Annotated in this window: 61 protein-coding genes, 1 tRNA gene and 2 pseudogenes (1 of these 64 running past the window's edge); 50 read left to right on the top strand and 14 right to left on the bottom strand. The window is 37.7% G+C overall.

What is annotated here, in order from left to right; genetic code table 11:
• The 4 genes from rplJ to HMPREF2731_RS09640 all read left to right on the top strand — a co-directional run.
• A protein-coding gene (gene rplJ / locus HMPREF2731_RS09655; RefSeq protein WP_002291634.1) for a 50S ribosomal protein L10 crosses the window boundary here: on the top strand, window positions 1-457 show its 3' portion. The gene continues 47 nt to the left of window position 1, outside the view; 457 of the gene's 504 nt are visible here — the last part of the coding sequence; its start codon lies beyond the left edge, outside the window; its stop codon occupies window positions 455-457.
• 52 nt (window positions 458-509) lie between these two features.
• Entirely contained in the window at window positions 510-878 is a 369-nt protein-coding gene (rplL, locus tag HMPREF2731_RS09650; protein ID WP_002291633.1) for a 50S ribosomal protein L7/L12, read from the top strand.
• Window positions 879-984: 106 nt separating this feature from the next.
• Window positions 985-1,674, top strand: coding sequence for a TVP38/TMEM64 family protein (locus HMPREF2731_RS09645; protein ID WP_002291632.1), 690 nt, complete (start codon window positions 985-987; stop codon window positions 1,672-1,674).
• An 81-nt stretch (window positions 1,675-1,755) separates the two neighbouring features.
• On the top strand, window positions 1,756-2,946 hold the full coding sequence (locus HMPREF2731_RS09640) for an MFS transporter (RefSeq protein WP_002291631.1): 1,191 nt from the start codon (window positions 1,756-1,758) through the stop codon (window positions 2,944-2,946).
• Between the two features lie 55 nt (window positions 2,947-3,001).
• Here HMPREF2731_RS09640 and HMPREF2731_RS09635 read toward each other — a convergent pair whose 3' ends face one another.
• Window positions 3,002-4,534 (bottom strand): ABC-F family ATP-binding cassette domain-containing protein, encoded by a 1,533-nt coding sequence (locus HMPREF2731_RS09635; RefSeq protein ID WP_002290558.1) that lies wholly within the window; start codon window positions 4,532-4,534, stop codon window positions 3,002-3,004.
• 233 nt (window positions 4,535-4,767) lie between these two features.
• Between HMPREF2731_RS09635 and nagB the strand changes: the two genes are divergently transcribed.
• The 5 genes from nagB (at window position 4,768) to HMPREF2731_RS09610 (ending at window position 10,696) form a co-directional block, all read left to right on the top strand.
• Window positions 4,768-5,469, top strand: a complete 702-nt coding sequence (gene nagB, locus HMPREF2731_RS09630; protein WP_002287787.1) for a glucosamine-6-phosphate deaminase — start codon at window positions 4,768-4,770, stop codon at window positions 5,467-5,469.
• 258 nt (window positions 5,470-5,727) lie between these two features.
• Window positions 5,728-6,441, top strand: coding sequence for an MgtC/SapB family protein (locus HMPREF2731_RS09625; RefSeq protein WP_002290559.1), 714 nt, complete (start codon window positions 5,728-5,730; stop codon window positions 6,439-6,441).
• 178 nt (window positions 6,442-6,619) lie between these two features.
• On the top strand, window positions 6,620-7,759 hold the full coding sequence (locus HMPREF2731_RS09620; protein ID WP_070872878.1) for an AI-2E family transporter: 1,140 nt from the start codon (window positions 6,620-6,622) through the stop codon (window positions 7,757-7,759).
• A gap of 380 nt (window positions 7,760-8,139) precedes the next feature.
• Window positions 8,140-9,876: a DUF2264 domain-containing protein gene (locus HMPREF2731_RS09615; protein WP_070872877.1), complete on the top strand. Its 1,737-nt coding sequence runs from the start codon at window positions 8,140-8,142 to the stop codon at window positions 9,874-9,876.
• Window positions 9,863-10,696 carry a hypothetical protein gene (locus HMPREF2731_RS09610; protein ID WP_070872876.1) on the top strand — a complete coding sequence of 278 codons (834 nt, stop codon included), beginning with the start codon at window positions 9,863-9,865 and terminating at the stop codon, window positions 10,694-10,696. Before HMPREF2731_RS09615 ends, HMPREF2731_RS09610 begins: the two co-directional genes overlap by 14 nt.
• A gap of 126 nt (window positions 10,697-10,822) precedes the next feature.
• Here HMPREF2731_RS09610 and HMPREF2731_RS09605 read toward each other — a convergent pair whose 3' ends face one another.
• The 3 genes from HMPREF2731_RS09605 to HMPREF2731_RS09595 form a co-directional block, all read right to left on the bottom strand.
• A complete protein-coding gene (locus HMPREF2731_RS09605) occupies window positions 10,823-12,610 on the bottom strand; it encodes a glycoside hydrolase family 35 protein (protein ID WP_002290563.1) in 1,788 nt (595 codons plus the stop codon).
• 15 nt (window positions 12,611-12,625) lie between these two features.
• Entirely contained in the window at window positions 12,626-13,789 is a 1,164-nt protein-coding gene (locus tag HMPREF2731_RS09600) for a glycoside hydrolase family 88 protein (protein WP_002290564.1), read from the bottom strand.
• 124 nt (window positions 13,790-13,913) lie between these two features.
• Window positions 13,914-14,621 carry a GntR family transcriptional regulator gene (locus HMPREF2731_RS09595; protein ID WP_002290565.1) on the bottom strand — a complete coding sequence of 236 codons (708 nt, stop codon included), beginning with the start codon at window positions 14,619-14,621 and terminating at the stop codon, window positions 13,914-13,916.
• Window positions 14,622-14,899: 278 nt separating this feature from the next.
• Between HMPREF2731_RS09595 and HMPREF2731_RS09590 the strand changes: the two genes are divergently transcribed.
• The 12 genes and pseudogenes from HMPREF2731_RS09590 to HMPREF2731_RS15555 all read left to right on the top strand — a co-directional run bounded on the left by HMPREF2731_RS09590 (window position 14,900) and on the right by HMPREF2731_RS15555 (window position 25,065).
• A complete protein-coding gene (locus HMPREF2731_RS09590; protein ID WP_002341159.1) occupies window positions 14,900-16,384 on the top strand; it encodes a BglG family transcription antiterminator in 1,485 nt (494 codons plus the stop codon).
• The gene (locus HMPREF2731_RS09585; protein ID WP_002290569.1) at window positions 16,374-16,781 is read left to right on the top strand and encodes a PTS sugar transporter subunit IIA; all 408 of its coding nucleotides are present in this window, start codon (window positions 16,374-16,376) and stop codon (window positions 16,779-16,781) included. The genes HMPREF2731_RS09590 and HMPREF2731_RS09585 overlap by 11 nt, the downstream gene beginning before the upstream one ends.
• Complete coding sequence (locus HMPREF2731_RS09580; RefSeq protein WP_070770136.1) at window positions 16,778-17,092, top strand: PTS fructose transporter subunit IIB; 315 nt, start codon at window positions 16,778-16,780, stop codon at window positions 17,090-17,092. The genes HMPREF2731_RS09585 and HMPREF2731_RS09580 overlap by 4 nt, the downstream gene beginning before the upstream one ends.
• Window positions 17,093-17,107: 15 nt before the next feature.
• Entirely contained in the window at window positions 17,108-17,560 is a 453-nt protein-coding gene (locus HMPREF2731_RS09575; protein WP_002290571.1) for a PTS sugar transporter subunit IIA, read from the top strand.
• 16 nt (window positions 17,561-17,576) lie between these two features.
• Window positions 17,577-17,897 carry a PTS fructose transporter subunit IIB gene (locus HMPREF2731_RS09570; RefSeq protein WP_002290572.1) on the top strand — a complete coding sequence of 107 codons (321 nt, stop codon included), beginning with the start codon at window positions 17,577-17,579 and terminating at the stop codon, window positions 17,895-17,897.
• Window positions 17,898-17,916: 19 nt separating this feature from the next.
• Window positions 17,917-19,014 (top strand): PTS fructose transporter subunit IIC, encoded by a 1,098-nt coding sequence (locus HMPREF2731_RS09565; RefSeq protein WP_002315682.1) that lies wholly within the window; start codon window positions 17,917-17,919, stop codon window positions 19,012-19,014.
• Between the two features lie 56 nt (window positions 19,015-19,070).
• Window positions 19,071-19,760: a D-allulose 6-phosphate 3-epimerase gene (gene alsE, locus HMPREF2731_RS09560; RefSeq protein ID WP_002290574.1), complete on the top strand. Its 690-nt coding sequence runs from the start codon at window positions 19,071-19,073 to the stop codon at window positions 19,758-19,760.
• Between the two features lie 212 nt (window positions 19,761-19,972).
• Entirely contained in the window at window positions 19,973-20,899 is a 927-nt protein-coding gene (locus HMPREF2731_RS14520) for a PTS sugar transporter subunit IIAB (RefSeq protein WP_002290575.1), read from the top strand.
• Window positions 20,900-20,922: 23 nt separating this feature from the next.
• Window positions 20,923-21,720 carry a PTS mannose/fructose/sorbose/N-acetylgalactosamine transporter subunit IIC gene (locus HMPREF2731_RS09550; RefSeq protein ID WP_070872875.1) on the top strand — a complete coding sequence of 266 codons (798 nt, stop codon included), beginning with the start codon at window positions 20,923-20,925 and terminating at the stop codon, window positions 21,718-21,720.
• The gene (locus tag HMPREF2731_RS09545) at window positions 21,707-22,513 is read left to right on the top strand and encodes a PTS system mannose/fructose/sorbose family transporter subunit IID (protein WP_002290579.1); all 807 of its coding nucleotides are present in this window, start codon (window positions 21,707-21,709) and stop codon (window positions 22,511-22,513) included. Before HMPREF2731_RS09550 ends, HMPREF2731_RS09545 begins: the two co-directional genes overlap by 14 nt.
• Before the next feature lie 135 nt (window positions 22,514-22,648).
• A pseudogene (locus HMPREF2731_RS15375) lies at window positions 22,649-24,630 on the top strand (polysaccharide lyase 8 family protein); the annotation flags it as partial.
• Between the two features lie 42 nt (window positions 24,631-24,672).
• Window positions 24,673-25,065, top strand: coding sequence for a polysaccharide lyase beta-sandwich domain-containing protein (locus HMPREF2731_RS15555; RefSeq protein ID WP_223493890.1), 393 nt, complete (start codon window positions 24,673-24,675; stop codon window positions 25,063-25,065).
• A 46-nt stretch (window positions 25,066-25,111) separates the two neighbouring features.
• Here HMPREF2731_RS15555 and nrdF read toward each other — a convergent pair whose 3' ends face one another.
• From nrdF to nrdH, 3 genes are all read right to left on the bottom strand, one after another.
• Window positions 25,112-26,077 (bottom strand): class 1b ribonucleoside-diphosphate reductase subunit beta, encoded by a 966-nt coding sequence (gene nrdF / locus HMPREF2731_RS09530; protein ID WP_002287792.1) that lies wholly within the window; start codon window positions 26,075-26,077, stop codon window positions 25,112-25,114.
• 49 nt (window positions 26,078-26,126) lie between these two features.
• Window positions 26,127-28,286: a class 1b ribonucleoside-diphosphate reductase subunit alpha gene (gene nrdE, locus HMPREF2731_RS09525; RefSeq protein WP_002290582.1), complete on the bottom strand. Its 2,160-nt coding sequence runs from the start codon at window positions 28,284-28,286 to the stop codon at window positions 26,127-26,129.
• Between the two features lie 158 nt (window positions 28,287-28,444).
• Window positions 28,445-28,669, bottom strand: a complete 225-nt coding sequence (gene nrdH, locus HMPREF2731_RS09520; protein WP_002287795.1) for a glutaredoxin-like protein NrdH — start codon at window positions 28,667-28,669, stop codon at window positions 28,445-28,447.
• A gap of 401 nt (window positions 28,670-29,070) precedes the next feature.
• On the opposite strand from nrdH, the gene HMPREF2731_RS09515 reads away from it, so the two are divergent.
• The 6 genes from HMPREF2731_RS09515 (at window position 29,071) to HMPREF2731_RS09490 (ending at window position 35,648) form a co-directional block, all read left to right on the top strand.
• Window positions 29,071-29,544: a FeoA family protein gene (locus HMPREF2731_RS09515; RefSeq protein ID WP_002290585.1), complete on the top strand. Its 474-nt coding sequence runs from the start codon at window positions 29,071-29,073 to the stop codon at window positions 29,542-29,544.
• Complete coding sequence (gene feoB / locus HMPREF2731_RS09510) at window positions 29,541-31,673, top strand: ferrous iron transport protein B (protein WP_070872874.1); 2,133 nt, start codon at window positions 29,541-29,543, stop codon at window positions 31,671-31,673. Before HMPREF2731_RS09515 ends, feoB begins: the two co-directional genes overlap by 4 nt.
• Window position 31,674: 1 nt before the next feature.
• Complete coding sequence (locus HMPREF2731_RS14900) at window positions 31,675-31,809, top strand: hypothetical protein (protein ID WP_002290587.1); 135 nt, start codon at window positions 31,675-31,677, stop codon at window positions 31,807-31,809.
• A gap of 93 nt (window positions 31,810-31,902) precedes the next feature.
• Window positions 31,903-32,547, top strand: a complete 645-nt coding sequence (locus HMPREF2731_RS09500; RefSeq protein WP_002287801.1) for a GntR family transcriptional regulator — start codon at window positions 31,903-31,905, stop codon at window positions 32,545-32,547.
• Between the two features lie 187 nt (window positions 32,548-32,734).
• Complete coding sequence (locus tag HMPREF2731_RS09495) at window positions 32,735-33,928, top strand: quaternary amine ABC transporter ATP-binding protein (protein WP_002290588.1); 1,194 nt, start codon at window positions 32,735-32,737, stop codon at window positions 33,926-33,928.
• Window positions 33,921-35,648 carry an ABC transporter permease/substrate binding protein gene (locus HMPREF2731_RS09490; RefSeq protein ID WP_002290589.1) on the top strand — a complete coding sequence of 576 codons (1,728 nt, stop codon included), beginning with the start codon at window positions 33,921-33,923 and terminating at the stop codon, window positions 35,646-35,648. Before HMPREF2731_RS09495 ends, HMPREF2731_RS09490 begins: the two co-directional genes overlap by 8 nt.
• 173 nt (window positions 35,649-35,821) lie before the next feature.
• On the opposite strand, the gene HMPREF2731_RS09485 is transcribed toward HMPREF2731_RS09490, so the two are convergent.
• Window positions 35,822-35,894: transfer RNA gene (locus tag HMPREF2731_RS09485), tRNA-Lys, on the bottom strand.
• A gap of 381 nt (window positions 35,895-36,275) precedes the next feature.
• Between HMPREF2731_RS09485 and HMPREF2731_RS09480 the strand changes: the two genes are divergently transcribed.
• From HMPREF2731_RS09480 to HMPREF2731_RS09450, 7 genes are all read left to right on the top strand, one after another.
• Complete coding sequence (locus HMPREF2731_RS09480; protein WP_002290590.1) at window positions 36,276-36,842, top strand: DUF1836 domain-containing protein; 567 nt, start codon at window positions 36,276-36,278, stop codon at window positions 36,840-36,842.
• Window positions 36,832-37,692 (top strand): DegV family protein, encoded by an 861-nt coding sequence (locus tag HMPREF2731_RS09475; RefSeq protein ID WP_002290591.1) that lies wholly within the window; start codon window positions 36,832-36,834, stop codon window positions 37,690-37,692. Before HMPREF2731_RS09480 ends, HMPREF2731_RS09475 begins: the two co-directional genes overlap by 11 nt.
• A gap of 189 nt (window positions 37,693-37,881) precedes the next feature.
• Window positions 37,882-38,586 carry a response regulator YycF gene (yycF, locus tag HMPREF2731_RS09470; protein ID WP_070872873.1) on the top strand — a complete coding sequence of 235 codons (705 nt, stop codon included), beginning with the start codon at window positions 37,882-37,884 and terminating at the stop codon, window positions 38,584-38,586.
• Window positions 38,587-38,590: 4 nt separating this feature from the next.
• Entirely contained in the window at window positions 38,591-40,426 is a 1,836-nt protein-coding gene (walK, locus tag HMPREF2731_RS09465) for a cell wall metabolism sensor histidine kinase WalK (protein ID WP_002290593.1), read from the top strand.
• The gene (locus tag HMPREF2731_RS09460) at window positions 40,423-41,739 is read left to right on the top strand and encodes a YycH family regulatory protein (RefSeq protein WP_002328930.1); all 1,317 of its coding nucleotides are present in this window, start codon (window positions 40,423-40,425) and stop codon (window positions 41,737-41,739) included. Before walK ends, HMPREF2731_RS09460 begins: the two co-directional genes overlap by 4 nt.
• The gene (locus tag HMPREF2731_RS09455; protein WP_002290596.1) at window positions 41,740-42,609 is read left to right on the top strand and encodes a two-component system regulatory protein YycI; all 870 of its coding nucleotides are present in this window, start codon (window positions 41,740-41,742) and stop codon (window positions 42,607-42,609) included.
• 54 nt (window positions 42,610-42,663) lie between these two features.
• Window positions 42,664-43,473: an MBL fold metallo-hydrolase gene (locus HMPREF2731_RS09450; RefSeq protein ID WP_002288854.1), complete on the top strand. Its 810-nt coding sequence runs from the start codon at window positions 42,664-42,666 to the stop codon at window positions 43,471-43,473.
• Between the two features lie 100 nt (window positions 43,474-43,573).
• Here HMPREF2731_RS09450 and HMPREF2731_RS09445 read toward each other — a convergent pair whose 3' ends face one another.
• On the bottom strand, window positions 43,574-44,203 hold the full coding sequence (locus tag HMPREF2731_RS09445) for an NAD(P)-dependent oxidoreductase (protein ID WP_002290597.1): 630 nt from the start codon (window positions 44,201-44,203) through the stop codon (window positions 43,574-43,576).
• Window positions 44,204-44,371: 168 nt separating this feature from the next.
• Between HMPREF2731_RS09445 and HMPREF2731_RS09440 the strand changes: the two genes are divergently transcribed.
• Window positions 44,372-45,670: a PTS sugar transporter subunit IIC gene (locus HMPREF2731_RS09440; RefSeq protein ID WP_002328931.1), complete on the top strand. Its 1,299-nt coding sequence runs from the start codon at window positions 44,372-44,374 to the stop codon at window positions 45,668-45,670.
• A gap of 76 nt (window positions 45,671-45,746) precedes the next feature.
• Here the strand turns inward: HMPREF2731_RS09440 and HMPREF2731_RS09435 are convergent, their stop codons facing one another.
• A complete protein-coding gene (locus tag HMPREF2731_RS09435) occupies window positions 45,747-46,409 on the bottom strand; it encodes a CPBP family intramembrane glutamic endopeptidase (protein ID WP_002290604.1) in 663 nt (220 codons plus the stop codon).
• Between the two features lie 224 nt (window positions 46,410-46,633).
• Between HMPREF2731_RS09435 and groES the strand changes: the two genes are divergently transcribed.
• Both groES and groL read left to right on the top strand, forming a co-directional pair.
• Window positions 46,634-46,918, top strand: a complete 285-nt coding sequence (gene groES / locus HMPREF2731_RS09430) for a co-chaperone GroES (protein ID WP_002288862.1) — start codon at window positions 46,634-46,636, stop codon at window positions 46,916-46,918.
• Between the two features lie 51 nt (window positions 46,919-46,969).
• Window positions 46,970-48,595 (top strand): chaperonin GroEL, encoded by a 1,626-nt coding sequence (gene groL, locus HMPREF2731_RS09425; RefSeq protein WP_002290607.1) that lies wholly within the window; start codon window positions 46,970-46,972, stop codon window positions 48,593-48,595.
• 88 nt (window positions 48,596-48,683) lie between these two features.
• Here the strand turns inward: groL and HMPREF2731_RS09420 are convergent.
• The 4 genes and pseudogenes from HMPREF2731_RS09420 to HMPREF2731_RS09405 all read right to left on the bottom strand — a co-directional run bounded on the left by HMPREF2731_RS09420 (window position 48,684) and on the right by HMPREF2731_RS09405 (window position 51,526).
• Window positions 48,684-49,823, bottom strand: a pseudogene (locus HMPREF2731_RS09420) (tyrosine-type recombinase/integrase).
• A gap of 104 nt (window positions 49,824-49,927) precedes the next feature.
• Window positions 49,928-50,629 carry a hypothetical protein gene (locus tag HMPREF2731_RS09415; RefSeq protein WP_002318510.1) on the bottom strand — a complete coding sequence of 234 codons (702 nt, stop codon included), beginning with the start codon at window positions 50,627-50,629 and terminating at the stop codon, window positions 49,928-49,930.
• A 124-nt stretch (window positions 50,630-50,753) separates the two neighbouring features.
• Window positions 50,754-51,185, bottom strand: coding sequence for an ImmA/IrrE family metallo-endopeptidase (locus HMPREF2731_RS09410; RefSeq protein ID WP_002318512.1), 432 nt, complete (start codon window positions 51,183-51,185; stop codon window positions 50,754-50,756).
• 17 nt (window positions 51,186-51,202) lie between these two features.
• A complete protein-coding gene (locus tag HMPREF2731_RS09405; protein ID WP_070872871.1) occupies window positions 51,203-51,526 on the bottom strand; it encodes a helix-turn-helix domain-containing protein in 324 nt (107 codons plus the stop codon).
• Between the two features lie 291 nt (window positions 51,527-51,817).
• Between HMPREF2731_RS09405 and HMPREF2731_RS09400 the strand changes: the two genes are divergently transcribed.
• The 13 genes from HMPREF2731_RS09400 (at window position 51,818) to HMPREF2731_RS09350 (ending at window position 57,099) form a co-directional block, all read left to right on the top strand.
• The gene (locus HMPREF2731_RS09400) at window positions 51,818-52,009 is read left to right on the top strand and encodes a helix-turn-helix domain-containing protein (RefSeq protein WP_002321800.1); all 192 of its coding nucleotides are present in this window, start codon (window positions 51,818-51,820) and stop codon (window positions 52,007-52,009) included.
• A 14-nt stretch (window positions 52,010-52,023) separates the two neighbouring features.
• The gene (locus HMPREF2731_RS09395) at window positions 52,024-52,779 is read left to right on the top strand and encodes a phage antirepressor KilAC domain-containing protein (protein WP_002326799.1); all 756 of its coding nucleotides are present in this window, start codon (window positions 52,024-52,026) and stop codon (window positions 52,777-52,779) included.
• Window positions 52,739-53,038, top strand: a complete 300-nt coding sequence (locus HMPREF2731_RS09390; protein WP_002318516.1) for a hypothetical protein — start codon at window positions 52,739-52,741, stop codon at window positions 53,036-53,038. The genes HMPREF2731_RS09395 and HMPREF2731_RS09390 overlap by 41 nt, the downstream gene beginning before the upstream one ends.
• Window positions 53,039-53,085: 47 nt before the next feature.
• On the top strand, window positions 53,086-53,370 hold the full coding sequence (locus tag HMPREF2731_RS09385; RefSeq protein WP_070872869.1) for a hypothetical protein: 285 nt from the start codon (window positions 53,086-53,088) through the stop codon (window positions 53,368-53,370).
• Window positions 53,371-53,390: 20 nt separating this feature from the next.
• Window positions 53,391-53,579, top strand: coding sequence for a hypothetical protein (locus tag HMPREF2731_RS09380; protein ID WP_002301530.1), 189 nt, complete (start codon window positions 53,391-53,393; stop codon window positions 53,577-53,579).
• A gap of 138 nt (window positions 53,580-53,717) precedes the next feature.
• Entirely contained in the window at window positions 53,718-53,846 is a 129-nt protein-coding gene (locus HMPREF2731_RS15360; RefSeq protein WP_256337598.1) for a hypothetical protein, read from the top strand.
• 57 nt (window positions 53,847-53,903) lie between these two features.
• On the top strand, window positions 53,904-54,245 hold the full coding sequence (locus HMPREF2731_RS09375) for a hypothetical protein (protein WP_070872867.1): 342 nt from the start codon (window positions 53,904-53,906) through the stop codon (window positions 54,243-54,245).
• Entirely contained in the window at window positions 54,238-54,909 is a 672-nt protein-coding gene (locus HMPREF2731_RS09370) for a DUF1071 domain-containing protein (RefSeq protein WP_002286557.1), read from the top strand. The genes HMPREF2731_RS09375 and HMPREF2731_RS09370 overlap by 8 nt, the downstream gene beginning before the upstream one ends.
• Window positions 54,910-54,914: 5 nt before the next feature.
• Window positions 54,915-55,601 carry a putative HNHc nuclease gene (locus HMPREF2731_RS09365; protein ID WP_058139016.1) on the top strand — a complete coding sequence of 229 codons (687 nt, stop codon included), beginning with the start codon at window positions 54,915-54,917 and terminating at the stop codon, window positions 55,599-55,601.
• Between the two features lie 3 nt (window positions 55,602-55,604).
• Window positions 55,605-56,354 (top strand): helix-turn-helix domain-containing protein, encoded by a 750-nt coding sequence (locus tag HMPREF2731_RS09360; RefSeq protein ID WP_070872865.1) that lies wholly within the window; start codon window positions 55,605-55,607, stop codon window positions 56,352-56,354.
• Between the two features lie 11 nt (window positions 56,355-56,365).
• On the top strand, window positions 56,366-56,635 hold the full coding sequence (locus HMPREF2731_RS09355) for a hypothetical protein (RefSeq protein WP_002293146.1): 270 nt from the start codon (window positions 56,366-56,368) through the stop codon (window positions 56,633-56,635).
• A gap of 4 nt (window positions 56,636-56,639) precedes the next feature.
• Window positions 56,640-56,804, top strand: a complete 165-nt coding sequence (locus HMPREF2731_RS15115) for a hypothetical protein (RefSeq protein ID WP_002301521.1) — start codon at window positions 56,640-56,642, stop codon at window positions 56,802-56,804.
• The gene (locus tag HMPREF2731_RS09350; RefSeq protein ID WP_024635668.1) at window positions 56,797-57,099 is read left to right on the top strand and encodes a hypothetical protein; all 303 of its coding nucleotides are present in this window, start codon (window positions 56,797-56,799) and stop codon (window positions 57,097-57,099) included. Before HMPREF2731_RS15115 ends, HMPREF2731_RS09350 begins: the two co-directional genes overlap by 8 nt.
• Window positions 57,100-57,123 lie beyond the last annotated feature (24 nt).

Raw genomic sequence — 57,123 nt, 5'->3', positions numbered from 1 at the left:
AAGCGAAAAATTTACAGCAGCTGCATCAGTAGTAGTCGTTGACTACCGCGGATTAACAGTTGATGAAGTAACACGTTTACGTAAACAACTTCGTGATGCTAACGTAGAAATGAAAGTTATCAAAAACTCAATCCTTTCACGTGCAGCTAAAAAAGCTGGCCTTGAAGGCATGGACGAAGTATTCACTGGACCTACAGCCGTTGCATTCAGTAACGAAGATGTAGTTGCACCAGCGAAAATCATGGACGAATTTGCTAAAGAAGCAAAAGCATTAGAAATCAAAGGCGGTATCATCGAAGGTAAAGTATCTTCATTGGAAGAAATCACAGCATTGGCAAAATTGCCAAATCGCGAAGGACTTCTATCTATGTTGCTATCTGTACTACAAGCGCCAGTCCGCAACGTGGCTTACGCTGTCAAAGCAGTGGCAGACAAAGAAGATGGAGATGCAGCTTAATTGCCGCATAAAGTATTAAATAAAAAAGAACATTTAAACGGAGGAAATTATAATGGCATTGAACATTGAAAACATCGTTGCTGAGTTAAAAGAAGCAACTATCCTAGAACTTAACGACCTAGTTAAAGCTATTGAAGAAGAATTTGGCGTATCTGCTGCTGCTCCTGTAGCTGTAGCTGCTGCTGGTGGCGCTGCTGCTGCTGAAGAACAAACAGAATTCACTGTAGAATTAACTGCAGCTGGAGACCAAAAAGTTAAAGTTATCAAAGCAGTTCGTGAAGCAACTGGCTTAGGCTTGAAAGAAGCTAAAGCTGTAGTTGATGGCGCTCCTGCACCAGTTAAAGAAGGCGTATCTAAAGAAGAAGCTGACGAATTGAAAGCTAAACTTGAAGAAGTTGGCGCATCTGTAACTGTTAAATAATTTTTTAACTATTTAAAAGCACTGAGATCCTATCTTGGATTTCGGTGCTTTTTTGTTTTTATGTTAAACTATTATTTAATGAATATAGTTTTTTTCAGGAGGTAATATGAAAAAGAAAAAAATCCGATTGATTTTGATCACGTTGGGAATCGTTCTGATACTGATGGTGGGCTATCGGTTGTATTTGGAATACCAGACAGATATACAATTATTTTTGAACCCGAAAGCAAGTAAAGCACAGCTACTGGCTCATATCCGTTCTCACGGATTTTTCGCAGGGCTTCTTTTAGTCGTATTAACGGCAGTGATGTGTGCTGTTCCCGGTATCCCTACTTCGGTTATTGGTGTCATTGCCGGATTGAGCTTTGGTCCGTTCATTGGGGCAGGTATCAATGTTTTAGGGAATGCTCTGGGCAATATCTCCGCTGTGTTTTTGATGCACCGATTGAAGTTTTTAGACAAGAAAACTGAAAAAAATCATTGGGTGCGATCCATTCGGCAAATGAGACATCCAAAAATAGGCGTAATGTTAGGTTACATGATACCGGTGATCCCATCTTCTATGGTCAATTTTGCTGCAGATGCGATGAAACTGCCTCTTCAGCAAATCGTAATGTCGATCGTGATTGGAGTCATCCCTTCATCTGTGTTGTATGCGTGTGGTGGAGAAGCTCTGTTTCACGGATATAACAAAACTGCAGTCACGTTGGTTGCAAGTGTTACTGTGTTAGTAGGGTTAGTTGTCTTCATTTATAAAGATCGCAAGAAAAAACAAGGAAAACAAAGACAAAAATAATAAGTATGGCGAATAGTTGTATTTTTCTATTTCCAATCTTTTCCATAAGTTGTAAACTAAGATAGGAAATGGGGGAAATCAATGGAGAGTAAAGAAAAAACATCTTTAACAACATCGCTTATTTTATTATTATCAATCACTTGCGGCGTCGTTGTTGCTAATATGTATTATATCCAGCCGATTGGAACAAAAGTAGCAGCTAGTTTATCTGTTAGCACAAGTGCAGTCGGGATATTGACAATGCTGACCCAGTTAGGCTATGCACTAGGGCTACTGTTTTTAGTTCCTTTAGGAGACGTGGTGGATCGTCCAAAATTAATTATACGAATGGCAGCGTTATCTGCTATCTCGCTGTTGGCCGCTTTTTTTGCGCCTTCGTTTACGTTATTTGCATGCGCTTCTTTTTTAATAGGATTACTTTCGATCGTGCCGCAAATCATCATTCCTTACGGTGCGGTACTAGCGGGACCAAAAGCAAGAGGAAAAGTCATGGGAACATTGCTTAGCGGTTTACTCGTGGGGATTTTGCTTTCTCGGACGGTATCTGGTATTGTTGCCAGTCTTTTTTCTTGGCGGATGATCTATTTATTTGCTTTATGTGCCGTCGGGATTCTTACACTTCTGCTTTACTGGAAGATGCCGCGTTCTGTCCAGCAAAGTAGTACATTTGTTTCATACCTTGATTCACTCAAAAGTTTGCCGCATTTAGTTGCCTCTCAACGTTTATTAAGAGAAGCGGCAGTCAGCGGATTTTTTATGTTTGGCACATTTTCGATCTTTTGGTCTACGTTGATTTTTTATATCAGCAGTCCCGCTTACAATTGGGGGACTTTTGAAGCAGGGATATTAGCGATTTTTGGGTTGTCTGGAGCAGTCGCTGCACCTATCGTGGGACGACTGGCAGATTCTTATTCTGAAAGAAAAATTGTATATATGGGACTTGTTATGCAAACAATAAGTTTTATTGCTTTATTGGTTGGCGGAAGCCATTTGGCCATTTTGCTTTTAGCTATTATTTTATTAGACGTCGGGAATCAATTTGGTCAAGTCGCCAATCAAACACGAGTACAAGGACTAGGTGAAGCAGCAAGCAACCGAAATAATACTGTATTTATGTTTATGTACTTTATTGGAGGTGCGGCTGGTTCATTGCTAGGGACGACCATGTGGCAGCAGTATGGTTGGTTAGGTGTAACGGTTAGCGGACTTGTTTTTCAGGGATGTGCGTTTTTCTTTCAATTCGTTGTTTTTCGAGAGAAAAAAGAAAACTGAACAACAAAAAAACTGATGATCATGCTATCATCAGTTTTTTTGTCTTTTTGTCTCATTATTTTGGCTCGATCTCAATAACTCGTTGAACAAGATCTTGATAAAATTCTTGTTCATGAGAGACGATGATCACCGTTCCTGGAAATTTCTGAATGCCATCTTGTAAGCTTTCTTTCGTTTCTTGATCAATATGGTTCGTCGGTTCATCGAGAATCAGTAAATTACCTTGGTTCATTGTCAACTGTGCAAGTTTCACCTTGGTTTGTTCTCCACCACTTAATGTAGTGAGAGGTTCGCTTGCTAATTGATTGACTAGTCCAGCTTTAGCTAATTGGCGACGTAATTCTTTGATAGTTGCTTTTGGAAATTGACTACTTAAGTATTGTAGTGGTGTTTCTAATGGATTTTCCCAGTACAGATCTTGTGAAAAGTAATTGATTTTTGTGTTATCTGGGAAGTGGAAATCGCCACTTATTTTTTCGATCTCACCAATCAATGTTTTTAACAAAGTAGATTTCCCAATCCCGTTGAAGCCTCGAATGGCAATATTTTCACCAAACCGGATGGTCAAATTGATGGGTGCAAGTAGCGGTCGATCATAGCCGATGACTAAATCAGTTGTTTCCACTGCCAACGTCGTGACAATAGGAGAGAATGGAAAATCAAAGACAGCTTTACTTGCTGAAGCGGGAGGTGTCAGCCGTTCGATTTTATCTAATTGTTTTTGTCGGCTTTTTGCCATCGTTGATCGGGAACCGGCTTTGTATTTCCGAATATAAGCTTCGGTCTTTTCGATTTGTTTTTGTTGAGCATGATATTGGCGCAAATAGCTTTCGCGATTTTGTTCCTTTTGTTTCAATGCTTGTTTTAGATGGCCAGTATACTTAGTAATCTTTCCAAACTCGATGTCTGCGATATGGGTGGTGATCTGATCAAGAAATTCTTGGTCATGGGAAATCACGATATACGCACCGTCAAAATCCTGAAGAAACTGCGTCAGCCATTGGATATGCTGATCATCTAAGTGATTGGTTGGTTCATCTAAGATCAGAACATCTGGGTTTTCTAAAAGTAGTTTTGCTAAAATCACCTTTGAACGTTGTCCACCACTTAGATTTTTCAACAGTGAATCTAAACCTAAGACATCGATTCCCAACCCGCTGCTCATCTCAGCAACTAAGGTGTCGATTTGATAAAACACTCCTTGGTCTAATTCCGTTTGGAGTTTCCCAGCTTTTTCCAGCAAGGAATCATCGAAGGTCTCGCTATATGTTTGGTAAAGAAAAGCAATTTTTTCTTCCTTTTCGTATTCTTTTGCGTACGCAGTTTTTAGAAATTCTTCGATCGTTAATGTTTCATCGACTTCTACATATTGATCGAGGTAACCTTTATGAATATTTTTTTGCCAATGGATCTGTCCGTCATCTGGCAGGATCTCACCAGTGATGATTTTAATCAATGTACTTTTGCCGGCTCCGTTTTGTCCGATCAGCCCAAGATGTTCGCCAGCGTTTAATTGCAGATCGACTCCTTCATAGAGGATTTTATCGCCGAACTGCTGGGTGATGTTGTTTAATGTCAGTATACTCATAATAACTCCTTTTTCATAAAAAAACTGCAGACATAAAGCGTCCACAGTGAATCAATTGCTTGGTTTTCATGCAACATGGATTGTTTGATTGAACCATCTTATGAAACCTAACACGGATGCCCTTTTGTTGTCAAGAAAATGAAAAAAATAGAATTTGGTCTATACTGATTATTGTAAAAAGAAAAAAAGAATGCTATAATTGGGCTATACCAAAACACAAAGGAGCAATCACTATGGAAATCATTCGTGTAAAAAACGCTGAAGAAGGCGGAAAAAAAGCATTTGAAATCATCAAAGAAGGTATGAACAAAGGTGCAAAAGTATTAGGATTGGCAACAGGAAGCACACCAGTTACTTTATATAAAGAAATGACTTCAAGCGATTTGGATTTCAGTGAAATGACTTCTGTAAACTTAGATGAGTACGTTGGACTAGGTGGTTCAGATGAACAAAGCTACCGCCATTTCATGGATGTCCAATTATTTGATAAAAAACCATTCAAAGAAACATTTGTACCAGATGGGAAAGCAGAAGATCTGGAAGCAGCATGCAAAAAGTATGATCAAATCATCGATGCTCATCCAATCGATATCCAAATTTTAGGAATCGGGCAAAATGGACATATCGGTTTCAATGAACCTGGTGCTTCATTTGACGGAACAACTTCAGTAGTTGATTTGACAGAATCAACGATCAATGCAAACAAACGATTCTTTGATAAAGCAGAAGATGTACCAACAAAAGCTGTTTCAATGGGAATTGGCTCGATCATGAAAAGTAAAGAAATCGTCTTGATGGCGTTTGGCGAAAGCAAAGCTGATGCAATCAAAGGGATGATTGAAGGACCTGTAACGAATCATTTACCAGCAAGTGTATTGCAAAACCACGACAATGTCGTTGTGATCATCGATGAAGAAGCAGCAAGTAAATTGTAATTTACAAAAGAGGCCGGGACAGAAGCGTTTAACTCCAAGAAATAAGAAGAAATTCACGAAAATTGCTTTTCAAATTTTTGTGAATTTCAGCTTATTTCCGAAGGAGTTGCTTCTGCTTCCGTCGTTTACACATGTTTAGAGCGTGAGACAAAAGTTTTTCTTTACTTTTGTCCCACGCTCTTTTTCGTAAGAGGTAAAAATTGCACTTTTTTTGTCTGCTCCTTTCAGACATGATATATTGGACAGGAGGGTGTTTAGATGAATGATATGGTATTGACAATTCCAGAGATTATTTTACGTTTAGGGATCGCTATGCTATTTGGCGGAGCAATTGGCTTTGAGCGACAATATAAAAATCGCCCAGCAGGGATGCGTACACATATTTTAGTTTGTATGGGAGCATGTATCATTGCATTGATCCAAGTCGAGATCGCTAGTGGAGCATTAAGAGATGCTTTAGCGTATCCACAGCTTGCTGGAACGATCCGTTCAGATGAAGCAAGGCTGATTGCTCAAGTAGTGAGTGGCGTCGGTTTCTTAGGTGCTGGAACGATCATCGTCACGAAACAATCAGTGACGGGACTTACGACTGCCGCTTCTTTATGGGCTATTGCCGGATTAGGGATCGCCATCGGCATGGGTTACTATTCCATTGCGATCATCAGTTTTATCGGGATTGCTATTGCACTCACAGTAGTGAAACGCGTGATCCATGTACCTACGACTAAAAAGTTAGAAATCCAATTTATCCATAGAAAAGAAACCAAAGATTTTCTTACCGATTATTTTGAAGAGAAAAATATCGTGATCGAAGATGTGAATTTTGATGTGAAATTCGTTGATGACTATCGTGTATATAAAAATATATATACGATCGATCTTCCTAAAGGACTCACTTATGCCGATGTGATCGAGGAATTGTCCGTGCACAAAAATATCACAAAGCTGCATTTAGTCAGTATTGCGCAATAAACGATCTGCCCAAAACGATTTTTATTTTGGGCGGATCGTGTTTTTGTTGAAGTACTCTTCTGATCAGTCAAATACCTTTCCTTTTTTATTTTGTTTTTTTTAAGCAAATGAAAATCTCAGCGCGTAATTCTTTGTTAAATGATAAAATAGAAGTATCAAAGGAATTTGGAGGAGAGGTATGCAATCACGTTTTAAACAATCAAAATTATTTTTCTGGACAGTGGAGCTAGTACTCACGATCGTCGGCGTGTATTTTATTTTACAAATGCCGAATATTTTTAGTCCAATATTGAAAATGCTTTCGGCTATTTTTTTGCCGTTGCTTGTGGCTGGTTTTATCTATTATATGTTCGATCCAATCGTTGTTTTTCTCGAAAAGCATCGGATTCCGAGAGTGTTCGGTTTTTTATTGACATTTTTGGTCGTGATCATTTTAGTTGTTTTGACTGTCATGAATGTAGTGCCTCAGTTAGTGGAGCAGACGATTCAATTGACTCAGAGCCTGCCAATCTATGCAGATGAAACAAGCAAATGGTTAAATGAATTGGCGCAGCGAGAAGAGTTTAAAAATTTCAATTTGGAAGAACAATTAGCATCAGCGAATTTATCTCTCAGTAATTTGTTCAATATCATATTGGTCAGCTTATCTGCAAGTGTCACTAAAATCATTTCATTCATGATGCAATTTTTTATTTTGTTATTTACCGTTTCATTTATCTTGCTGTTTATGTTTAAGGATGGACACAAATTTATTGATGCGTTGTCTCATTTTTTTCCGAAAGCGATTCGTAAAGAGTTGCGCCAAACAGTGAAAGAATTAAATGAAACATTGTCTGCCTATATCAGCAGTACGATCTTAGATGCTTTGATTATTGGTGTGATGAGCTTTTTGGCAATGAGAATATTCAATCAGCCTTATAGCTTATTGCTTGCGGTCATTTGCGGCATCACGAATATTATCCCATATGTCGGCCCTTTTATTGGAGCAGTACCAGCAATCATTGTCGGTTTGTTTATCTCTCCATTTCAAGCTTTGTACATGGCGTTGTCGATTCTAGTGATCCAACAATTAGATGGAAATTTGATCAAGCCGTTGTTGTTTGGGAAATCAATGAATATCCATCCACTGACGATCATCTTGGTATTGATTGGAGCAGGAAGTGTCGCAGGAATATTAGGCATGCTGATTTGTATACCTGTCTATGCAGTCATTAAGACGATAATATTAAATATCCGGAAAATCTATTTATTGAGAAGAATGGAACATGTTTCTGAAAAGTTAGATAGTCCAAAAGTGCTGGAAGAAACAAGTGAATAAGCCTATTTAAAAGGGGATCTTAGCGTTCATTTTATTTAGATGTATGCTGAGATTCTTATTTATATGATCCAGTGGATGCTTTTTTATAACCTAACTGTTCCGTCCTGTTTAGGGTGGACGAATTAACAAATCATGGGGTAAATATTGTTTACTGGAAATGGCTCAAAGGTATATTAGATTTCTTTCATTTTAGATAGAGTAAGTAAAACGAAGAAATCACAAGAAATGCTTCCAAGAGAAAACAATACTAAGTGTGCTAACATATTAAGTTTTGATTATCCTGCTTTCTCACTCATTTCATTTTCATCTCACTCAGAAGTCTCTCCTGAAACCGATTTTCTACCATGGTATCCTAAAGAAAAAGAATTCGGAAGGTTGTCATGAATCAGTTAAAACAAAATCTATTTTTGACGCGGCGCGATTTCGAAGAAGCACTAGAGGAGATGATTCTGCCTTTAAAACAGGGACTATTCAATAGTGAAAAACCAGGAGTACGTCTAGGGAGTAGCGGCGCTGTTTATGACGAGAAGAGAGCAGAAATGGAGGCATTTATTCGTCCATTATGGGGACTGGCACCTTATTGGATGAATAATGGGACGAAAGATGAGTTGAAAGACGTCTATCGAAAGAAAATCTTGAAAGGGATGAATCCAAAAGATTCATTTTATTGGGGAGATATTAACGATTATGATCAATATATCGTAGAAATGGCAGCGTTATCTTTGAATCTGTTATTGAATCGAAACTATTTCTTTGATGAACTGTCAGTCACTTCCAAACAACAGTTGATTCATTGGCTAAAACAAGCCTTAGATAAAAAAATACCTAAAAATAATTGTACATTTTTCAAAATTTTGATCCGAATCGCTTTAAAACATTGTGGTGAATCATTAGATAAAGAAAAAATGGAAGCAGAATTACGCTTTATTGACACGATGTATGTAGGAAAAGGCTGGTATATCGACGGTAAATCTTCGCAAAAAGATTACTATGTTCCTTTTGCTTTTCATTATTATGGATTGATTTTTGCCAAATTAATGAAAGATGACTTTCCTGAATGGTCAGAAAAATTCATCTATCGTGCAAAAGAGTTTACGAAGGACTATATTTATTATTTCGATTCCGATGGAGAAGCGTTACCTTATGGACGAAGTCTCATCTATCGATTTGCACAAGGTGCTTTTTTTTCTGCATTGATTTTTGCAGAAGTGGAAGCAATCCCTTGGGGTCAGATAAAGACGCTTCTTTCCAACCATATGAAGCAGTGGATGACACACGATATCTTTACTTATGACGGACGGCTATCCATTGGGTATCATTATGAGAACCTTGTGATGGCAGAAGGTTATAACGCACCGGGGTCTCCCTATTGGGCATTAAAAGTATTTTTATTACTAGCAACAAAAAAAGAACATCCGTATTGGAAAGCCAAACCTGAACCAGTCAATACCAAAGAGAAAAGATTGATTGATAATGGAAATATGCTTTTGTGTCAGGCAAAAGAAGGAAAACATGTACTTGGTTATCCATATGGTTTGATGATTGATGGCCAAGCGCATGCCCCAGCGAAGTATAGTAAGTTTGTCTACTCTACTAAATTCGGCTTTAGTGTGCCAAAAGCGGGAATCACATATGGAGAAGGGGCATTTGATAATACATTAGCTCTTTCAAGAGACGGTGAATATTTCAGGACAAAGAAAAAGGTACGAAGTAGTGAAGCAACAGAGACTTCTGTTATGTATGAATGGCAACCATTCCAAGAAGTGCTGATCCAAACAGAAATTTACCCATTTGGTGAATGGCATGTTCGATTCCATGAGATATATACGACGATTCCTTTAGAGATAAGAGAAGGCGGATTTAGTCTTTTGGTAAAAGAACCAGAAATAACTTTGGCGAAAGACTGTGCAAAAATAAAAGAAACGCATGTGTCTCAAATCATTGCAATCGAGGGGTATGAAGAAGCAGGGATTCAGGTGCTAGAACCAAATACTTCTGTATTCTTTCCAAGAACCAATCTTCCCTATTTTAAAAAGAAAATCGAACCTGGTACCCATCGCTTTATTTGTTTAGTTGGCGGAATAATAAATGGAGGAGAAAAAAATGATCCAAATTGATCTAAAAAATAAAAATAATCAAGTAGTTATTGGCAAAATCGATCACGAGAAAAAAGAAACCGCATTTTCTGCAAATGGAGAAGAAATAGCAGTTTTAGCAATCAAAAATCACACATATGAAGTAGGAGACAAACTGGTCATAACGAAAGAGAAAAATGATCACTATTTTGTTGTGCAATTAGATGAAACATTGGCACCGACACTTCTTTATATTCCAGAGAAGAAATGGGAATATGTGATTCCGCTAGAAGAAACGAAAGCTTCAGTAGAGACGGGATTTCATTCAAAAAGACATCACATATATGTTCGTAAAGCCTATGATTTTGAAGTGGAAAGCTATCGGAATGTATCTACAAACCCTCATGATCAAAAATTGTTCAGTGGAGCATATCCACATGCATATGCTAATGTAGAGACGAGAAATGATGTGACTTTTTTTGCTAAAAATGCGATTGACGGAAAGTTTGGTAATCGCTCACATGGATCCTATCCATTTACTTCTTGGGGAATCAATCAGCAAAAAGATGCAACTTTGACGATCGACTTTGGACGCTCAATCCAAACCGATCGAGTAAATCTTTTGTTTCGAGGAGATTATCCACATGATAGCTATTGGACAGAAGTTTCGATTTGTTTTTCTGATGGAGAAACAATAAAAGTAGCAACAACAGATACGCTTGAATTTCAATCGTTTTACTTTCCTGAAAAAATGACGAGTTCAGTTACTTTGAAAAATTTGAAAAAAGCAGAAGATACGTCACCATTCCCAGCATTAACACAAATTGAGATTTTCGGACGAGAAGTAATCACTTGTACTTGATTAAGAGAAATAATGATAGAAAAGCTATTCACTATAAAAGGGAATCCGTTTTGAAAATCGAATAATGATTTTCGTAGGACTCCCTTTTTGTATAAGCTAATTTACAGGATGATTATTTTGAATCGTTCATGACAAATCTTTTTTTATTGGTTGATCTGAAAAAATCAATGTATCAATCGATATACCTTCTGTTTCAAAAATAATCACTTCATTTCTGCCTTTTTTTAGTACATCTTTTGGACAATATAGTGATAAAACAGGCCCATGATTCCAGTACCTCCCAAGATTGAATCCATTGATGATGACGACCCCCTTACCATATAAAGAACAATCGATATAAGTATCTGCTTCTTCAGCAAGATCAAACTCAAATTGATAAAAAGAAGGCTGTGACGGGTCTTTGCCAGCGGAATAGTCGATTTTATCTAGTTGAGCTTGTTCGAAAGTCAATGGGTAATGGCGGTATCCAAGATGGAAATGGATATCTTGCATAACACCATTGCGAATCCCTTTTGATTGGGAGGGACTATTCAATTTTGCACCGTAATTGACTCTTCCTAAATTCTCAACTAGAACATCTAATGCGATAGTGGGCTGATTTTTTTGTCCTTCAAGCATCATTTCATCACCCAGTGTTTCTTGTGTTTGCGTTTGATTGTATTTGCCGTCAATATATATTTGTGCACGATCGTTTGTTTCGATTAAACGTAATTTATTTTTATGTCCGTAGTTTTTTAAGGTAAGTGAATATAATAAATAGCCGTAGCCATTGCTTGCTTGTTCCATTGTCAAAGGGTAATCTGTTTTGATTTCTTCACAAATCTGTTCTTTTATATGAAATAGAGAAACGCTTTTATTTACCGGATAAGTCCCTAGATTTTTTAACGTTTTTGTTCGGGGCTCTGCTTGCCAAACAGATGGACAAACTTCTTTGATGACCCTTTGAACTGCATAATATTTCTCAGTAGGTTGTCCAGCTTCGTTTAATAGTGCATCGTAATCATAGCTTGTGATTTGCGGAAGATCTGTATTGCCTCGAGCAGAACACCCATTATAAAAACCAAAATTTGTTCCCCCGTGGAACATATAAAGATTCAAGGAACCAATTTCTAACATCTCTTTTACTTCAGTTGCTAATTCTTCGGGATCACGCGTAATGATAGGTTCTCCCCATCGATTAAACCATCCATCCCAATACTCCATACACATGATCGGCCAATTTTTTTGATGATTCTGCATAAATTCTTTTAAGACCTGCGCATTTTCTTTTGAGTGGCTTCCAAAATTACCAGTCACAAAAATGTCTTCATCAATTAATGTACCAGCATCTAACACCTCTAGCCAAGCACCATCGGAGGTAAATAAAGGAACATCAATCGAATGTGCAAGCATCAATTCTTTTGTTTGGCGTAAATAAGATTTTTCCATTCCGTAAGAACCGTATTCATTTTCGAGCTGCATCATGATGACTGGACCACCTTGTGTGATCTGAAGAGGTGCAAGTTTTGGTAGAAGTACTTGATAATAATTTTTCAATTTTTCCATAAATCGAGGATCGGTAGAACGTACTCTTATATCAGGTTCTTTCAATAACCAAGCAGGTAATCCACCAAATTCCCATTCAGCGCAAATGTAGGCGCAAGGACGTAAAATTACCATCAAGTCTAATTCTTGTGCAATTTTTACAAAGCGAACGACATTTTTGAATCCGGAAAAATCAAAGGAACCTTCTTGTGGTTCATGAAGATTCCACGGAATATAAGTTTCAACCGTATTTGCTCCTAGTGCTTTTAAATTATATAAACTGTGCTCCCATTGAGAAGGGGGTATTCTGAAATAATGGATTGCCCCACTAATGATTTTTGTAGGAATACCGTCGACTAAAAATTCGTCTTTTATTTTAAATGTTTGCATGTCTATTCATTCTCCTTACCAGTAAGTGTTCCATTCAGGTTTTGCTAAACGCATAAGTGCTTCTAAATAAAAGTAGTCGCCCCATAGATTTGGCTCATCGACTCCTTTTCCTTCCGCATGAGCATAAACGCCATGTAAAAGCAATCCTTCATTTTCTGGATCATTTTTAGCAGTATAGTGTGTTCCTAATTGATAAATCATTCCTTTTGCTATTTCTTTTGCTTTAGGATACGCTTCCATTTTTTCTGCTTCTAATAATCCACATGCAGCAATCGCTAGAGAAGAACTGTCTTTATCTGATGGAAAATCATCATTGAAATCAAAATCCCAGTAAGGTACAAGATCTTGAGGTAAATGTTCTAAGAAAACATCGACGATCGCTTTGTAGTTCAATGGAAAAGGAACAGAATGCAAGTATCGCTCGTTTAGTGGAATCCCTAAAATCGCCCAACTTTGCCCTCTAGCCCAGATCGACTCATCACTATGACCTTGATGCGTTGCACCATGTGTTGGAACTCCTGTGTTTGAGTCAAAGTAATAGGTATGGAAAGTGGTGGCATCTTCACGAATCACGGTATGCAACAATGTCTGGTAATGCTTGAAAGCCACTTCTTTATAATGTGGGTCATTAGAAAGCGTACATGCTTGGAACAACAAAGGAAGATTGATCAAAGAATCAATAATCAAACGGTATTCGAGAGGATCACCGTATGCTCCCCAAGCTTGGATAAAATTCCCTTTGTTCTGAAATCTTGCCACTAAAATATTTGCAGCTTGTAAAAACGATTCTTTACACAACTGACTATCCACGACTTTATACCCGGCTCCAGCAGATAAACTATAAAGAAAACCGATATCATGATGATCAAGGACGAAGTGTTGGTCTAAGCGTTTTTGAAAGCTATGGATATTTTCCATTGCACGTACTAGAAATTTCTCTTCTTTTGTCCATTCATAAGATAACCAAAGCATTCCCGTCCAAAAACCATTTGTCCAATCATCATTTTTTTTGATTCGATATTTTCCGTTTGTTGCACAAGCTGAAGGGAAATCTAACCCGAAACGAACCATATTTTTTTTGATACGCATCATGCACCATTCAAATTGTTCATCCAACCAATTTTTATCTACAAATGTTCCCAATTCAATCAACATTTCCTTTTTTTGTTGAATATTCATAGTTACCTCCTCTTAAAATGTTAACATATTAACTTAAAAGTAGTATACCGTATTTAGAAAAAAAGCGAGTATTGAAGAGGATTTAAAAAAGTTTATTAGAAGAGAGCAAACAAAAAAGTGAAAGCTATTCCGCTTCCACTTCAATTTTTGTTTTAAAGTATTTCCAATGTTTATAACTGATGATATATTCTGCTACACTTTGATCTGCTAAGTAAGAGTGTTTGATTTGTTGGACAACAGGTTCTCGGAAACTTAGATTTAATAGATTAAGTAGTTCTGCATGCTCTGGGAAAACAATTTCATTTGTTTCCACAGAAGCAAGGGAAAAAAGATCAATCCCAAAATCTTTACGAACTTTTTCGTATATACTTGAATAGACAGAAATATCTTTTGCTATTGGTTCTTTCACTAATTTTTTTGGTAAGTGAGTGATGTGGACCAAAAAGGGTGTGTCTTCAAAGAAACGAACACGTTTAATTTTATAGTAAGAAGCATTTGCTGGTAAGCCTAATTCCTTTAAAATATCCATTTCATTTTCTTCCTCAATCGAGAGTACTTTAACTTTTTCTTTATCTAAAGAATGTAGTTCGATATCAGAGAATTTCACACTTTGAGAAACTTTTGATTTTGAAACGAATGTTCCTTTTCCTTGGATACGATAGAGATAGCCTGCAGCAGTTAGTTCATTGAGAGCCTTGACTGCAGTAATTGAACTAACAGAATATTTCCGTTTGATATCTGCTTCTGAGTAAAATTTATCACCAGGAATAAAGTGGTGGTTTTTGATTTCTTCAAGTAAGTCTTGCTTGATTTGCTCGTATTTAGGAATCATACTAGAAGTCTTCCTTTCTTACAACATCATTATCTAATAGGATAACATGTTAACATATCCAAATCAATTAAAACCCATGAATTCTGCTATTGCAGAAGTAAATAAAATTATGATGGTAGATGAAATTAGTGGAACTTTATAAAAATAATAGAAGTAAAATTGGGATAAAACATCACACTTTAGAAAGCGGATACAAAAATGTCTGATGCAATGGACAAATTTCAGTGAAACAGATGGAATAAAAATGGTTATGATAAAGATGCAAAGGGGGAAGGATCATGACTAGTCAAATGAATCGAGAAAATAAATTAGTGTTGCTCTTGTCAAAACAAAATCATTACATGACTTCAGAAGAATTAGCTGATTTATTAGATACCTCGACTAAAACGGTCTACCGCTTAGTAAAAAAAATAAATACAGAATTTCAAAATGGTCACTTGATTTTATCAGAAAAGGGGAAAGGGTATAAATTAGACTACGAAAAATTTATTGAACGAAACAAAGAAACAAATAATCTATCGATTAGTCTATCGCCAAATGAACGTCAGAATCGTGTAATGGAGGAACTTTTACTGTCTTCACCAAGAGCAATCAGGATATCTGAGCTTTTTAATGCCTACGAGGTGGGTGATTCGGCAATTTCCAATGATGAGAAAAGTATCGCACAAAAGTTGAGGAAGTTTGATCTTCAATTGATTCGAAAAAATCGGACATTAGCCATCAAAGGTTTAGAAGAAGATATACGTAGAGGGCTTGCAGAAGTTATTTGGCGCATGAATATCCTTGATATCGATGAAATAAATGCTTCGAAAACGTTCAACTTCAATCGTTACGATGTCTTGTTCGTTTCAGATCAATTAAAGCTAATCGAAAAAATATTAGAAGGTGGACTTCCTTATCCTTACAATGTCAATATTTTTTCACATCTGTATATCTTGATCAGTCGCTCAAGGAAAAGGAGTGCTCCCGCCAGAGAAGAGGAACTAACCACGCAACAAATTGAATTCTTTGAAAAAGATAACCAAATTAAAAAAACAGCCGAAATCGTTATACAAAATGTTGAAAAATATCTGGCAACTTCGTTATCTGTGAATGAATCTTACTATCTCTATCAGTATCTAGTTTCCTCAAGAATGGAAAAAACAACAAAAGAAATAAAAAAATTTCCAGAAGAGGTAGAAAAAATCACTACTTACTATTTAGAAGAAGTAGGCAAACGAATCAATATGAAAGTGACAAATGAAAGTATTTTTATTGATCTAGCCAATCATATCAAACCAATGATCAATCGCTTAAAAAATCGTATCCACGTAAAAAATGGCTTGTTAGACCAAATTCAGCTGACCTATGAAAAAATCTATAACAGTGTGTCTGAAGTATCTAAAGAAGTCAGTCAACACTTCAAATTACCTCTAATCAATGCAGATGAGATTGGCTTCATAACGTTGTATTTCGCACGGATGTTAGAAACACAACAATTACCGATTCAGACATTGATTATGTGTACGACAGGTATTGGAACTTCTGAATTGTTGAAAGCAAAAATCATCAAAAAATTTCCAGACTTAAATATAGTAGATGTCATTGCGACAAAAAACTATCGTACGGCTTTAGAAAAAAATCCGAACATCGAATTGATTTTGACAACTGTTGGAATCCGCTCACGATTAGGAGTCCATACATTACTTGTTAGTGCGATGCTAACAGCAGATGATCAATCACGAATCCAGAAAAAGATTGGGGAAATCTATAATGAAAGATGAGTTCATCGAAAGAATCGAAGTATCCGTTACTTCTCAACGAGAGGCATATCATTGGTTAGCAAGTTCACTTTACCCTGGAGAAGAAGAGAAAATAAGCATATTGATGGAAGCTTTTCTTATGCGTGAACAAAATGGAAATATTCAAATCGAAGAGGGGATCATTCTTCCTCATATTGAACATGAGTTGATCACTGAATCAAAAATCATCATTTTGTATCCCAAAAAAACCATTATTCAATGGAACGAAGCAATCGAACAAGTCGATTTGATTCTTTTTGTATTGCTTTCACCAAACGAAAATACGGAAAAAAAGAAGAAAATAGCAAATTTTATGAGATGTTTAGCGGACGAAACATTTATGCAAACATTAAAGAAAATAAGGAGAGATAAAAGATGAAAATCGTAGGAGTAGCCGCATGCACAGTTGGGATTGCCCATACGTATATTGCACAAGAAAAATTAGAAAATGCAGCCAAAAAAGCAGGACACGAGATGCATATCGAAACGCAAGGAACGATTGGTATCGAAAATGAATTAACCCCAGAACAAATAAAAGAAGCAGATTTCGTGATTCTGGCAATTGATGTAAAAATAAGTGGCAGAGAACGATTTGAAGGAAAACGTATCATTCAAGTACCAACAGAAATCGCCATCAAATCACCCAATAAACTAATCGAAAAAGGCGTTGAAGTCGTAAAACAAGCGTGAAGGAGTGGAAATGCCATGGAAGTAACAAACATTATCGATCCGAATACGATCAAAACAAACTTAGCAGGAACGACAAAAGAAGAAGTACTTGAAGAATTAGCAACTATATTGTTGGAAAATGCGTATATCACCGATGTAAAAGAATTTATGAAAGATATATATGCTCGTGAGAAAGAAGGGCAGACAGGTATTGGGAACTACATTGCAATTCCTCATGGAAAAAGTGCATCTGTCAAAAAGATCGGGGTAGCAATTGGAGTGACAGCTCGAGAAATCCCTTGGGAAACATTAGATGGTAAAGGGGTAAAAGGAATTATTTTGTTTGCTGTGGGCAATGATAATGAAGGGGCTAAAACTCACTTGAAGTTGTTATCTTTATTTGCAAGGAAACTAGGAAATGATGAAGTTGTTGAGCAATTGATCAAAGCAAAAGAGACAAAAGAGGTTATCGCAGCATTTGCATCATAAAAAGGAGGAAGAAAACATGAAGATCATAGGAGTAGCTGCATGTACAGTTGGGATTGCCCATACGTATATTGCACAAGAAAAATTAGAAAATGCAGCCAAAAAAGCAGGACACGAGATGCATATCGAAACGCAAGGAACGATTGGAATCGAGAATGAATTAACCCCAGAGCAAATAAAAGAAGCAGATCTCGTGATTCTGGCGATTGATGTGAAAATAAGCGGCAGAGAACGATTTGAAGGAAAACGTATCATTCAAGTCCCCAGTGAAATAGCCGTAAAGTCACCCAATAAACTGATCGAAAAAGCACAAGAAATAATTGAAAAACAACTTGTTTGATCATAAGGAGGGAAAAAAGATGGAAAAGATAAAAAAGTTAAATTTAAAGGGACATTTATTGACAGCGATTTCTTATTTGATTCCAATCGTTTGTGGAGCAGGGTTCTTGATTGCTATCGGGATGGCGTTCGGTGGAACAAGTCAAGGGACACTGGTACAAGGTAAATTTTCTTTTTTTGATGCTTTAGCAACAATGGGAGGCGCTGGTTTAGGGTTACTTCCTGTAGTCATTGCAACAGGGATTTCTTATTCTATTGCAGCAAAACCAGGGATTGCTCCAGGGTTCATCATCGGATTGACAGCGAATGCTATTGGGGCTGGTTTTATTGGGGGGATATTAGGTGGCTATCTTTCTGGATTCCTCGTGTTAGCTATTTTAAACCATGTGAAAGTCCCAAATTGGGCAAAAGGACTGATGCCAACATTGATTATTCCATTTGTTGCTTCTATCCTAGGTGGGTTAATCATGGTCTATATCATTGGAACACCTGTTGCCTTGTTTACGTCTTTTCTTACGAATTTCTTAGATGGATTAGGTAATTCGTCCTTGTTGATTTTTGGCGGTGTAATCGGCTTACTAAGTGGCGTTGATTATGGTGGACCAATTAACAAAACTGTTTTTGCCTTTGTTCTCACAATGCAAGCAGAAGGAATCAATGGGCCAATTACAGCCCTCCAATTGGTAAATACGGCGACGCCTATTGGTTTTGGATTAGCTTACTTTGTCGCAAAAATATTTCGGAAAAACATCTATACAAAAGTGGAAGTCGAAACATTGAAATCAGCTGTTCCAATGGGTGTGATCAATATCGTCGAAGGTGTGATCCCACTAGTGATGAATGATATCGTCCGAGGTGTGGTTGCTACGGCTATTGGCGGATTTGCTGGTGGTGCAACGACAATGATCCTAGGCGCCGATGCAACAGTACCCTTTGGCGGCGTATTGATGATTCCGACGATGTCCAGACCTTGGGCAGGCGTGATAGCAATCTTAGTGAATGTTCTTGTGACAGCCGTTGTTTTGGCAATTATCAAAAAAGATGTGGGGAAAGAAGTCGAATCCGTAGTGGAAAAGGAAGAAGAAGATATTGACTTGGGAGACATTCAGATTTTCTAAGTCCTTCATTTAGTCGGGGATTCAATCATTGATTTTTAAATAAAGGAGTCTTATATATGAGTAAAGTTTTGTTCTCACCATCTTTAATGACGATGGATCTAGATAAATTTAAGGAACAAATTGAGTTTTTGAATCAGCATGTCGATTCTTATCATATCGATATCATGGATGGACATTATGTACCTAATCTGACATTGTCTCCATGGTTCATTGAGGAAGTACGAAAAATCAGTCATTTACCAATGTCTGCCCATTTAATGGTCACAGACCAAAGTTTTTGGGTGAATCAATTGATTGCACAAAAATGCGAATGGATTTGTATGCATGTCGAATGTTTAGACGGGCTAGCCTTTCGATTGATCGATCAGATCCATGCTGCAGGGCTAAAAGCAGGAGTCGTATTAAATCCTGAAACACCTATTGAAACTATTTTTCCTTATATTGATTTAGTGGATAAAATCACTATCATGACAGTCGATCCCGGTTTTGCTGGACAGCGCTTCATCGAAAGCACATTAGATAAAATCGTTGATTTAAGAAAACTTCGTCAAGAAAAGGGATATCATTATTTGATCGAAATGGACGGATCTTCGAATCGAAAATCATTTAAGCGAATTGATCATGCCGGGCCAGATATCTATATCATCGGCCGTAGTGGATTATTTGGTTTAGACGAAGACATTGAGAAATCATGGGCCATCATGAAAAGAGACTATGAGGAAACAACTGGAAAAAGTATAGAATAAGGAAATAGTTAAAAAGGTGAGAGGCAAAAGTTTAAGAGCTACTTTTGCCTCTCACCTTTTTTGTATGCTGATACTTTTTAGATAATTGTACAGAAATAAAAAAACATAACATGTTAAGATGTTAGGTTTGCGAATGAGATAAACTATGTTATAGTGTGTTTGTACAAAAGATAATATGTTAAGTAGAATTTTATTTTTAGGGAGGAAAAGTGATGCAGAATATTATATTGATTAGTCATGGCAGTATGGCTGAAGGTGTTAAGGCAAGTCTAGAAATGATCGTCGGAAAGCAAGATCATGTTCATGTCGTTGCGTTGACGCCTGATGGAGACAATCGGCAATTCGAAGAAGAATTATTAAAAAAAATGAAAGCCCTTAACGGCTCATCTTTGATTATTGCAGATCTTTTAGGTGGTACGCCATGTAATGTAGCATTAAGCAACTATCTAGAATCAGAAAATGTAGAAATTATTGCAGGGATGTCTTTACCATTAGTTATAGAAGCAACGTTGAATTCAACTGCTACGGTAAAAGAATTGATCCAAGCAGCAACAACTGGCATTGTTGATGTGAAGCAAAAAATGAAACAAACAGAAATCGAAAAAGAACCAAGCCTTCCAATGGATAATAGCCAATTGTATGAGGCATATAAAGGAAAAGAAAATATCGTGAATGTCAGGATGGACGAGCGTTTGATCCATGGACAAGTTGCGGGCATCTGGGCGCCCAGTTTGCACACACAGCGAATCATTGTGATCAACGATGAAGCAGCAGCAGATACGTTACAAAAATCTTCCTTAAGAATGGCAGCGCCTACATCGATGAGACTTTCAGTTTTGCCGGTTGAATCTGCTGCGAAAAATATACGTTCAGGAAAGTATGGAAAACAGCGTCTATTCCTAGTATTCAAAAATCCAACAGATGTCTTACGTTATTTGAAAGCCGGAGGAAAGCTAACACACGTAAATGTTGGAAATATGAGTTATAAAGAGGGATCAAAAGATATAACAAAAAGTATCAAAGTATTAGATGAAGAAATTGATGTGTTCGAATCAATTGCAGCAATGGATATAAATGTAACCGCTCAATTGGTACCAAATGATCCAGTTATTGACTTCATGGATAAACTGAGAAATTAAACAAAAATGAGGAGGAAGAAAGTATGCACTTAGCAGCGTATCAAATTATTCTTATTACGGTTTATGCTTTTATTGCAATCAATGATTCGCTTATTTCAAATACATTAACACAACCAGCCATCGCAGGTATGATTTCTGGAATGATCATGGGAGACTTGAAAACAGGCTTGATGGTTGGAGGTACATTGCAACTAATGAGACTAGGGATTGCGGCTTTCGGTGAGGCATCAGTTCCTGATTATTTCACAGGAGCCGTCTTGGGAACAGTATTTGCGGTTATCTCTGGGAAAGGTGCAGAGTATGGTATAGGATTGGCTGTTCCAGTATCTTTATTGATGTTGCAACTTGATGTAGTCGCTCGCTTTTGTAATGTTTATCTCTTGCATCGTGTAGATAGAGCAATTGATGATATGAAAATCAATCGTATACCGCGATTAGTCTTATCTGGCTCTTTTCTTTGGGGATTATCACGAGCCATTCCGATTTTATTGATGCTTTTAGTCGGTGATGCTGCTGTTTCAACGATCACAGAAAATACACCAGAATGGTTGATGAATGGACTAAAAACTGCTGGTGGGGTGTTACCAGTCGTTGGTGTAGGAATCTTGTTGCATTACCTTCCAACAAAACAATATATTCCTTATTTACTATTGGGTTTCTTTTTAGCCGCTTATTTACAAGTGCCAATGCTTGGTATCTCAATCGTCAGTGTGATTGCTGCAATTATTGTATTTAAAAAAGATAGTGAAAAAGCAGAACATCCGACAGTGACAGCCACAAATAATGGAATATTTGAAGGAGGATATGATGGGGATGAATAACCAGAAATTAACAAAGCAAGAGCTGAATGCGATTAGTTGGCGCTATATTTTAGGAAGTCAGCTGAACTGGAACTATGAACGAATGATGAGTTCTGGCTATTTATATGGGATATTACCAGTATTGAAAAAATTCTATGGTAATGACGAATCACAATTACAGGATATGATGCGTACACATAATCAATTCTTCAATATCAACGCGATTTTCGGAAATTTGATCATGGGGATTGATGTGGCAATCGAAGAAGAAGATGGTTACAAAGCAAAAGACACAATCATTGCCTTAAAAACAGCTTTAATGGGTTCTCTTGCTGGCGTAGGTGATTCATTGTTCCATGTGATTTGGGGAACGATTTTTGGATCGATCGCAGGAACATTAGCTCAAAGTGGCTCAATTGTTGGGTGTGTGATTTGGGTCATCGCGAATATCGCTTTATTATTTGGACGGGCTGCATTATTACCATTAGGATACAAACAAGGAGTCAAACTTGTCACAACTTTGAAAAACAAATTATCTGCATTCACTAATGCCGCAACAGTTTTAGGTGTCACGGTAATTGGTGCTTTGATTCCTTCCGTGGTAAAGGCAGCGGTCCCATTTGTTTATAAAAAAGATGGGGTGGAATTAGTTATCCAAGATACATTAGACGCTATTTTACCCTCTCTTGTTCCAGTGTTACTTGTTTTATTAACTTATTGGATGTTGGGACAAAAGAAATTGAATTCCACACGAGTAATCTGGATCATTTTGATTCTTTCCATTGCATTAAGTGCGTTTGGTATTTTAGCTTAAAAAAGGAAAAGTGAGATACGTCCGTTCACACATTTGTCTAAAAAGTAGAGGCTAAGCGGTTTTCTCATTCACTAAGATAAATGTGATTTTAGCCTCTGTATATTCATACAATCTGATGAGAAAGAGGGAGCAAAGATGGAGAAAAAAGGTTTGGGTAAAAGGCTTCTTTTGATGAGTATGCTTAGTTTAATTAGTTTATTTGGAATGAGTATATCAACCTTTGCCGAGGAAGATGAATTTCAAAAGATGGAAGAACGATGGAAAAGTCAACTTGTCTTTGAAAAAGAAAGTCCGGAAAATGAGTCATTAAGAGCATATATAGAAGCGTTATCAAAAGAAGCGGAAAATTTATATCAAACATTGGATCAATCACCTGACCGAACCTATCTATGGCCACTTGAATCGGGAAATACTTCTTCAGCAGATTTGACGACACAATTTACGAAACTCCAAAAACTTACTTATGCCTATAAAACAAAAGGGACAACACTTTATCAACAGCCAGAGGTTGCTGCAGCAATTAAAGAGGGAATCGATTTTATGATTACCAAAAAAGGATATGATGGGAAAAAGTATTATGGAAATTGGTGGGATTGGCAAATTGGTATCCCACAAAAATTTGTGAATATCCTTCTACTGTTGCACCAAGAGCTATCCAGTGAAAAAATCCAACAATATACAGCTATTTTGAGTCAATATGTACCTGATCCATTCCAGCAATTATATACTAAACCACAAGATTCATTTGTAGACCTTGCATTTATCCCTAACTTTTCAACGACCGGTGCTAATCGAACAGACTTATCATTGACTGTTTTAGGAGTAGGTATTTTACAAAAAGATGCCACAAAAATCCATCAAGCAGTGAATGGGATCAAAGATGTTTTTCAACTCGTGACAAGTGGAGATGGGTTTTACGCAGATGGTTCCTTTATCCAGCATAATGATATTCCTTATACAGGTTCTTACGGGAATGTACTAATCAAAGGAGTCGGACAGATTTTTACGATTGTGGATGGGACTTCTTATACAGCAGCTTCTGATGCCATTCACGCTTTCGTAGAAAATGTAGAGAAGGCCTTTATTCCTTTGATTTACCAAGGTGAAATGCTTCCCATGGTGAATGGACGCGCTATTTCACGTGCGCCTTCAAAGACGAAGGTAGGATACGGGTCTTCAACGATGTATAATTTATTGATTGTTTCAAAATTTGCACCAGAAGATAAGCAAAAGGAACTAAAAGAAGCAGTCAAATATTGGATGCAATTGAACCCTTCGTATTATATAACGAATGTAAGAGATTATAATGACCTGGTCATGACACTATCCTTATTAGAAGACCAGACGATTTTAGGGAAGGATTTACCATTCATAGGGACAAAAATGTATCATAAAATGGATCGTTTTGTTCAGCGTACCAGTAAGTATATGGTAGGAATCAGTATGTATTCGAACCGTATCTCTTCTTTGAAGCAGGAAATAAAGAAAACAAACGTGGCTGGCATACATCGGATGGGATGGTCTACTTATATAATGAGGATGATGTACAATTCGGTAAAAGCTATTGGCCGACTGTCGATCCTTATCGATTGCCAGGAACAACGGTCGATACAGTCCCTTTAAAAGATGAAATCTCTTCTTTTACGACTGTGCGATCAAATGAAAAAGCCGTTGGCGGTGTATCAAATGAAGGTCAGGCAGTGGTAGGTATGGCTCTAAATAAAACTGGAACAAAGAATAATGGAGCAGTTTTGCCAATGGATGTCAAAGGGAAAAAATCGTGGTTTGTGCTTGACGATCAATTGATTGCGCTTGGTTCGGGAATTACCGGTAACACAAATGCGTCTATTGAAACGGTTATAGATAATCGTTTATTAAACGATCAGTTTACTTATAAAGTTGTAACAGAAACAGGAGAAGTTACCCAGCCAACCGAACAAAGTGAAAAAGAATGGTTATTGTTACAATCAAGTCAACCAGAAACATCGATCGGTTATTATTTTCCTGAGAAAGAAACAGTAAAAGTGATAAGTGAAGAACGGCAAGGTACTTATAGGGAAATCAACGAATCATTTCCCAGTGATGAAGTTTATCATGGAAGTTATCGGAAGTTTTTGATCAATCATGGAAAACATCCAATCAATGAAGCTTATGCATATGTGATATTACCAGGAGTGAACGAAAAAGGATTAAAAGAATATGCAGAAAAAGAACCAGTTACTATTCTTCAAAATACTCCAAAAATTCAAGCGGTAAAAGTAAAAGAATCCGGTTATTTGGGTATCAATTTTTGGGATAATACTGGTGGAGAATTAGATGGATTAAAAACAGATAAACCACTTTCTGTATTAAAGAAAATAAACGAACAAGAAAAAAGTTATACGTTTGCTGATCTTGCTCATACAAAGACGAAAATAACGATTGAATTACCAAATGATTTTGAAGCTGTTCGAAGCATGAGTGAAGGAATTACCTATGATGAGCAGATGGGTCGCTTTACTATTGATTTTTCGCAAACATCGGATACACAAAAACAAATTGTTGTGGAATAAAAAAAGCGCACAAGAATAGAATATTCTTGTGCGTAATTTTTTTTCCTTATTCCAATCCAATCAAATAATCGTCATCTTTCATCGCTTCTACATGACCTAACAAATAGCCGTTTCCGACTTGTGAGAAGAAGTCATGGTTGCTTGTGCCTGTTGAAATCCCGTTCATTACGATTGGGTTGACATCATTGGCAGTATCTGGGAAGAGTGGATCCATCCCTAGGTTCATCAATGCTTTGTTGGCATTATAGCGTAGGAATGTTTTGACTTCTTCTGTCCAACCGATTGGATCGTATAATTCTTCTGTATAACGTTCTTCGTTTTCATAAAGTTCATAAAGCAGGTTGTACATCCAGTCTTTCAACGTTTCTTGTTCTGCTTCAGGCAATTCGTTGAAACCTAATTGGAACTTGTAACCGATGTAGGTTCCATGTACCGATTCATCTCGGATGATCAGTTTGATGATCTCTGCTACGTTTGCCAATTTGTTGTTTCCTAAATAATAAAGAGGAGTATAAAAACCTGAATAGAACAAGAATGTTTCTAAAAAGACGCTGGCAATTTTCTTTTCTAGCGGTGTACCGTGTTTGTAGATTTCATTGATACGCTCAGCTTTTTTTTGCAGATAAGGATTCGTATTCGTCCAGTCAAAAATTTCTTCGATTTCTTTTTTCGTGTTCAGTGTACTAAAAATAGAAGAATAACTTTTGGCATGAACGGATTCCATGAATTGGATATTGTTCAAAACGGCTTCTTCATGGGGAGTGCGGACATCTTTACGCAACTGATCCATGCCGCTTTCAGATTGGACAGTATCCAGCAGTGTCAAACCGCCGAATACATGTCCTACTGTATCTTTTTCCAATTGAGACAATGTGCGCCAATCATCTAGGTCATTTGAAAGTGGGATACGTGTATCTAGCCAAAATTGCTCCGTCAGCTTCTCCCAAGTGGATTTATCAATGATATCTTCAATTTCATTCCAGTTTATTGCTTCATAATATGTTTCTGACATGAGAATGCTCCTTTAATTAAAATATGAATAAGCGAATCTATCTATGATATTAGATCACGCAGCTTTCACATTGATTGCTTCCGATTTCTTCTGCATCATCAGTAAAGGTACGTACATAATAAATGGATTTGATTCCTTTATGGAAAGCGTAATGTCTTAAAATATTCAAATCACGTGTCGTTTGCTTCGTTGTTGTCTTCCATTCATAAATACCTTCTGGGATTTCAGAACGCATGAATAAAGTCAAACTCATGCCTTGATCGACGTGTTGTTGTGCTGTTGCATAAACATCGATCACTTTACGCATGTCCATATCATAAGCAGAAGTGTAATATGGAATCGTCTCATTGGATAAATAAGGCGCTGGGTAATAAATTTTACCGATTTTCTTCTCTTGGCGTTCTTCAATCATGCGAGTGATAGGATGAATGCTTGCACTCGTATCATTGATATATGAAATTGAGCCATTGGGTGCTACTGCCAAGCGATTTTGGTGATATAGCCCATCTTTCATTACTGCTTGTTTCAAGGCATTCCAATCTTCAGCAGTTGGAATAAAAATCCCTTCAAACAATGCTTTGACTTTTTCTGATTTTGGCTGGAATTCTCCAGTTACGTATTTTTCGAAATAAGTGCCATCAGCATAAGCTGATTTTTCAAAATTATGGAAAACTTGTTTTCTTTCACGAGCGATATTATTGCTTTCAACAAGTGTCCAATAATTCAACAGCATGAAATAAATATTTGTAAAGTCTAATGAATCCTCTGAGCCATATTCCATTTGTTCTTTTGCAAGATAAGTGTGTAAGCCCATGGCACCTAATCCAATCGTATGATTCAGCTTATTTCCGTTTTGGATCGGCGGTACGACATCGATATCAGATGCATCTGTAATAAATGTCAATGCACGAGTCATCGTACGCACAGATTGACCAAAGTTAGGGCTTTGCATCAAATTCACGATATTTGTCGAACCTAAGTTACATGAGATATCTGTTCCTAATACTTCATACTCCTGTTTACCGTTGATCACAGAAGGCGTTTGAACTTGTAAAATCTCTGAGCATAAATTACTCATGATAATCTTGCCGTCGATTGGATTCTCGCGGTTCGCTGTATCAATATTGATTACGTAAGGATAGCCAGATTCTTGTTGTAATTTTGAGATTTCATTTTCAAGATCACGCGCTTTGATTTTTTGTTTGCGAATGTTTGGATTTGCAACTAGATGATCATACTCAGCTGTAATATCTACATAAGAGAATGGGACACCATATTCTTTTTCGACACTATACGGACTAAATAAATACATGTCTTCGTTTTTACGTGTCAATTCATAAAATTTATCAGGTACAATCACACCAAGAGAAAGAGTTTTTACGCGAATCTTTTCATCTGCATTTTCTTTTTTTGCTGAAAGGAAAGCAATAATGTCTGGATGGAACACATTCAAATAAACCACACCAGCTCCTTGACGCTGACCTAATTGATTAGAATAGCTGAAACTATCTTCGAATAATTTCATGACTGGAACGACACCACTCGCAGCACCCTCGTATCCTTTGATAGGAGCGCCGGCTTCACGAAGATTTGATAAAGTAATCCCCACGCCGCCGCCAATACGGGACAATTGCAAAGCAGAGTTGATTGAGCGCCCGATAGAGTTCATATCGTCAGTGACTTGAGTCAAGAAACAAGACACCAATTCGCCCCGACGTTTACGTCCAGCATTCAAGAAAGAAGGTGTAGCTGGCTGATAACGTTGATGGATCATTTCATCTGCAAGAGCAAGTGCTAATTCTTCATCTCCGTTCGCAAAGTAAAGCGCATTGAAGGCTACTCGATCTTCATAAGTTTCCAGATAAGCGGAACCGTCGTTGGTTTTCAACGCATATTGAGAATAAAATTTGTAAGCAGCCATAAAAGATTTGAAAGAAAAATGTTGTTCGTCCAAAAATTGATATAGCTTTTCAATAAATGATGGTGAATATAATTGGATGAATTCTGCTTCTATATATTCTTGATCGATCAAGTAATTGATTTTTTCCATAATAGATGGAAAAGTCATCGTATTTGGTTTGACATTTTCTTCAAAAAAGGCAGCCAAAGCTTCTTTATCCTTATTCAAAGGGATTTGACCATTGACTGGTCGATTGATTTCATTATTCAGCTTGAAATAACTGACATCTTGTAAATTTTTAAGACTCATACGTACGCCCAACCTTCATTTCGTATTTGATGATGCTTGATTGCAAATCATTGCATTGTTTTTAAGCTTTAAAAAAGGATTTGGAAGTTTGCGACAAAAACTGGTGCTGTCTCAAGCCCTTCAAATCCATGTATCTTGTTTTGATTCTTTTAGTCATGTTAGCTGGCAAGTTTACGCAACTGATCAGGACGGAATCCGATAACTGTTTCTGCATCGGAAGTAATGACAGGAACACTTTGGAATCCTTGTGCTTTCAACCAGTCTACTGCTTCCGGTTGTTCATCGATATTGACTTCTTCAAAAGCGATTTGATTTTCTGTTAAAAAACGCTTGACCATCTTGCATTGCATACAATTATTTTTAGAAAAGATTTTTACGTTCATGATGAGTGCCTCCTCTAAACACATTCTTATTATCTATAATAGATAGTATAAAACTCTTAGTAAAAAAGTCAAACAACAAACACTACATATTGTGTTGTGGAAACTGTGGAATACTAAGTTTTGTGTTTTTGAAAAAAGAGCTGAAAACAAGTATCGTGTGGGAAAATAGCAAATCTAATAGAGAAAAAATTGTGGAAAACTATGAAAAAATATTTTTTTCTCATTTTTATCTATCAATACTAAAGATTCGCTCATAATATCACAAGTGTAATTGACATTCTCAATTACCGAGAGTATTCTATGTGAGAATGATTCTCATTTATTTGCGTAATACGTAAGAAAACTAGAACATAGAATGAATGGTTTCAACACATGATTTATTTCACAAGAGAGGAATCAATATGCAGACCTTAGCGCAGGCAAAGCAAAACTTCGTTTATCAAGTCGAACGAATTGAAACAGAAGAAAAAACAAAACGCCATTTGCAAAATATTGGGGTCGTTGTCGGAAGTAAAATCGTCGTCGTCAATTTATCAGGCAACAATGCCATTTTACTGATAAAAAGTCATCGAGTGGCAGTAAGTCGGGAAATACTAAGTCAGATCTTTGTCAATAAAAAGACTGCTTCCTCTGAAAGCTGGACTTCTCTTGATCAATTAAAAGCAGGAGAGACGGGGATCGTCGTAGCCATCCACGGACAAGGCGCAGTGAAGCGGCGGTTGATGGATATGGGATTGACGCGAAATGTAAAAATAGTCATCCGAAAACTAGCCCCTCTAGGAGATCCAATCGAACTGACAGTGCGAGGATATGAATTGACGTTACGAAAGTCAGAAGCTGAACTAATCTTGGTACAAAGGGAGGAAAACGAATGAATATCGCGTTAGTCGGAAATCCAAACAGCGGGAAAACGAGCTTGTTCAATCTCTTGACTGGTTCGAATCAATATGTAGGGAATTGGCCGGGTGTAACAGTAGAAAAAAAAGAAGGATCGTTGAAAAAAAATCCGAACATTCACATTCAAGACCTACCCGGTATCTATTCTTTGTCTCCTTATACACCCGAAGAAGTGATTGCAAGAGATTATTTGGTTCATGAACAGCCTGAACTGATCATCAACATCATTGATGCTACCAATTTAGAGCGGAATCTATATTTAACTACGCAGTTATTGGACTTAGACATTCCTATGATCATTGGTCTGAATATGATGGATGTCATCAAAAAAGAAGGAAAAAAAATCAACCTAGAAAAGCTTTCCTATGGTCTTGGTGTACCAGTTTTACCAATCAGCGTATTGAAAAAGCAAGGAATCGAAAAATTAATCGAAAAGATTCAGGAGTCTGCAAAAAAACGGCCTTCTATTCCTGTTCCCTGTACATACGATCCGCGTTTAGAAGCAGCTTTACATGAAATTGAAGATGTACTAGGAGAAAAAAGCAGCAAGAAACGCTGGTATGCAATGAAATATTTTGAAAGAGATCAGAAGGTGAATGAGGATGATGAGATAACAATTTCTCAGCAAAAAGAAATCGAACAACTGATCCAGTTGACAGAGAAACTATTGGATGACGATAGTGAAACGATTCTAGTCAATGAACGTTATGAATTTATTACCCAATTATGTGCACTATCTGTCGTGTCAAATGATTCTTTCCAATTATCGATGAGTGACAAAATCGATCAGATTGCAACGAATCGTTGGTTAGCCTTGCCAATCTTTGCATTTGTGATGTGGCTGATTTATTACTTGGCTATTCAAACAGTAGGAACAATGGGGACAGATTGGATCAATGATACATTGTTTGGAACGTGGCTACCAGAACATGTTGGCAGACTGCTAGCTGAATGGCAAGTAGCCGGATGGATGCAGGAGCTGATCTTGAACGGCATCATCGCAGGCGTGGGAGCAGTATTAGGATTTTTACCGCAATTGATCGTATTGTTTTTATGCTTGAGCTTTCTAGAAGACTGCGGATATATGGCGAGGATCGCTTTTGTCATGGATCGACTTTTCCGGAAATTCGGGCTTTCAGGAAAATCCTTTATTCCTATGCTGATTGCCACAGGATGTGGCGTACCAGGCGTCATGGCTACTCGCACGATTGAAAACGAGCAAGATCGTCGGTTGACGATCATGGTCACGACATTCATGCCTTGTTCTGCAAAATTGCCGATTATTGCCTTAGTGGCAGGGGCCTTTTTTCCTCACCAATCTTGGGTAGCTCCTTCTGCCTATTTTCTTGGTATGACTGCAATTATTTTCTCTGGAATCAGCTTGAAAAAAACGCGTTTGTTTGCTGGAGAAACAGCTCCGTTTATCATGGAATTGCCCGCATATCATTTTCCTCAATGGTCGACGATCCTAAGACAAACCTATGACCGCAGCAAGTCTTTTGTAAAAAAAGCAGGAACGATTATCTTTGTTTCTAGTATCGTGATCTGGTTTAGCTCTTCTTATAATTTTTATGCTCAACCTGTTCCTGAAGACCAAAGTATCCTAGCCTTTTTCGGACGAATCCTAGCTGTTGTTTTTCAGCCGCTTGGTTGGGGGAATTGGCAAGGAACTGTCGCAGCGATTACAGGATTAGTTGCTAAAGAAAATATTATTGGCACATTCGGTATTTTGTTTGGACATGCGGAAGTATCCGAAAATGGCAGAGAAATCTGGCAAGTGCTACAACACACATATACTCCCGCAGCAGCTTATTCATTGTTAGCCTTCAATTTACTTTGTGCGCCTTGTTTTGCGGCAATTGGGGCTATCCATCAGGAAATGAATGCCAAGAAATGGACTTGGATCGCCATAGGCTATCAATGCGGTTTAGCTTATTTAGTTAGTTTTGTGATCTATCAGTTGGGACACTTATTGGAAGGTGGACAGGTAGCGTTAGGGACGTATCTTGCTATTTTATTGATAATAGGACTCGTTTATGTTTTGTTCCGTCAGCCAAAATCCAAGAACCAGTTTTATGCTATATTGTCATTAGAAGGAGAGGAATAGGATGGCGACATTCTTATTAAGTGTATTAATCTTTGGAAGTGCAGGGGCGATTGTCTATACTCGTTTAAAATCCGGAAAGAATTGTGATGACTGTCAAACAGCTTGCCCAGTAAAAAAGGAACAGATCAAGCGATGATCAGTCGTTGCAAGAGTCTGTTCTCCCCTTTTTTGCTTATTTTGCTAGAGCATAGTAAGATGAGGGAAAGTAAAAAAAGAAAGAGGAAAGAAAATGTCTGGAAAGAAAAAAATCGTCCGCCCGCGCTATCAGCAGATTGCTGTTGATTTAGCCGAACGTATCGTTGAAAACCGATATAAAGTGGGTGAGAAGATCCATGCTCGCTCAACGCTTGCCAGTACGTACAATGCTTCTCCTGAGACTACCCGAAAGGCTATCAATGTGCTGGTAGATCTTGGGATCATGGAAGTACGGCATGGGAGTGGGGCATTTGTTGCTTCGAAAGAAAAAGCAAAAGATTTCCTATTGCAGTATCAAGATGTACAATCTATCCAAGATACAAAAGCAGAAATCATGGCGAGTGTGGAGAAGCAACAAGATGAGCTGAATCATTTTTCTCAATTATTGGATCAGCTGGTCAATCAAACGAAGCGAATACATAAGATGAACCCTTTACTTCCGTTTGAATTGTCTTTATCAGAAAAAGCAATGCATCTGGACCGTTCGATTAGCGAGTTGAATATCTGGCAGGCGACTGGTGCTACAGTTATCGCAATTTCTCATAACGAAGAACTACTTGTTTCACCTGGACCTTATGCTAAATTTACGGCAGGGGATATCGTTCATTTTATTGGAAATGAGTATACGCTACAGCGTATGACAAACTTTTTTTACCCGGAACATCAGCTTGCAGAATGATTGTGTGAAATATTATAAAAATATTAACTTGGCTAAACCTTTTATTTATAAAGATTTAACCAAGTTTTTTTCTGTTTGGACAAGCAAATTTCTTTCATTTTTGACAAAGTGACTACATGATGTTAACATAGTGTGGTCACTTTTTTTCAGAAAGAAAAATGAATTTACATAAAAAAGGAGAATTTGTTTGGTAAAAGTAGAAGTAAAACATTTAACAAAGATATTTGGTAAAAAGACACAAGCCGCTTTAGATATGATGAATGATCACCAGCCGAAAACGGAGATTTTAAAGAAAACCGGTGCGACGGTTGGTGTGTATGACGTGAATTTTGACGTAAAAGAAGGAGAAATCTTCGTGATCATGGGGCTTTCCGGGAGCGGGAAATCCACATTGATCCGTCTATTGAATCGTCTGATCGAGCCAACTTCAGGCAGTATCTATATTGATGGAGAAGATGTATCGAAGTTAAGCAAAGAAGAATTGCGAGAAGTCCGTCGTCATAAAATCAATATGGTTTTCCAAAACTTCGGTCTGTTTCCACACCGAACGATCTTGGAAAATACAGAATACGGGTTAGAAGTCCGTGGTGTACCTAAAGAAGAACGACAAGAAAAAGCAGAAAAAGCATTAGAAAATTCTAGTCTGCTTTCATTTAAAGACCAATATCCTAGTCAGTTATCTGGTGGGATGCAGCAACGGGTCGGCTTAGCCAGAGCTTTAGCGAATGATCCTGAGATCTTGCTGATGGACGAAGCGTTCTCGGCTCTTGATCCGCTGATCCGACGAGAAATGCAAGACGAATTACTGGACCTGCAAGCCAATGTTCAAAAAACGATTATTTTCATTACCCATGATTTGAATGAAGCTTTACGGATCGGGGACAGAATCGCATTAATGAAAGACGGCGAAATCATGCAGATCGGAACAGGTGAAGAAATATTGACCAATCCAGCAAATGATTACGTACGTGAATTTGTGGAAGAAGTCGATCGTTCCAAAGTGCTTACTGCTCAAAACATCATGGTACCTGCATTGACGACGAATATCGAATCTGATGGACCAAATGTCGCATTGACAAGGATGCGTAATGAAGAAGTTAGCATGCTGATGGCTGTTGACCGAAAGAGAAACCTGAAAGGAATCATTACTGCAGATCAGGCGTTAGAAGCTAGGAAGCAAAAACGTCCATTGATCGACTTCTTAGATGAAAATGTGACGGTGATCGGAAAAGACATGGTTGTAAGTGATATTTTCAATATTATTTATGATTCACCGACTCCGCTTGCAGTTGTAGAGGATGGAAAATTAAAAGGTGTCGTCATCCGAGGTAGTGTGATTGAAGCATTAGCAGAAACAAGCGAGGTGAGTGAACATGAATAATCTATTAAACTATCAATTACCAGTGGCAAACTGGGTAGAAAATATCACAGAATGGTTTACGACAACTTTTTCTGGCCTATTTTCATTTTTACAAACGATCGGACAGGCAGTGATGTCGGGGATTACAAATTTACTGTTAGTGATCCCAGCGCCTTTGTTTATCTTGTTATTGACGATAGCAGCTTTCTTTATTTCTAAGAAACGTCCAGGACTTACGTTGTTCACATTGATTGGTCTATGGTTTATTTATAACCAAGGTCTATGGAATGACTTGATGAATACTGTCACACTTGTTCTTTTATCTAGTGTGATCTCCATCATCATAGGTGTACCGTTAGGGATCTTGATGGCAAAAAGCAGTAAAGCTCAAAGCATCATCAAGCCAATTCTTGACTTTATGCAGACGATGCCAGGATTCGTTTATTTGATTCCAGCAGTTGCATTTTTCGGTATCGGGATGGTGCCAGGGGTATTTGCCTCAGTCATCTTTGCTTTGCCACCAACCGTTCGTTTTACGAATTTAGGGATTCGACAAGTACCGAAAGAGTTAGTAGAAGCTTCTGATTCATTCGGGAGCACAAGTCGTCAAAAACTATTCAAACTAGAATTGCCTTTAGCTAAAAGTACGATCATGGCAGGGATCAATCAAACAACGATGCTGTCACTTTCAATGGTCGTTATTGCCTCTATGATCGGTGCACCCGGCTTAGGACGGGGAGTATTGTCCGCTTTACAAAGAGCACAAGTCGGGAATGGATTTGTCAACGGGGTTGCATTAGTTATCTTAGCAATCATCATTGACCGTTTTACCCAGCATTTGAATCAGCCGAACAATAAGAAAGTTGCAGGAGCTGCAACACAAAAAAGTAAAAAACGTCAAGGATTGATCATTGGTGCTGTAGTAGTAGTGATCTTAGGTGCGATTGGTATAGGAAGTTTTTCTTCTGCCAAAGAAACAAAACGTATCAACTTGTCTTATGTCGAATGGGATACAGAAGTTGCTTCAACAAATGTAGTCGGTGAAGTATTGAAACAAATGGGCTATGATGTAACGATGACACCGCTAGATAATTCAATCATGTGGAAATCTGTTTCAAATGGCGAGTCAGATGCCATGGTTTCAGCTTGGCTACCTAAAACTCATGGTTCACAGTATGCACAATATAAAGATCAAGTCGAAGACCTAGGTGCCAATTTGACAGGAGCAAAAGTCGGTTTAGCAGTACCAGCCTACATGGATGTAAATTCGATCGATGAGTTAACCGATCAGGCAGGTAAGAAAATTATAGGAATTGAGCCAGGAGCTGGTGTAGTTACGGCTGCTGAAAACACGATCCAAAAATATGACAACTTGAAAGACTGGAAAGTCGAGACATCTTCTTCAGGAGCAATGACCGTTGCACTAGGACAAGCAATCAAAAAACACGAACCAATTGTAGTTACAGGATGGACACCTCATTGGATGTTTGCCAAATATGATCTGAAATACTTGGAAGATCCTGAAAACGGAATGGGAAGCGAAGAGCAGATCCATACGATGGTTCGAAAAGGATTGAAAGAAGACCAGCCAGAAGCTTATAAAGTATTAGACAATTTCCATTGGTCAGAAAAAGATATGGAAAAAGTCATGTTGGAAATCAACAATGGAAAAGATCCACAGCAAGCGGCAAAAGAATGGATCAAAGAGAACCAAGAATTAGTCGAAAGCTGGAAAAAATAAAAAAGACGGAAACAAAATAAATGGAGCTTCCAAAATTGGATCAAAAATCCAGTTTTGGAAGCTCCATATTCGTCTGTCTCTTTTTTTGCCTATAAAAAAAGAGAATGCGCAGTTCGTCTTCGAAACGTCCGAAGACGCCGACAAACTACCATTCTCGTGGGTTTGGCACCCAATGGGCCGTGAGGGGCTCGAACCCGCGACCCGCTGATTAAGAGTCAGCTGCTCTACCAACTGAGCTAACGGCCCATACAAAAAGTACTTAATAATAGTAGCACTAAGAATTTTAAAATGCAAGACTACATTTAAAGAAAATCAGAAAAATCTTTACTTCCTTATAGGAAATCATTCATAGATTATTCACATTTGCTCGTTATTATATAAGCATACCAACAAACAAAGTTCTTGCAAGAGAACAAACCCTAACACTTTTTTCATTTTTTACTCCTTTCCCGCCGTCTCCCCGGCGGGTCTCCTGTTCTTAACGATAAAAGACAAGAAGGCTTGGCCTTCTTGTTTTTTTGCTTTTATAAAATTCCATTAATTAAATCATCTAGTTCAAATAACTAGATTGAATGTTTATGGTAACTTTGGTATCATGTTAATGAAATGAAAAAAGGAGCGATTACGATGGAAAAAATGCGTCAGCAATTAATGGAGTGGGGAAAAGAACTGGAAACATTCCGTCTGCCTCACTGGGAAGAGCTCCCCGACCTAGAACTTTATATGGATCAAGTCAGAACGTTAGTTGATCGTTATCTTTCACCTGTGATACAAGGAGAAAAGCATCCATTGCTAACCTCCTCTATGGTAAACAACTACGTTAAACTGGGTTTGATACCAGCACCAGTTAAAAAAAGATACAACAAAGAACATGTAGCATTTTTACTTGCAATCACTACATTGAAACAAGTATTGACTATTCCTGAAATCAAAGAAGGAATATTGTTCCAAGGAAAAACAGTGGGGATTCGTGAAGCTTATAATCTATTCTGTGATGAACAAGAAGCAGCTGTATGGATGGTCAGCCAATTAGCACAAGGCAAATCCCATCCCCAAAAATTCGATCAGGCGACCCCTGTAGAATATATTGCTGTAAGAGCAGCAACTTTATCGTTTGCAATGAAACTTCTTGCGGAAAAAACGATTGTTCTAGAAACCGAATACTTAAAAGAGGAGAAAACAAATGAAAAATGATAAAATCGCGATTTTAGTAGATTCTGGTACGGACGTGCCAGAAGAATTGATAAAAAAATATGAGATGTACATGATTCCTTTGAAAATTATTTATAAAGATCAGGTATATACAGATAAAATAGATATTACACCTGAAGAAATCTATCAACGTTTGCCAGAGGAAATTCCAGGTACATCTTTGCCTGATGGTGAGTCGATCACAGAAATCTTTGAGCAAATCAAAAAAGATGGTTATGAAAAAGTACTTGCGGTAACGATTTCCAGCGGATTGAGCGGGACGTATAACGTGGTTCGTTTGATTGCAGAACAGCAAGAAGAACTAGAAGCGTATGTACTAGATACGAAAAATATCGGTATTGGTGCGGGTTTTTCTGCAATACAAGCAGCGAAATGGCTAGAAGACGGTGTCGAGTGGAATCAGCTGATCAGTAATTTGAATGAATTAGTCGAAAGAACAAAAGTTTTCTTTAATGTTGCGACATTGGAATATCTCCAAAAAGGTGGACGGATTGGTTTGGTTGCTTCTATTTTAGGAACCGCTTTAAAGCTTAACCCAATCATCTCCTGTAATGATGAAGGAATCTATTACACAGTAGGAAAAGCTAGAGGGCGTAAAAAAAGTTTGGATAAGACGGTTGCTTATGTCAAAGAAAAAATCGGCAATGCTAAGGTTTTTAACTTAGCCGTTGCCCACGGTGATGCGAAAGAAGAAGCGATTGAAATGGAAGCGAGGCTCAAAAGAGAGTTCCCGCAAGCAAACCAAATCTACTTTGGTCAAATTTCTCCGGCATTAGTAGTCCATACTGGTCCGGGATTATTAGGTGTCGGCGTCCAAGCTTTAGAAGGATAAATCAAAAAAAGGAAGACAATGAGGTGAAAATCAGTGTTTTCCTTTTTTTATTGAAGTTAGAACAAAAAAAGAAAGTATTTTGCACTCCCATGTTAATTTTCTCTTTTGTTTTATAGGCAAAGATGAAACAAAACCAGAAATACGGTATAATGAAAAGGTGTGACAATAATATATAAGAGGTGGCTCTTTATGAAAAAAGTTTTAGTTGTCGATGATGAGAAGCCGATTTCGGATATCGTCAAATTCAATTTAGCCAAAGAAGGCTATGATGTTTATACTGCATATGATGGGGAAGAAGCCTTGGAAAAAGTTGCTGAGTTAGAACCTGATTTGATTTTACTTGATTTGATGCTACCTAAAATGGACGGCTTAGAAGTGGCTCGTGAGGTACGCAAAACGTATGACATGCCAATCATTATGGTAACAGCCAAAGATTCTGAAATTGATAAAGTCCTAGGCTTAGAATTAGGCGCGGATGACTACGTGACTAAGCCATTTTCCAATCGAGAATTAGTGGCAAGGGTCAAAGCGAATCTTCGTCGTGGTGCCACGGCTACGAGGGAACCAGAAGATGCAGCTCCTGCGGAATTGACGATTGGTGATTTGACCATCCATCCAGAAGCTTACATGGTGACGAAACGAGGAGAAACAATCGAGTTGACACATCGTGAATTCGAACTACTCTTTTACTTGGCGAAGCACCTTGGGCAAGTGATGACAAGAGAACATTTATTACAAACGGTTTGGGGCTATGATTATTTTGGAGATGTACGAACAGTGGATGTAACTGTACGTCGGTTGCGCGAGAAGATCGAAGATAATCCAAGCCATCCAAATTATTTAGTGACACGTCGTGGTGTCGGTTACTATTTGCGTAACCCAGAACAGGAGTAATTGGATGAAAAGAAAAGTCCGCTTTTTTCGATCAGTCAATTTTAAGATCGCTATTACTTTTATTTTGATTTTATTGATCTCAATCGAAATTATTGGCGCCTATTTTATACGTGGATTGGAACGTTCCACGATCAATACATTTATTAAAGATATGAATCAAACGGTGGAATCATTAGCGACGACAATCAGTCCGGAATTAAATCGCAAAGATAACGTAGATGACGAAGAGGTAAATGCGAATATCAAGAGATTCATTGAAAACAGTGCGACTAGTGATATCATCGAAATACGGGTCGTTGACGAAAAAGGGATCATCCGAGGAACAACTGATGTCAATGAACAAAGCGCTGTGGGAAAGAAAAATGATTATGTCGATATCAATGATTTCACAACTAAACGGTATGTTGCTTTAGATAACGACGATAAACGGGTGAATATCAATGTTCAACCGATCCTGTCCCCGACCGGCGATGCCGTTATCGGGGCTCTTTACGTCAAAAGTAATATCGAACAAAAATATTCGGAGATCAATAATACAGCAGTCATTTTCTTTACTGCCTCACTGATTGCTGCGTTTATCTCAATGATCGTCTCCGTTTTAGTTGCTCGTTCGATTACTCAGCCAATCGGTGAAATGAGAGAACAAGCCATTCGAATCGCCAGAGGAGACTACAGCCGGAAAGTCAAAGTGCATGGACAAGATGAACTAGGGCAGTTGGCTGATACCTTCAATCAGTTAGCTGAACGTATCGAAGAAGCTCAAGATACAATGGAAGCTGAACGCAATCGGTTGGATAGCGTGCTGTCTCATATGACAGACGGCGTCATCGCGACAGACCGCAGGGGGAAAGTCATTACGATCAATGATATGGCTGTTTCCTTGCTAGATGTCAAGAATGAGGAAGCAATTGGACAATCGATTTTGACACTTTTGGATATCGAAGAAGAATATACCTTGCGGAAATTATTAGAAGATCCAAACGAAATGGTACTTGACCGTTCAACCAGTACATTGGAGAGCGATCAGATGATCTTACGAGTAGACTTTTCCATGATCCGTCGCGAATCAGGTTTTATCAGCGGATTAGTAGCTGTCTTGCATGATGTGACAGAACAAGAAAAAACAGAACGGGAACGCCGTGAATTCGTTTCTAATGTTTCCCATGAGCTTCGTACACCACTGACAAGCATGCGCAGTTATATCGAAGCATTGAGCGAAGGTGCATGGAAAGACGAAGAAGTAGCACCAAATTTTTTGAAAGTAACATTGGATGAAACAGATCGGATGATTCGAATGATCAATGATCTCCTGAATCTATCTCGCATGGATACAGGAAATACCCAGCTTCAATTAGAGTATGTCAATTTTAACGAGTTAGTGAATTTTGTTCTTGACCGTTTTGATATGATGGTGGGAAACCAAGAAAAAAATTATAAGATCCGTCGCGAATTCACACAAAGAGATCTTTGGGTCGAAGTAGATACAGATAAAATCATCCAAGTAGTCGATAATATCATGAATAACGCGATCAAGTATTCACCAGATGGGGGAACGATCACCTGTCGCTTATTAGAAACGCATAATAACGTGATTTTAAGTATTACCGACCAAGGATTGGGGATTCCTAAAAAAGATCTGAACCGAGTGTTCGAACGATTTTATCGAGTAGATAAAGCACGTGCTAGAGCACAAGGTGGGACAGGACTTGGATTAGCTATTTCTAGAGAAGTAATCAAGGCGCACCGAGGCGCGATTTGGGCAGAGAGCAAGGAAGGAAAAGGATCGACTTTTTATATCTCGCTGCCATACGAACCTTATGAGGAGGAATGGTGGGAATGAGAATTTCTGAAAAAGTCGTTCGCGTAGGACTTATTTTGATGGTTGCATTAAGTTTATATTTCTCTTATGCCATCTGGCTGAGTCCAGCAGGGAAAAGTTCGATCAGCGTCGATGAGACAAACACTCAAATGATCGAGTCTCAAAGCAATCGGAAAACTTCTGAAGTTTTTCTTCCGCTTCATGTCACGTGGCACCATTCGGGAACGATCCAAGAAACCAACAGTGAAAATCTCGTGTACCGATTGCAATTGATCATCGATAAAGCAAGATTCGGGAAACTTTCTGAAGTCGTTTCGGGAGATGAATCACAATTCGAACAAGTGAAAAACCTGACATCTGGTTTCGAGTTGGCCTATAATGCGCCTTTTTTGCTAAGAGAATATAAGGAAGCATTTGATTTAGATGTAGACGTCTCGAATTTGGCAAAAGAAAGCGAAAATATGTATTTTACTAGAATACAATTCGATCAAGAAAACAAAAAAATCCGATTTTTGAATTATTCGAACCACCTTGTATATGAAGCGAATATTTCGTTGAATTGGGAGGATATCAACAAAGAATTAACAGCAAACGACACGAAATGGACAGAAATGTCAACAGAACCGTCGACGATCGACACCCAATATGCTACGAAACATTCAATCAAGTTGAAAAAGTACAGCTATATCCTTTCGCAGCAACCCTATACACTTTTTAGAAATGCTTTTTTCCAGAAACCAGATAGCGTGAAGAATAATGATGAAAGCAATGAATTGATTTTTTACGGTGGGAATGAAACGATGTCTATCCATTCGGAAACGCAAGTAGTTGATTTTCGAGGAGAGCTGCCAGAGAAAAAAGAAAATGCTAGTGTATTTTCTGAAAGTTTTCCCTATATTAGCAAATTAGGCAGTTCTTTAGGGAATCTTAGATATTTTGACCGCAGTGACAATACCATCGATTACCGGATCTTCGTGGAAGGCTTCCCGGTTTTTGGGACGGACAGCAGAGGACAGATCGGTGTGGAAGTTGGCGGTGAAACGAACGGTTCGGTGCAAGTGAATATTCAAACCAGTTTGAATACGATTCAAGTACCGATACCTTCAGATGAAGAAGTAGAACTTGCAAGTACGAATGAAATCATCCAGCAGCTGGAAGCTAAGGGAGCAGATAGCAACAAGATTGGTTCAGTAATCGTTGGCTATACATGGCAAAATGTTAAAGAAACGAATCGCGTCGTTGATCTCTTACCTGAATGGTATGTGAAATATGAAGATAACTGGTATTCAGCTAACGACCTTCTGGAAAAATTACCTGGATTGGAGGCGAATTAATTGGATTTTAAAAAAATCGAATGGATATTTTTCGTCGCTTTTTTAGGGTTGAATGTGTTTTTATTCAGCAGTTATCATGATGCGGTATACCAAGAAAACAATGTTATTCGTTCTGATCAGACTGAATCCATCCAACAACGTCTGGCTAGTGACGATATCACTTATACGGGGAAGATTTCTTCTGAGAGCAAGCAAGGCTATTATCTTAGCGCGGAACAGACCAATCTTAGCACTTCATTAGCAAATTATCGCAAGGCTGGTAAAAGCGGATTGTTGGAAAGTGGCGTGTTTTTAGACGGCGATGTTTTGACAAAATCCTTATCCAGCTCAGAATCTGAAAAGAACGTGATTGATCCAGATAAGATCAGCAGTTCTTTGGAAGATTTTTTAGCTAACAAAGACAATATTTTGTTCGGTAATGAGTATGTGTATACGAAAAACTTTTCTCATTTAGAAGAAGAACCACTAGAAATCCAAGCAAGCCAAGAGTATGAAGGTATTCCGTTCAATGATGATACAGCAAAAATCGTTCTTTCTTTAGAAAAAAACGATAACGATTATAGTATCACGAAATACATGCAGACGCATTTATCTGATATCGAGCAGCTGCGTGAAAAGACGGAACTGTATACAGAAGAGGAAGCAATCAATACATTGTACATCAATAACAAAATACCAAGAGGATCAAAAATCTTATGGCGTCAACTAGCTTATTCCTGTATTCTGAAAGTCCGGGAAAAAAATGTGTATGTTCCTGTTTGGCATGTAGCGATCGAAACAAGTGATAAAGTGGTTCAAATCGAGAGTGTCAACGCTTTCAGCAATACGATCGTGACAAACAACACTGTACCAAAAGTGGAAGATCAATAAAAAAGCGAGTATAATGAAAAAAGTTTACAAAGTAAGAAGGGAAGTAGGAGTCAAATGGCTGAAGAAAAACCAGCTTTTAAAATCAGTATCCTAGCAAGTGGAAGTTCGGGTAATTCACTTTATATCGAAAGTGAAAAAAAACGGCTTTTGGTCGATGCAGGACTTAGCGGTAAAAAAATCACTTCCTTGATGGCTCAAATTGATCGGACACCGGACCAATTAGATGGAATACTTGTGACGCATGAACATCGAGACCATATACATGGTGTGGGTGTCTTGGCTCGTAAGTATCATTTGGATGTTTTTGCCAATCAGCAGACTTGGGAAGCGATGGAGCCGCTGATTGGGAATGTACCAGTGGAACAAAAACATCTATTTGAGATGGGAAAAGTAAGAACATTCGGCGATATCGATATTGAGAGTTTCGGCGTCTCCCATGACGCAGCAGCTCCGCAATTTTATCGTTTCCATAAAGAAAACCGTTCATTCGTCATGTTGACGGATACCGGATACTGCAGTGATTACATGCGAGGTGTCATTGAAAATGCCGATGGTTATTTGATGGAAAGTAACCATGATCTTGAGATGTTACGCATGGGACCCTATCCGTGGAATCTAAAACAGCGTATTTTAGGAGATAGAGGGCATCTTTCCAACGAAGATGGTGCACTTGTCATGACTGATGTGATCGGTAATCGGACCAAACGGATCTATCTTGGTCATCTTAGCAAGGAAAACAATATGAAAGAACTTGCTCATTTAACGATGGAAAATGTTTTGAAAGAAAAAGATTTTGGCGTTGGACATGATTTTGAAATCTATGACACAGATCCAGATGAAGCAACTGAGCTATTTTCAATTTAAATAGTTCAGTCAATAAAAAAATAAAAACAGAAGATAAAATCAATTAGTGTTGGTTTTATCTTCTGTTTTTATTTTTCAGAACATTGACAAAACAACCGTGTTATCGGCTGACTACACTGATATGCTGTTTTTCATGTTGTTTATCCAGTATCTCATCTACTAATGCAATCGCGTAATCTGCCATGCTGATCGTACTGTCGCCAGCAGCGTTTCTTTGTAGATAATCATCACTTAATAAATAAGTGCCTGTACGCTTGCCGTGTGGATCAAATAAAGAAGCTGGACTGATATAAGTCCACTGTAGATTTTTAGATTGTTTCAATTTTAGCAATCCTTCGTACATATTGAAAGCTGTTGGATAGAAGGGTGCATTTTTAGGTACTTGGTCAATCATACGAGTCGTCTTTTCTGTATCCAAGAATAACGAAGAGGCACCCCCAACGACGATTAAGCGTGTATCGGTTCCTTCAAGTATCTCAATCAAATGGGACAAAGAAGTTTGATGCATTTCTTCTTTTCCTTTAGGAGCGTTGAAAGCATCAACGACAACATCAAAAGATACAAGGTCAGTAGCTGTCAACTCAAATAAATCCTTTTGTATAAACGGAACATCTGATGGTAATTTTTCTGGATGACGCACGATTGCCGTCACATCTAACTCTCTGGACAATGCTTCGTCTAAAATAAATGAACCTGCATGACCAGTAGCGCCAATGATTGCGATTTTCATAAAAAACCTCCTTTTTTATTCCTGTCCATTGTAAGCAGTTACTGGATATTCGTCAAAGAATCCGTTTTTTGAAAAGCTTAGTGCGCATTCCTTTCATGGTTCGTGTTCATTAGGTATAGTTAAATTAAGAAAACTAGTTAATCAAATAGAAGATGAAGGAGATAAGAAATGAAAGAGTGGTTAGATCGTGCCTTTTTACCAATGATAACATCTGTTGTGAATCTTAGACCCTTAACTGCTTTGCGTAATGGAATGACTTATACGATCCCGATAATTATAGCTGGCTCGCTGTTTTTCTTATTTGCTCATTTTCCTGTAGATTACATCGCTCAGTGGATAGACAAAACAGGATTTTCTATGTATTTTACACAAGTATACCAGGCTACGTTTGACGTGATAGCCTTTTGGATCGTTTTTGCTATTGCGTATGCTTATGCAAAAGAAGAAAACATCGATCGCTTGCCAGTCGGCATGACAGCCTTGTCTGCTTACCTACTACTTATTCAGCCACTTAATGTTCAGGGAGAGATAGATAATATCTGGACAGGCGGTGAAGGGATACTAGGAGCAGTTGCAACCGGGCTCCTCATCGGATGGGGCTATGCACGTTTAGCAAGATTTGCGAAAGGGTGGAGGCAAAGAGGGAAGATTCCTGAAAATGTTTGGCAGTCTTTTACTTCATTGATTCCAATACTTGCTATAGTCATTTTTACGCTTATAGGTTCAGCTGTTTTTCAACAGTTGTTCGGGATGACTGTTATTCAAGGAATATGGACGTACGTCCAGCTTCCGATCCAATCGTTGATAGACACGTTATTCGGTGTGCTTTTATTAGGTTTTTTTGTCCCGTTTTTATGGCTATTTGGTCTTCATGGATCTGCGATGGTCAATGGGTTGGTTAGTCCGATCTTACAAGCAAACTCATTAGCAAATGCAGAAATCTTAGCCTCTGGAAAAGAATTGACTGTGGCAAATGGCGGGCATATCGTTACTCAGCAATTTCTTGATCAATTCATGACTGTTACCGGAGCAGGTTTGACGTTAGGGGCTGTATTTTTTATGATGTTTTTTGCGAAATCGAGGAAATACCGAGAATTAGGAAAACTTTCTCTTTTACCAGCCTTTTTCAATATCAATGAATCGATTATTTTTTCCACACCGATTGTGATGAACCCGATGATGGCTGTTCCTTTTATTTTCGCGCCGATCCTCTCAGGATTGATTACCTATTCCGCTTTATATTTTGGATTTGTTCCTTTATTTACAGCGGTCCAAGTTCCTTGGACAACACCGCCGATCCTCTCGGGTTTTTTAGTAGGCGGAGTGCCTGCAGCGATTTTACAAGGTATCGTGCTGGCAATTAGTTTTTTTATTTATTTCCCATTTTTGAAAAAAATAGATTCTGCAAACTTCAAAAAGGAAAGACAGACAAAAAATGCTGGAACAGCAGAAAAGATCATCGACTAAAAAAACAAAAATACTCCTGTCGCTTTAGATTGGAAAAATCACCAATCTAGGATGACAGGAGTATTTCTAATCATGTTTATACCAGTCCTTTTTGGACAGCTAATTGAACAAGAACAACTAATGTGTTCATTCCTACGTGTGTGATCATTGATGTCCAGATCCGACCAGTAGCTTTGTACTCTAGGCTGAAGAAGAAACCTAAGAAAAAGTAAATCAGCAAATGACCATCATTATGAGCAAACGCAAACAGCAAAGAGCTGATCACTGCCCCGACCCAAAAATTTGAATACCGGCTGATGATCCCCAGTATGCTGCGGCGGAATACGAACTCTTCCATGATGGGGCCTGCAATAGTTGTCGCCAAAATAAAAGCAGGTGCTTCCATGATCATCTGGATGATATTTTGTGTATTCTCAGAAGGGGTTGCTTCGCCAAACAATACAGATTCCAGCATGACAGCGATGCTTTGCAGAAGCAATGCGACAAAGATCCCAACTAATCCATAAATAACGATCTTTGGAACAGAAGCTTTTTTTACTGCTGATTCGATCGCTAAAGGCTCACGTTGCTTAAAATAAAAAATAGCTAGGACAACCGCGCCCAATATATACATGACTGCAGTTGCTGTGATCAATTCAGACGTAGATTTTACAAGTCCTATCGAAGCGAGGATCAAGGGTGAGATAAAAATTAAACCATAGCAAAAAATGCTGAGGAAACTATATTTTTTTAAAGACATGTAATTCCTCCTTTTAAGGGATAACAAGCATGCAAGGCAAGCTTTTATCGATTGATTTCAATTATATCATAATTTCAATAAGCAACTGTCAGAATAAAATTTCTTTTCTTTGATTTAAAAGCTTGCAAAAAAGAGGGAGAATGAGTATTATTAAAAATGTAGGTTAGCACTCGAAGGTTAAGAGTGCTAACAAATTAAAAAAAGAGTTATCGGAGGGATTTATCGTGTTAAAACCATTAGGTGATCGCGTCATTATCGAAGTCGCAAAAGAAGAAGAAAAAACTGTCGGAGGAATCGTTTTAGCTTCTGCAGCTAAAGAGAAACCCCAAACTGGGACAGTTGTTGCAGTCGGTGAGGGCCGTTTGTTGGAAAACGGTGAAAAAGTTCCTGCCGCTGTGAAAGCAGGCGACCAAGTTATGTTCGAAAAATACGCCGGTACAGAAGTAAAATACGAAGGAAAAGAATATCTGATCGTCGCAGGAAAAGATATCATGGCGATTGTTGAGTAAATTTTGAAGATAGAAAAAATAATCAAAAATAATCGATGAGGTGAATCAATCATGGCAAAAGAATTGAAATTTGCAGAAGACGCACGCGCAGCTATGTTACGCGGGGTAGATAAATTAGCAGATACAGTGAAAGTAACATTAGGACCTAAAGGCCGAAATGTCGTACTAGAAAAATCTTACGGCTCTCCATTGATCACAAATGATGGTGTGACGATCGCAAAAGAAATCGAGTTAGAAGATCATTTTGAAAACATGGGTGCAAAACTTGTATCAGAAGTAGCATCAAAAACAAATGATATTGCCGGTGACGGAACAACGACAGCAACTGTTTTGACACAAGCAATCGTTCGCGAAGGTTTAAAAAACGTAACTGCAGGTGCTAATCCTCTAGGCATTCGCCGCGGGATCGAATTGGCAACAAAAGCCGCAGTGGAAGAGTTGCATAATATCTCAACTGTTGTTGATTCAAAAGAAGCCATTGCACAAGTAGCAGCTGTTTCTTCAGGTTCTGATAAAGTTGGACATTTGATTGCTGATGCAATGGAAAAAGTTGGAAACGACGGTGTCATCACAATTGAAGAATCAAAAGGAATCGAAACAGAACTAGATGTTGTAGAAGGTATGCAATTTGATCGTGGTTACTTATCACAATATATGGTAACAGATAACGACAAAATGGAAGCTGTTCTAGAAAACCCATATATCTTGATTACAGACAAAAAAATCTCTAACATCCAAGACATTCTGCCATTGTTAGAACAAATCTTGCAACAATCACGTCCATTATTGATCATTGCTGACGATGTAGATGGCGAAGCATTACCAACGCTTGTTTTGAACAAAATCCGCGGAACATTCAATGTAGTAGCTGTAAAAGCTCCTGGCTTCGGTGATCGTCGTAAAGCAATGCTTGAAGATATCGCTATTTTGACAGGTGGTACAGTAATTACTGACGATCTAGGTCTAGAATTAAAAGATGCAACAATCGAAAACTTAGGAAATGCGTCTAAAGTCGTTGTAGATAAAGACAATACAACGATCGTAGAAGGTTCAGGAGAAAAAGAAGCCATCGAAGCGCGTGTGCAATTAATCAAAAACCAAATTGCTGAAACAACTTCTGATTTTGACCGCGAAAAATTACAAGAACGCTTAGCTAAATTAGCAGGCGGTGTAGCTGTTGTTAAAGTCGGTGCAGCTACTGAAACAGAATTGAAAGAATTGAAATTACGCATTGAAGATGCATTGAATGCTACACGTGCCGCAGTAGAAGAAGGAATGGTCTCAGGTGGTGGTACAGCTCTAGTGAACGTTATCAGCAAAGTTTCTGCTGTAGAAGCAGAAGGAGACGTGGCAACAGGTATCAAGATTGTTGTTCGTGCCTTAGAAGAACCAATTCGTCAAATCGCTGAAAACGCTGGTTATGAAGGATCAGTGATTGTTGATAAATTGAAGAACGTAGAACTAGGTACTGGTTTCAACGCTGCTACTGGAGAATGGGTAAACATGGTTGAAGCAGGTATCGTAGACCCAACTAAAGTAACACGTTCTGCCTTGCAAAATGCCGCTTCCGTTTCTGCCTTGTTATTAACAACAGAAGCAGTCGTTGCAGATAAACCAGAACCAGCAGCACCAGCAGCTCCTGCAATGGATCCATCAATGATGGGCGGTATGATGTAGTAATTAAGAAAGAACCCTATTTTAACAGGGTTCTTTCTTCTTTTTTTGTTTTATTTTAAGTAAAAGGGGCAAAGAAGGGGCAGAAAAATCAAAGGCTATTTAGTTTATCAATTACTTGTTGTTTGGCTCTTTTTGTTACATGGTTATAAATAGACAGAGTTGTGTTTGCATCAGAATGCCCTACACGCTCCATAATGGCTTTAAGAGGTACGCCTAATTCAGATAATAGTGAAACGTGGCTATGTCTGAATATATGTGAGGATAGACTTTTTTCTAATTCCAACTCTTCCTCTACTTTATGGAGTATAGCGTTAAATGAGTGCAGCGTAAGCGGGGTGCCACTTGTAGATATAAATATATATTGATCGGGATCTGTGGGTCTACCTGCAAGAATATTGTCAGCTATCACACTTTCAATCAATTCTTTTGCACGATTGGGTAATTGCACTTCACGTTGCGAATAAGTATTTTTTGGAGTTGTTTTTATAGCATTATCCATTTTCATAGATGTGTAATCTAAGGTCCCATTAATGGAAATTTTCCCATCCTCATAGTCCTTCATTTGCAAAGCTAGCAATTCCCCATATCTCAAACCAGTTAAATATAGAAACTCAGCTATTCTGCCGTGTAGTTTTCTGCGAGGATTGGAGTATAGCTGTTTCAGTATTTGATCAATTTCTTCTTTCTCCAGATATTTTTTATTCATAGAAAGCCTTCTTTTTTCTTCTTCCACTTTTTTAGGATGGATTTTAACTGCTAGCGCAGGGTTTCTTTGAATGTATTTTCTATCGATTGCATAGTTTAGCATAACAGATAGAGTTGTTTTTGTTTGTTTTGTGTAGTTCAGTGAGAGGTCACCAAACGTATACATATCTTCAATTATCTTATTAATGAGTGTCTCATCAATGTTTCTAACGATCGTATCATCGCTTATGTGCTTAGAAACATGTTTCATCATCATTGGAACCTTCAAATAGCTAGTACGTTTAACATGCTGCTTATAATATTCATACCATTCTTTATACAGCTTACCAAAAGTGATATCTGATTTATTGTAATCTTCGAGTGCTTCTTTAATTTTTTTATCTAGAATTTTCTAAGCTTTTTTCCACGCTTGTGGTGAATTACTTGTAAGTGTTGTAGATTTTTTCCGTGTTTTTTCTGTATAAGGATCTACATATCTTTCAATAAACTTGAATCGCCCATCTTTGGTTTGTTCAACCCACACTTTTAACATCTCCTATCATTTGCTATAATAGGCATAACAAATAGACCTATATAGGTTTGTTTTCTAAAAGCACGCTCTTACTCTGGACGGTGGGGCGTGTTTTTTTAGTGTGCTTCAAAATCTTTATTTAATATTCTATTTAAAATCACATTGAACTCTGTCGCGTCAAAATCACGCAGTAATATAATTTTTCCGGATTCTCTATACAGGTGTGTTCCATCTGAGAAGGCCTTTATACCAACTATATTAGAAAGGTTAATAACTTTCATTCCATTCTCGTTAACAAAAATTATTCTTTTATTAGTCAAAAATGGTACCCCAATAAATACATCGTTCCATTCTGTTACTTTGTTCGAATTATGTTTAATTGATCCCATTCTATAATTCAAGCCTTTAGCAATTCTAATATTAGAAGATAAGCCTGAATAATTAGTTCGAACCGTTCTAGTTTTCTGCTCTTGCCATTTGACTCTCTGTTTAGGCGTATAGTAACAAAATTCATTAGATTTTAGATTGACCCCATCAATTAATGCTGCTCTTTTGGATAAATCCTCTTTTTCAAGTTGCCTAATCATTCTATTTAGTTCTTCTTTTTGCTCTTTTTCTGCCAGTTCTTTTTCTTCTTTTTTTCTTTTTGCAATTGTTCCATCAAGGTATTCAACTGGTTTTAAACCCATAAAAATTAAAAAAATTCCAAGGGGTAAAAAAACAAGTGTGACAGGCAAAACAATGAATGACATTAGACAAGATAAAACTCCTATAATAAGTGCAAGATATTTGAGTATTGTCACAAAAAATTTTTTCAAAGATTTTCCTCCTTTGATATAATAGATTTCCCAATCTTAAAAGAGGTCAGGATAGTCCGTGTTGCGGCACGAGCTTTTTTTAATGTATTACTGAAAACGATTTCTTTAATAATTCTTGATGTATTCATACATATTGCCTTGCGTAAGAATATTTTTTCTTAAAATAGCATTGGCAGACAGCATAACAAGTGTATCTGAGCTTATTCTGAATAGAATAATATTCCATAAATTTTTCGAGATTAAACTGAGATTCATCAGTCAGTTCGTTCTCAATATAGATATTTAATAGAATTAGAATAGCTACTTTATCTGCTTCTGTCTCAAATTTTGAGTGAAAAGTTGTAGAAGTATCGTACAAAACTGAAAATTCAAAATGAGAGGCGCTGAAATGTGCAAGTTCATGAGATAAATGAAAGGCTTCTGCAGTTTCACCGTATAGATTTTCATTCAAAAAAATGATTCTGGGTTTTGGATAGTAGAAACCAGGCTCTTTCATTTCCATATAAACTACTTTCAAATTGTATTCGCTCAACATTTCTTTCAATTTCAAATACATACAAATCATCACTCCAACTATTCGTTTTCTTCTAAAGCTTTAGCAATTGCAATCGCTTTACGCATTGTCTCCTTAGATATTTCTTTTCCGTCAAAAGAAAATACAGTATCGTTTTCTGATAAATCCACATGTTTAGGGGTTTCTTTTTCTTCGCGCCCCAGAAGATAGTCTACAGAGACATCGAAATAGTCAGCAATTTCAGTAAGCTTTTCAGCGGATGGTTGTTTTCCACTTTTTAAACTATAGAAATAGTTTTCGCTGTATCCTAAATCAATTGTTACTTGTTTCATTGTTTTTGAATGTTTTTTTGCAAGAAATTTTATCCGCTCAAATACTGTCATACCAGCATTCTCCTTTTTTCTTTACAAAAAACCAATAAAAAAGTGTAGTTTTTCGTTGACATAAACAACACTATAGTATATATTGGTTTTGTAAGTTAATTGGATAGAAAAAAAGCAAAGTAAAAACACACCTTATAGCATTAAGTTTGGCGACCGAGTGCGATAAAAAGGCTTGTTATATGCTTATTTAACTATGACTATATACTACACTATAGTATAGTTTGCAGTCAACTAAAAATATACTTTTCTATCCAATTTTCTTTCTAAATAAAAAGAAAGGAAGTGTGTGAAGTGAGTAATATCGATAATGGGCGGGAAGCCATCAAAGAATTTATGAAAGCAAATAATATTTCAGAATACGATTTGGCCACTGCATATGGTAGATCGAGAACTTGGATTCAGCGTGTTTTAAGTGGAAAAGATAAAGGTCCAGCTGTTAACGCCTTTATTCTGGAAGTTATTCGCGATCATAAAATTCGATAGGAGGGGGAACAAAAATGAAAGAACTAATCAAAGTAACAACAAACGAGAACAACGAACAGTTAGTAAGCGGTAGAGAGCTGCATGAATTTTTGGAGGTGGCAACAGAATACAAAAAATGGTTTAGCCGTATGGCAGAATATGGTTTTGTTGAAAATATAGATTTCGTAAGGGTGACCCAAAAATGTCCGACCCCTGGAGGAATTCAGAATATTACCGACCACGCAATGAAATTGGACATGGCAAAAGAAATCTCAATGATCCAACGAACAGAAAAAGGTAAACAAGCGCGTCAATATTTTCTTCAAGTGGAAAAAGCGTGGAATAGCGAAGAAATGATCTTAATGCGAAGTCGGCAAATCCTCGAAAGAAAGGTAGAGACGTTACAACTTGAAAATGAAGAAATGAAGCCCAAAGCATTATTTGCTGATTCAGTTAGTGCGAGTCACACGAGTATTTTAGTTGGTGAATTAGCAAAACTCATAAAGCAAAACGGTGTTGATATTGGTTCTAAACGACTGTTTAGTTGGCTACGTGAAAAGGAATATTTAATCAAACGTAAAGGAACTGATTGGAATATGCCAACTCAAAAAGCGATGGATCTAGGACTATTTGAAATAAAAGAGACAACAATTTCTCATTCTGATGGTCATATTTCTATTAATAAAACTCCAAAAGTCACAGGCAAAGGACAAGTATATTTTGTTAATAAATTTTTAGGAGGGGTAATAAGTGAAAAAACCAACACTTTCAGAGTTGATAGAAGCTGCTGAGAAGGCAGTAAAACCAGACGACTGGTACCGACAAAGTTTAATCTTGGAGAAGTTCCACGGCATGTCAAAAACTACTTTAGTTGAATACTGCAAGGAAATGGAAACAATTCCTGAATTTTCAGAAGGAATTGTTCGTCCAGGACATTCAACCACATTTATTCATTACCATACTTTTATTTGGTTTTTAAAATGGAAAGACGCAAATAAATATCGTGTAAAAATATTATCTCCTTCAGATGTTTTGAAGGAAGCAAGTTGATTATTTTCAGAGTAAAAAGTAAACAAAAATATTAGGAGGAAAATTTGATGAAGATTACAGTACCAGATGAATTGATAGCAGATGAGTTGACAGAACAAATAGTAAGAAAGGTTTTAGATGCACTTGATGAACGACTGAAGGTAATGAACAAGTCAGTGGAGCTTCCTCCGTATCCAAACAAATCAGAGGTGAAAAAAATTTTAGGCATTGGTGATGACAAATTAGCACATTGGATAAACCTAGGCTTAAAAACACAGCAGTGGAGTAAGTTAGACATCAGAATTGAACGATCAGAACTCCAAAGATTTTTGAAAGAAAACTTTGAGTTCTAAAGGCAAAGGAGAATGATTTTATGTCCTACACATTGCAACAAGAACATCAAATTCTCCGTTTGATTAAACAACGCAGGAAACAATTACAAGATGATCGTGAAGCGCTTAGAAAAGCCGATGAGCTATCAGATAGACAAGCTGAACTAATCGCTTCTGAACTTGAGGATTTGAGAATGCTAGAAATAAAAAATAGGGAGATTAGATTATGAAGAAGACAGACACACTTTTTATAGGATTCATCCTAGGGCTATTAGTGATAGTAGCACACCAAAGTATTATCGGGGGAAGTTTGTTCGCAGCATTGATGGTTTTAATCAATCTGCTTGATTCAAAAGAAAGGAGCAACTATGGCACGAGAAGAAGCGCTAGAAATCGGTAAAGTGATTGCTGATAATTGGTGGACCAATAACCGTCCTATTATTTTAAGCAAGCAGCATATTGATAAGCAAAAAGCTTGGCAACAAATAAAAAAGTGACTCAGCCGGCAAGCATAGAGTCACAAAACAAAATATATCTAAGGAGAATTTTAGCATATGAATAAAGAACTTTCCACTTTAGATCAATATTTGACTGATTCTGAATGGGGCAAGTCGAATATCAAGGAAACAAATAATCGAAAAATCAGACGAAATCTTTTGACAAATGAAGAACTAGCATGTGATCAAGATGACTTGGGAAATTTTATGAGTATTTGGGATCATGTCTATCTTATCCATTTATCGAAGCAGTCCAGAAAACCTGAATACATTTATGTCATCGAAGATGGCATGATTGACGCGCTAGAAGAGTACGACAGAGATAACTTGATTGATATCTCTTATTACGGACCAGGTAAGAAATACATTGCTGAAATGGAGGCAGAATTTGATGAGTGAAATCAAAGGGACAACGAACTTTGAAAAACTTTTTAGTCGTAAGTTAAATAAAATTCTCAAGAAAAAAGGAAATTTTGATTATTTATCTTGGGCTCACGCGTGGGAGATTATGAAAAAGAATGATCCACAGGCAACGGTAACTATTAATGAGTACAAACACTACAGGGTTGTTTCTGGAACTCATCAAGACTTTCTTGTTGAGGAATATAAACCTTTTCTTATGGATGAAACTGGGACTTATGTATCTGTCTCAGTAACGGTTAAAGGACACACGGAAACCGAGTTATTTCCTGTTTTAGATTATCGAAACCAACCAGTTGTTAAACCAAATGCTATGCAAATCAATAACTCATTGAAGCGATGCTTTGTGAAAGCATTGGCTCTACACGGACTGGGATTATATGTATTTCAAGGGGAAGATATTCCAACACCACCTAGAATCGATACAAAGAAATTAAACATGCTAGAGACGATTCTAGAAGCTTTCAATGAGCAGATGGGTAAAGATATGACCAAAACCTTAATCGAATATGTTAATGAGCAGACAGATAAATTAGGGCTCTTAGCTGATAACGTTGAAACTATTGAACAGTTAAGCTATGAGCAATGTGCCTTGATGGAGCGAGCGATAGCAGCTAAGAGAAAAGAATTAGATAAGAAGTGATATGAGTGTTTAAACCATTAATCGATTCATATTCCGCGGTTCTGAAAAAGTTCAAAGGAAAAGACATAGGTGCAACGATCAATGAAGAAGTGAACATTGAACGTTTGAAGACTATGTACGACGGATATGATGGCGATCGAGTCATTGAAATTCGTTTTATTGATCCTAGACGTTTCACTGTACAGCAACGAAACTTCATCTATGCACTCATAGGCGATATTTTCATCGATACAGGCATGCCAACGGACTTCTGGAAGGAATTCTTTTACTTCCGCTTTGAAGGTGTCACAGGGCGCAAAATAAGCCTCAAAGATGAATCGAATACGACTGTGAGTGATGCTAATGTCTTAGCAAATATCATTTTAGATTTCATATTTGAACATCATATTCCTTTCAAAGAAGGCTATGAGATTTTACCAGCGAATCAAGAGTATTACTTCTACAAATGCATCACAAAAAGAGTCTGCTGCATCTGTGGCAAAACAGGAGCTGATATCGATCACTTTGACAAAGCGCTAGGAAGACGAAAGCGCAAAGAAGTTGATCATTCAGAGTACACATTTGCAGCACTCTGCAGAATCCATCACACAGAGAAGCACAAAATAGGTGTGATCAATTTTAAAAATAAATACCAGATTAAGGGCATTAAGTTAAACCAAGAAACAATCAAAAAGTTAAATATTGGAGGGTGAGAAATGGCAGAGCATCGAAGTTATTACGCGATTATACCAGCCAATGTAAGGTACGACCAAAGACTTAAGCCGAATACTAAGTTGTTATACGGAGAAATAACCGCCTTGTGCAACGAGAGAGGTTTTTGTTGGGCAGGTAACGAGTACTTTGCTGATTTATATGGTGTGAATAAGGAGACTATATCTAGATGGGTAAGTGATTTGATTAAGTTTGGATACTTGAATCGGGAAATAATTTACAAAGAGGGTACCAATCAAATAATCAATAGGTACCTACGAATTAATCAATACCCTATTGACGAAAAACGCAATACCCCTATTGACGAAAAAGTCAAAGATAATAATACATCTATTAATAATACATTTAATAATACAAAAGAATATATAAGAGAGTTACCGCCTTCGAAAAAATCGAAGGCTAAGCCCATCCGTCATAAATACGGAGAGTATAAAAATGTTCTTTTGTCAGATGAGCAGATGGAGAAACTCAAAACAGAATTCCCTAATGATTACCAAGAGCGAATCGAACGACTGTCAGAGTATTGTGAATCATCTGGTAAGACTTATAAAAACTATTTGGCAACTATTCGAAGTTGGGCAAGGAAAGAAAAAAGTGAACCTAAGAACGCAAGCAGTGGATACAAGCGCACAGGAAGACGAGAGAAGCTTCCAGAATGGGCAATCGACCAAGAAGCCTATCAAAAGAAAAAAACGCTAGAACGAGCTAATAGACAATCAAAAGCACCATTCTAAGAGGTGGAAAATTGAAAATCGATTATCTAGAACTGATCAATGAAATAGCAAGTTACAAAACTGGTGAGGAAATAGAGATTCTGAGAGACGTTTATGAACAACTTGATGAAGCTGGAATCGAACGAATTAAGAATGATCGTTCAAGTTGGAGTAAACTCAGATACTATTTCGCACTTTATATCGATGCAACACAATTAAGAAATTTAGCTTATACAAAATTACTATTTGTTGATTGCGTTAAAGGATTGCAAAAACATCTTAGTGAACTTGAGCAGGTGTAATCAGATGGATCTAAAAACATTTACAGCACAGATCGAACTAATGCATCAAGAAGCTTTAAGACAAAGCGCCTCGTACGAAGACAAGTGGCTCAACACGTTTCATGGTGGACGTGAGAGCGCACTTGATCAAGTACTCAAATTATTGAAAGGGGAACGTCGGGATGGATAAGAAAGCGGCAATGCAGCGAATTATCGAATTGACTTATTCAGAAGATTGGCAAAATGACAAAGAAGCTGCTTCGGAAGTGATGAGACTTGGAAGAGAGATGTGGGCAGACAAGAGCAACAAGCCAAGACCGCGAAAAATCGCAATCTGGCATGGCGACAAAATTCTAGTCACAGGAACTGCCCAGCAGTTAGCAACTCTCACAGGATTGCAGGAGAAAATCGTGAGAAAGAGAGCTAGGTGTGGATACACAGACGTTAAGAAGAGAACGTTTAGGTACGTGGAGGAATCATCATGACAACAGAAGAAGTGATTCAAATGC

Origin of the sequence: Enterococcus sp. HMSC072F02 (assembly GCF_001837725.1) — a bacterium.
Taxonomy (GTDB): domain Bacteria; phylum Bacillota; class Bacilli; order Lactobacillales; family Enterococcaceae; genus Enterococcus_B; species Enterococcus_B lactis.
The sequence above is the reverse complement of the archived record's forward strand: the minus strand, read 5'-3'. Positions and strand labels throughout refer to the sequence as shown.

Bases quoted from the DNA above. Each gene is read 5' to 3' on its own strand.
- HMPREF2731_RS09595 (WP_002290565.1), bottom strand. From the start codon at position 14,621: ATGATTCCTAAATACGAGCAAATCAAGCAAGACTTACTTGAAGAAATC.
- alsE (WP_002290574.1), top strand. From the start codon at position 19,071: ATGAGTAAAGTTTTGTTCTCACCATCTTTAATGACGATGGATCTAGAT.
- HMPREF2731_RS09635 (WP_002290558.1), bottom strand. From the start codon at position 4,534: ATGAGTATACTGACATTAAACAACATCACCCAGCAGTTCGGCGATAAA.
- HMPREF2731_RS09590 (WP_002341159.1), top strand. From the start codon at position 14,900: ATGACTAGTCAAATGAATCGAGAAAATAAATTAGTGTTGCTCTTGTCA.
- HMPREF2731_RS09380 (WP_002301530.1), top strand. From the start codon at position 53,391: ATGTCCTACACATTGCAACAAGAACATCAAATTCTCCGTTTGATTAAA.
- HMPREF2731_RS09600 (WP_002290564.1), bottom strand. From the start codon at position 13,789: ATGAATATTCAACAAAAAAAGGAAATGTTGATTGAATTGGGAACATTT.
- HMPREF2731_RS09410 (WP_002318512.1), bottom strand. From the start codon at position 51,185: ATGTATTTGAAATTGAAAGAAATGTTGAGCGAATACAATTTGAAAGTA.
- HMPREF2731_RS09610 (WP_070872876.1), top strand. From the start codon at position 9,863: ATGATCCAAATTGATCTAAAAAATAAAAATAATCAAGTAGTTATTGGC.
- HMPREF2731_RS09545 (WP_002290579.1), top strand. From the start codon at position 21,707: ATGGGGATGAATAACCAGAAATTAACAAAGCAAGAGCTGAATGCGATT.
- HMPREF2731_RS09580 (WP_070770136.1), top strand. From the start codon at position 16,778: ATGAAAATCGTAGGAGTAGCCGCATGCACAGTTGGGATTGCCCATACG.
- HMPREF2731_RS09480 (WP_002290590.1), top strand. From the start codon at position 36,276: ATGGAAAAAATGCGTCAGCAATTAATGGAGTGGGGAAAAGAACTGGAA.
- HMPREF2731_RS09440 (WP_002328931.1), top strand. From the start codon at position 44,372: ATGAAAGAGTGGTTAGATCGTGCCTTTTTACCAATGATAACATCTGTT.
- yycF (WP_070872873.1), top strand. From the start codon at position 37,882: ATGAAAAAAGTTTTAGTTGTCGATGATGAGAAGCCGATTTCGGATATC.
- HMPREF2731_RS09515 (WP_002290585.1), top strand. From the start codon at position 29,071: ATGCAGACCTTAGCGCAGGCAAAGCAAAACTTCGTTTATCAAGTCGAA.
- HMPREF2731_RS09445 (WP_002290597.1), bottom strand. From the start codon at position 44,203: ATGAAAATCGCAATCATTGGCGCTACTGGTCATGCAGGTTCATTTATT.
- nagB (WP_002287787.1), top strand. From the start codon at position 4,768: ATGGAAATCATTCGTGTAAAAAACGCTGAAGAAGGCGGAAAAAAAGCA.
- nrdH (WP_002287795.1), bottom strand. From the start codon at position 28,669: ATGAACGTAAAAATCTTTTCTAAAAATAATTGTATGCAATGCAAGATG.
- HMPREF2731_RS09405 (WP_070872871.1), bottom strand. From the start codon at position 51,526: ATGACAGTATTTGAGCGGATAAAATTTCTTGCAAAAAAACATTCAAAA.
- HMPREF2731_RS09350 (WP_024635668.1), top strand. From the start codon at position 56,797: ATGGATAAGAAAGCGGCAATGCAGCGAATTATCGAATTGACTTATTCA.
- HMPREF2731_RS09490 (WP_002290589.1), top strand. From the start codon at position 33,921: ATGAATAATCTATTAAACTATCAATTACCAGTGGCAAACTGGGTAGAA.
- HMPREF2731_RS09370 (WP_002286557.1), top strand. From the start codon at position 54,238: ATGAGTGAAATCAAAGGGACAACGAACTTTGAAAAACTTTTTAGTCGT.
- HMPREF2731_RS09450 (WP_002288854.1), top strand. From the start codon at position 42,664: ATGGCTGAAGAAAAACCAGCTTTTAAAATCAGTATCCTAGCAAGTGGA.
- HMPREF2731_RS09605 (WP_002290563.1), bottom strand. From the start codon at position 12,610: ATGCAAACATTTAAAATAAAAGACGAATTTTTAGTCGACGGTATTCCT.
- rplL (WP_002291633.1), top strand. From the start codon at position 510: ATGGCATTGAACATTGAAAACATCGTTGCTGAGTTAAAAGAAGCAACT.
- HMPREF2731_RS09360 (WP_070872865.1), top strand. From the start codon at position 55,605: ATGGCAGAGCATCGAAGTTATTACGCGATTATACCAGCCAATGTAAGG.
- HMPREF2731_RS15115 (WP_002301521.1), top strand. From the start codon at position 56,640: ATGGATCTAAAAACATTTACAGCACAGATCGAACTAATGCATCAAGAA.
- HMPREF2731_RS14520 (WP_002290575.1), top strand. From the start codon at position 19,973: ATGCAGAATATTATATTGATTAGTCATGGCAGTATGGCTGAAGGTGTT.
- HMPREF2731_RS15360 (WP_256337598.1), top strand. From the start codon at position 53,718: ATGGCACGAGAAGAAGCGCTAGAAATCGGTAAAGTGATTGCTGATAAT.
- HMPREF2731_RS09385 (WP_070872869.1), top strand. From the start codon at position 53,086: ATGAAGATTACAGTACCAGATGAATTGATAGCAGATGAGTTGACAGAA.
- HMPREF2731_RS09585 (WP_002290569.1), top strand. From the start codon at position 16,374: ATGAAAGATGAGTTCATCGAAAGAATCGAAGTATCCGTTACTTCTCAA.
- groL (WP_002290607.1), top strand. From the start codon at position 46,970: ATGGCAAAAGAATTGAAATTTGCAGAAGACGCACGCGCAGCTATGTTA.
- HMPREF2731_RS09475 (WP_002290591.1), top strand. From the start codon at position 36,832: ATGAAAAATGATAAAATCGCGATTTTAGTAGATTCTGGTACGGACGTG.
- HMPREF2731_RS09375 (WP_070872867.1), top strand. From the start codon at position 53,904: ATGAATAAAGAACTTTCCACTTTAGATCAATATTTGACTGATTCTGAA.
- HMPREF2731_RS09435 (WP_002290604.1), bottom strand. From the start codon at position 46,409: ATGTCTTTAAAAAAATATAGTTTCCTCAGCATTTTTTGCTATGGTTTA.
- nrdF (WP_002287792.1), bottom strand. From the start codon at position 26,077: ATGTCAGAAACATATTATGAAGCAATAAACTGGAATGAAATTGAAGAT.
- HMPREF2731_RS09615 (WP_070872877.1), top strand. From the start codon at position 8,140: ATGAATCAGTTAAAACAAAATCTATTTTTGACGCGGCGCGATTTCGAA.
- HMPREF2731_RS09500 (WP_002287801.1), top strand. From the start codon at position 31,903: ATGTCTGGAAAGAAAAAAATCGTCCGCCCGCGCTATCAGCAGATTGCT.
- HMPREF2731_RS09460 (WP_002328930.1), top strand. From the start codon at position 40,423: ATGAGAATTTCTGAAAAAGTCGTTCGCGTAGGACTTATTTTGATGGTT.
- feoB (WP_070872874.1), top strand. From the start codon at position 29,541: ATGAATATCGCGTTAGTCGGAAATCCAAACAGCGGGAAAACGAGCTTG.
- HMPREF2731_RS09565 (WP_002315682.1), top strand. From the start codon at position 17,917: ATGGAAAAGATAAAAAAGTTAAATTTAAAGGGACATTTATTGACAGCG.
- HMPREF2731_RS09645 (WP_002291632.1), top strand. From the start codon at position 985: ATGAAAAAGAAAAAAATCCGATTGATTTTGATCACGTTGGGAATCGTT.
- HMPREF2731_RS09625 (WP_002290559.1), top strand. From the start codon at position 5,728: ATGAATGATATGGTATTGACAATTCCAGAGATTATTTTACGTTTAGGG.
- walK (WP_002290593.1), top strand. From the start codon at position 38,591: ATGAAAAGAAAAGTCCGCTTTTTTCGATCAGTCAATTTTAAGATCGCT.
- HMPREF2731_RS09575 (WP_002290571.1), top strand. From the start codon at position 17,108: ATGGAAGTAACAAACATTATCGATCCGAATACGATCAAAACAAACTTA.
- HMPREF2731_RS09640 (WP_002291631.1), top strand. From the start codon at position 1,756: ATGGAGAGTAAAGAAAAAACATCTTTAACAACATCGCTTATTTTATTA.
- HMPREF2731_RS09395 (WP_002326799.1), top strand. From the start codon at position 52,024: ATGAAAGAACTAATCAAAGTAACAACAAACGAGAACAACGAACAGTTA.
- HMPREF2731_RS14900 (WP_002290587.1), top strand. From the start codon at position 31,675: ATGGCGACATTCTTATTAAGTGTATTAATCTTTGGAAGTGCAGGGGCG.
- HMPREF2731_RS09570 (WP_002290572.1), top strand. From the start codon at position 17,577: ATGAAGATCATAGGAGTAGCTGCATGTACAGTTGGGATTGCCCATACG.
- nrdE (WP_002290582.1), bottom strand. From the start codon at position 28,286: ATGAGTCTTAAAAATTTACAAGATGTCAGTTATTTCAAGCTGAATAAT.
- HMPREF2731_RS09550 (WP_070872875.1), top strand. From the start codon at position 20,923: ATGCACTTAGCAGCGTATCAAATTATTCTTATTACGGTTTATGCTTTT.
- HMPREF2731_RS09620 (WP_070872878.1), top strand. From the start codon at position 6,620: ATGCAATCACGTTTTAAACAATCAAAATTATTTTTCTGGACAGTGGAG.